This window comes from Anabaena sp. TISTR 8404, assembly GCF_056847745.1.
This window is the reverse complement of record NZ_CP180578.1, coordinates 6,481,517-6,539,187: the sequence shown is the minus strand read 5'-3', so window position 1 is coordinate 6,539,187 and position 57,671 is coordinate 6,481,517. Positions and strand designations below refer to the sequence as shown.

Here is a 57,671-nt window from a genome sequence, read left to right as displayed (position 1 = left end):
TTATTCCACAGAACAATATATTTCCCTAGATATTAATCGTTCACCATTTAATATTGGACTACCTATCCGTCTGGGCGAATTTACGCAGCAGCAAGTAGAAGATTTAGCAAGAAGATACGAGTTAGACTGGAGTCCTGGTAAAGAATCTGCTCAATTGATGTCTCTTGTGGGTGGCCATCCGGCTTTAATTCAACTAGCTTTATTTCATCTTTTTACTCGCACTACCACTGTACAAGATTTGATCCAAGAAGCGATCGCCAATGGTGGTATCTATCGTCATCACCTGTGGCGACACTGGCTAAAACTGCAAGGTAATCCTCATTTAGTAAAAATATATACTCAACTTGTAACGGCACAACAAAGTATGATTATTGATCCTGTGGATGCTTATAAACTCGAAAGCTTAGGATTAATTTGTTTTGAAGGCGATCGCATCTTACCTCGGTGCAAACTTTATCAAACTTATTTTAAAAAACAACTGCATACCATTGTTTAACTAAATTTTACAATTAAGGAGATTTGTTATTTTGAAATCACCTTAATTGTGGAATCATATACAGCAGGGAACAGGCAACAGGAAACGGGGAACAGCTTTGAAAGCCTCGTAGTATATAGTTTTGTTCTTCAAATTTGTACCTCATTTACTTGCAATCTGCTGTAAATTCTGAAGTGTTTCAATATACTGATGAGGAATTCGTTATTAATAATGAATCCCGACAAAATTTGTGGGTAGGAGTAGGTTTTCAACAAGGTAGTTCGCAAAAGTTAATTGCAATAGCAATTGAGGAAGTATTTCAAAAAAATCTCCTCAATGAAAAAGCGATCGCAGGTATTGCTACCATTGACACAAAAGCCTCGGACAGTGATTTAGTAGAACTTTGCACCCTCCGCAATTGGCTGTTAAAAGCATTTTCCGCAGAAAAGTTGTCTACCGTTGCAGTTCCCAACCCATCTGAAATCATCACCAAAGCAACGGGAACACCCAGTGTTGCAGAGGCTGCGGCTATTTTGGCAGCTGTTCAAAATGCGGGACTAGGTGCTAAGTTAATAGTCCCTAAATATATTTTCCGCTTACCGGGGCAACCAGGGGCGGTAACTGTAGCAGTGGCTAAAGAAATGCACTCGTAATTAATTACATTTCTGACTATTCAATGACTCTGAAAAAATAATTAATCACACTCGACACAATTGATAGCACAATTGATCCCAGCAAAGCGGGTAAAAAGCCTTTAATCTCAAAACCAGTACCAGGAGTGATAGCACTCGCTAACCACAGAGACAAGGCATTAATCACAAATGTAAATAAACCAAAAGTTAGTAAAGTAATAGGAAATGCCAAAAGCTGCAAAACTGGTCTGATAAACGCATTGACTAATCCGATAACAAATACCGCCACCAAAGCTGCAACAAAGTTACTGACAATAAAACCTGCAACAATTTTAGAGGTAATCAGTAAAGCCACCGCAGTAGCCAGCCAAGTTAATAAAAAGTGTTTCATATACAACAGAGACTACTTCAATAACATGAACTTTGTAGAGATGCGATACATCACATCTCTACTTACAACTGGTATCACTTCGTTTTAGCCTATCGTTGCCCAGGCGATCGCCGCAAGAGAATTTCCCAGGTAGCGCCACCAGCTACACCATCCTCTTCTAAACCATAGCGCCTTTGCAAAGCTTTAACTGCTGCTTCGGTAGTTCGGCCAAAATCACCATCTATGCCACCATTCAAGAAACCGAACCTTTGTAATTGTTTTTGTAAAGTGAGTACATCTTCACCACTCATCCCTAAACGCAAAATTGGATATCCTTCAGAGGTGTACTGAACACCAGGAACCTTACGAAAACTGATAGTTGATGATGGCTGTGTTGGTGTTTTTCGTTGAGTTGTGGGAGTTCTGCGGTTAACTGGTCTTGGTTCTGGTGTGAGAGTTGGTACTTGGGTTGTCCTAGGTTTGGGGTTAGCTGGTTTTGGTTCTGGCTTAGCAACAACTGTACTTGGCTGAGTTGTAGCCAAAGATGCAGCCGTGTTTGATGTCGGTGCTGGTTCTTTGGGAAACAGTTTTTGCCAAGTAGCAGCATCAACCACCCCATCAGGATTTAAGCCAACTGCTTTCTTAAAGCGAGAAACAGCATTTGCTGTATTCTCGTTATAAACGCCATCAACTGTTCCAGAGTAAAAACCTAAAAGCTTGAGTGCTGCTTGCAATTCCGAGACACGCTCCCCTTGAGAGCCTACTTTCAGCGTCGGACGCGTGATTGTAGCACTTGGTACTGCTTGAGCAATTTTCGGTGTTGCTGCAAATGAAACTACATCTGAGGAACCAATGAGTAAAGGTGTGGAGAATAACAGCAGTAACCAATACAACTTATTCGCGCTCAAGAAGCGAAACGCTGGCGATGAGTTTAAGTACTTCAAGATACACGCTGTTAGGCTGCCTGTCATGGAATTTACTCCCAGAATATTCTGTTGCTTATATTACAGCCGCTTGAGTCACGAAAAAAGGTTACAGTAGTATGTCAATAAATTTACTAATTGTCCCTATGTAGGATTTATTATAAAGATTCTGAGTGCGATCGCAAAAGCAAAAGCAAACCAATCAACCGCCCGATGTGCGGACATAAACTTCTTGTCCTTGGGAATCGTAGATAACTATGGGTAAGTTAGCATTCTCACTAATAACTGTGAGAGCTTCTTGTAGAATTTGCCAGTGATTAGTTGCAGTAATTGCAGGGTTTGGATTTTCAGGATTAGCCTCAGACAATCCACCTTGAATAGCTTGTTCATACTCAGGAGTGGTTCTGACAGTAATACCTGTACTGTTTAAAGTAAAAGTACAAATTTTAATTTCCCCAATACAAGTTTTAGTTAAGTCAAGGCGGGTTTGTTCCCAAGTATTCGTTAGCTGAACTTTTGCTTGAGCTTGCTTGAGTCTCTCTGAATAAGGTGCAATCAAACTTTGTGCTTGGGTGTAGTACAAGCTATCTTGAGAAATATTTTTAGCTGTTTGTAAAGCCTGCTCCCAGTATGCAGCAGCCGCTTGCCATTGGTTGAGTTTTTCGTAAGCTTTAGCTTGGTTAGCGATGTTAATTGCTTGTTGATAACTTTTGGCTGCTAATTGTTCTAGGGTAGCGCGATCGCGCGCTCTGGCTAATTGGGGTTTATATTCTATTAACAGCTTTTGTGCTTGGGGATAAGCTGGACTAGTCTGAGGAATCACACTCAAAGCATTAACCGCGATTTGCCAAGTAGACTGCACTTTTTGCCATTCTCTTAAAGATTTGGCAGAATTTTGCCATTTACTAGCTGCACTGGCTACTTCTTTTGCGGCTGTGAGTTTTTTCAGCCATTGTTCTTGAGCGAGTAACTGTTTATTGACAGTTTGTAAATTAATGCGATATTTCAATAATTTTGGCTGGATGAAATTATAAAGTTCGCTATTGGGATTGATTGTTTCTAATGGGACGATCGCCTGCCGCCACAGATGTTGTCTAGCTTGTAATTCCTCTAAACTAGTTGTGGTTGTTTGTGTTTTTTGCTCGGCTGTCGTACCTGCTTGTAAAGCTGTCACCACTTGATTAATTTTGTCTGACTGTGCCGCTAAGCTAGTTTTGAGTTCCTCAGCTTGTTGATGACGAGGCGACCACTGAGGAATAACACTCAACGCAGTGCTAGAGGCTTCTAGACGTTGTTTGACTGCTAATAATTCATTTTCTGACCTAGCACGATGCATCATCTGCCTAGATTCGGTTTTGAGTTGCGCCGCAGTTTCTAACTCTTTGCACTCAAACATCACACAAGGCCGAGTTACTAAATAACCACCAACGCCTAAAACAATTATCATTAGCAAACCTGCACCCAAAAACAAGGGTGAGATTACTAACGGACGTTTGCGGTGAATAGTGCTTAAATCTGGTGCATCAGCTAGGGGATCAAATGGTGTTTCTGCTGCTTCTAAATCTTCTGCAATAAATGCAGAACTTGTGTTTGTAGCCGCTGAGAACGAGTCATTGGGAGAAAATGAGGCGGAATCAGAAAAGTCTTCTGTATCTCCAATTCCCCAAGTCCCCATATTTTCTTCTCTGTGCTTGATAGTAATAGCACGTTTGGCGTAGGGGAGTTTTTCGCTAGTTACTCTGAGAAAACATTGTACCCGTTGCTCCTTGTAGCTTGGGAGCGACTGGAGTACATCTTCAAGCACTGCAAACACTTGTTCGATGTCAACTGTGATCCCGACTGGATGTTGAATCAGAATCATCAACTCGTCTTTGTTGACAGCACACCTAATCTGAAAGACTCTCCCAGATGGGACTTGAGCAAGAACTTGTTCTTGCAATGTTCTGGCTAACAGCTGTAAATCTTCCTGCTGGACTGCTACTTTCATAGAGCGTTCCCGCTGATTATCTATAATTGTTTTTTTATCTTTGAGGGAAATAAATGAATCACTGGCGTTTGTTGAATCTAGATGCACAATTTAACCAACCACAGCCGAAAATAAAATAGACCAACTTTCTAACATAGATTTTGACTGTTCCGCCAAAATCTAATATCAGTGATTATTCGTATTTTTAGAATTGGCTATGTTGATGTGCGCAAATTTACGAGTCAGGCGATTAAAATCAATTTACAAATATAAAAATGGGAATAATAAAAATTTTTACCTTTTAAAAATAGCTTTTTTGTAACAAGTTAATACCGTATGCCTCATGATTATCATAATTTCAAATCAATTGTTAACAGCCTCAAGCATAAAAAGTAAACAGAAGCGATCGCACTATTAGTAAGCTAAAACACATATTTATTGCATAATCACTTCATGAAAGTGTTGACCTTTGGCTGTTAACGGTCAACACCATTAAATTATGACTGTTGTATTAATTACAAAAATATTTGAAATCAGAGCAAAAATACTATGCCAAAGTTTTTGACACAACTGCTAATTTTGTTATATGCTGGCAATTCCACTGGGAATATTGATGACATTAGATAAATTTAGTTCTAGAGATTAATGCTAAAAATTCATTTGCGGCATTTGCTGAATTCGATAGAATTGATACATCAAAAACTAATTTATACAGATGAACTAGGCTTGATTAGGCAATTATGCTGCTGTAAAACAGAAACAACAGCACCACAAAAATATTTTTGGTAGTGGAAAAATAAGGTGCATAACAATGGATTTATTAGAGTATCAAGTTAAAGAATGGTTTGCTAACATCGGCATTCCTGTATTGCCTTCTCAAAGAATAGATCACCCGACAGATCTCAAACGGTTAAAAATTCGCTATCCAATCGTACTAAAATCCCAAGTGTATGCTGGCGAAAGGATTCACGCTGGTGGAGTCAGGATTGTCCAAACAACTATTGATGCGATCGCCGCAGCCCAAACTATTTTTAATTTGCCAATTTGGGGAGAGTTCCCAGAAGTTTTATTGGCAGAAACTAGATATGATAGCAAACAAGAATTTTATCTGGCAGTAGTTTTAGATACCGCTGTTTGCCGACCAGTTCTTTTAGGTTGTAAAGAAGCAGATATTGATTGGGAATCAGCAGGAGAGAAATTACAGTATGTAGTTGTAGAACAAGAATTTTCTCCTTTTTATGCGCGGCGACTAGCTTTAAAAATGGGTCTGCAAGGTGCGCTGATGCAGTCGGTCAGCGACGTGGTTGAGAAGATGTATGAGTTATTTATCCAAAAAGATTTAGACTTAGTAGAAATTAATCCTTTAGCAGTCAATGCAGCTGATGAAGTGATGGCGCTAAATGGGAAAGTTAGCATTAATGAACGGGCGATTGGTCGTCATCCAGAACTGGCCGAATTAGCAGCAAAAATCAGCAACCGTCGCAGCAGCAACAAAAATTACAGCAGGTTCAAAAACGGGAATGGTGGAGAAACCCAAGGTAAAATCGGCATTTTGGGTAATGGCGCTGGTTCAATTATGGCTACCTTTGATTTAGTCGCTAGTACAGGTGGTAAACCAAGTCATCCTTTGAATTTGCGACATGGTTTGTTGACCGACACTTCACCCACAAGTTTTGGCGATCGCTTAGCTAAAGGGCTGAATCTCCTTGCAGATGACAAAAGCATTCAAGTGATTTTGATTAATCTCCTCGGTAGTATTCCCCAAGCCGAAGCAGCCGCACAAGTCATTGCCAAATTTATTCAAGATCATCAAAGTGAAACTGAACACACTTACAACAACCGCAGTCGTCGAGAGTCACAAATTCCTTACTTAGTTGTGCGACTGGCGGGTTCTGAGTTGAATGTTGCCAAAGATGTATTAGCCCCATTAGAAAATCAAGGTGAACTGGTATTGGTAGAAGATTTAGATGAAGCAGTAGCGCAAGCTGTTCGTCTGGCTAAGCCAGCTACTTATCAGTCCGTCAAGGTTAAAGGCTAGGACTTAAGAAGTCTGAAGTATGAAGTCTGAAGGATAAAAAAGTTTGAAGCATGTAGACGCGTAGTGGCTTGCAGCAGGCTAGGATGAAAGCCCATAAGCCGGAAGTTAAAAACTAAAGGATGAAATTGATATTTCACACTTCATACTTCACACTTCATACTTCACACTTCACACTTCACACTTCATACTTCATACTTCATACTTCAGACTTTTTATGAACTTAACGCCAGATAGTAAAGTAATCATCCAAGGCTTTAGTGAATTTATCTCAGCCACTAATATTGAGCAAATGAAAGCTTATGGCACAAATTTGGTGGCTGGTGTCAATCCTGGTTCTGGTGGACAAACACAATATGATTTGCCAGTCTTCGATTTAGTTGAGGAAGTAGTTGCACATTTTGGCACAATTGACACAACAATTATCTGTGTTCATCCTTACCAAGTATTAGATGCAGCTTTAGAAGCGATCGCCTCCAACATCCGCCAGATTATTATTATTTCAGCTGGTGTGCCACCATTAGATATGGTGCAATTACTCCGCAAAGCCGAAGCTTGTGAAACTTTGATAGTCGGGCCGAACAGCCCAGGGATTATCGTCCCAGGAAAAATTCTTTTAGGCACTCAACCCAGCGAATTTTACACCCCCGGCCCTGTAGGAATTGTCAGCCGCAGCAGCACCCTGACTTACGAAGTCGCCAGAGAATTAACCAAAGCTGGTTTAGGACAATCAATTAGTGTCAGTATTGGCAGTGATGCAATTGTTGGTTCATCGTTTTTGCAATGGCTGCAAATTTTAGATGAAGATGAAAATACAGAAGCAATCGTTTTAGTTGGTCAACCTGGCGGCGGTAGTGAAGAAGCCGCAGCGCGATATATTACTGAAGCGATCGATAAACCAGTAATTGCCTACATTGCAGGTAGACAAGTACCACCAGCCAAAAACTGGAAACAAACTGGAACTTTAGCCGCAGTTATTGGCCGTGACCCGAATTTTGGTACAGCCCAAAGCAAATTAGCAGCGTTAAAAGAAGCGGAAGTTCCTGTAGCTGAACGTCCTTCCCTCATTCCTGAATTGGTTAGGAATGAATTGAAACTCCTGACTACAGGATGATTTGATATCAATTACTTACGTCAGGGACGATACACCAGTTAAGCCTCAAATATCCTCTTAACTACAGGGTTGCGTCCCTGTGAGGGAAATAGACTCTGATTTCTCAGTTTTCTCTGTGCTTTGTTTGATTGAATCTAGAAAACAGCAGATTGATTTCAGGAAAATTACGAAATTATTAAGTATTTACTTTTGTTGTTACAGATCAAATTTACTTTTAAATGTCCGTACTTATTATGTTGTTACAAATTGCTATCACACTTTGAATGCAAAGTGTTGATTAGACCCAGATATTGAAAAGAGGAAATCGTGCAAAAGGGAAATACTCTTTCCCTGAACCCTTGTTTCTTCCTCCCCCAACCTGCGAATTAAGCTAAAATTCAAGCATATCAAGCATTTCCACTTTAACAACATGCTATGTTAGAGACTTTACAAACCCGAATTTACGAACTCGAACAATTTGCCAATAGCCTTGTTGCTAACCAACTCACACACCTAAGCTTGTTGAGTGCTGGCATTATTTTTATGGCTGGCTTACTCACCAGCCTGACTCCTTGTATGTTGTCAATGCTACCCATTACTATTGGCTACATTGGTGGTTATGAAGCAAAAAGCCGCTTGCAAGCAGCAGCCCAATCAACTTGGTTTGCTTTAGGATTAGCAACTACCCTGGCCGGGATGGGTGTAATAGCTGGTTTAGTAGGCAAAGTCTACGGACAGATCGGAGTGGGGTTGCCAATTATCGTAAGTATTATCGCCATTATTATGGGGCTGAACTTACTAGAAGCATTACCCATACAATTTCCTTCTTTAGGCGAGACGAATTGGATTTCCCAAGATTTACCGCCAGGAGTGCGTTCTTATTCCATCGGCTTAACTTTTGGCTTAGTGGCTTCTCCTTGTAGCACACCTGTTTTAGCAAGTTTACTAACTTGGGTAGCCAGCACACAGGACTTAATTTTAGGCGCTGTTTTGTTACTTTCTTATACAGCAGGGTATGTAGCGCCATTAATTTTGGCAGGTACTTTTACCGCTGCAATCAAAAAACTGCTGGAGTTGCGTCGCTGGTCTGGTTGGATTAACCCAGTCAGCGGGGCGCTGTTAGTAGGATTTGGTGTCTTTTCTTTGATTTCTCGCATTCCCTTTGGCAGTTTTTAACCCATGACTTTAGATAATTCAGCGTCCACAGAATCGTCTACAGAATCAAGTTGGTTGTCAGCACCTTGGAAATTTATCCGCAAGGAAGTTTTGCCTGTACTGACAGACTTACGATTAGCGATCGCATTACTATTAATCATTGCCTTGTTCAGTGTTAGCGGTACTGTCATTGAACAAGACCAGCCAATCACTTTTTATCGCACTAACTACCCAGAACATCCGGCTTTATTTGGTTTCCTAACTTGGAAGGTCATCTTAATAGCTGGATTAAACCACGTTTATCATACTTGGTGGTTTACAGCATTACTCATCTTGTTTGGTAGTAGCCTGAGCGCTTGTACTTTCACTCGTCAATTACCAGCCTTAAAAGCTGCTCAACGCTGGAAATATTACGAAGAACCCCGACAATTTCAAAAATTAGCTTTAAGTGCAGAATTAGATACCGCTTCTTTAAATTCTCTCACTCAATTATTGCAAAACCGTCGTTATAAAATTTTTCAAGACAAAGATAATATCCTCTACGCCCGCAAAGGAATAGTTGGACGTATCGGCCCGATTATCGTGCATATTGGCATAGTCACGATTCTTTTAGGCGGAATTTGGGGGTCGATGACTGGATTTACCGCCCAAGAAAAGATTGCTAGTGGCAATACATTTCAAGTAGAAAATATCATTCATGCAGGCCCTTGGGCAAACACCAAACACTTAAAAGATTGGGCAGTACGTGTGAATCGTTTTTGGATTGACTATACGCCCTCTGGTAGCATTGACCAATTTTATTCCGATATGTCTGTTTTAGATAATGACGGTAAGGAGGTTGACCGCAAGACTATTTTCGTTAACCAACCTCTGCGTTATCGTGGCGTAACTTTCTATCAGGCAGATTGGGGAATCTCAGGTGTTCGTTTCCAATTTAATAACAGTCCTGTGTTCCAACTGCCAATGGCGGCGTTGAATACTTCCGCCCAACAAGGACGGCTTTGGGGAACTTGGCTTCCTACCAAACCTGATTTAAGTCAGGGTGTGTCTTTGATTGCCAAAGACCTCCAAGGCATGGTGTTGATTTATGATGACAAAGGTCAGTTAATTACTACGGTGCGTAGTGGTATGGCTGCCGAAGTCAACGGCACAAACTTAAAAATATTAGAAGTTATTGGTAGTACTGGCTTACAAATCAAATCTGACCCTGGTATACCCATTGTTTATGGTGGGTTTGCCATTTTGATGGCGGGTGTGGTGATGAGTTACTTTTCCCACTCCCAAATTTGGGCATTACAAAAAGGCGATCGCTTGTATGTCGGTGGTAAAACTAATCGCGCTCAAGTTGCTTTTGAAAAAGAAGTCTTGGAGATTTTGAATGCGTTGAATAATTCACAGTCAACTGCGGTAGTAGGGTAGAAGTTAACTTGTTACCCTCTTCATTCATAATCATCTCCACTTACTAGACACGTACATTAAGTTTCAAGGCTGAATAAATATAGTGATTTTCTCTGTATCTTCACTGTAATTATTCAGCCTTATATTTTCCCTCAAAATAATAAATATTTTAACGTGAGTCTCCAACGAAGGCGCACGTTATTTTAAACTATAAAAAATTGAGTTAGTGCGGTTGATTGTTTATATTGCATAGCACGAATTTATTGCTTTCAAGTTTCTGATCTACATTAGTTTACATATTCACTTCACTAATTGATTAAAGTTTTTATTTATAGAGGTTAATGTCAGCCATAAGTTGATGTCTACTTTATACAGCAGATTGCAAGTGAATGAGGTACAAATTTGCAGAAAAAAGCTATATACTAAGAGGCTTTCAAAGCTGTTACCCGTTCCCTGTTCCCTGCTGTAAATACAATCTTCAAGCTATTACAGATATATAGGACTCATATTTGATTATTGAAAAAAATTCAGTACACATCTAGCTTCCCTCTTATCCGTTCCCTGTTCCCCGTTTCCTATTCCTTCCCTATACAAGGATTTTCAGTAATCAAATCGGATTCCTATAGTAATTTCATTATTACTGAGATGAAGATTATTTTCTCAATACTTTTACCTAATATTATATGTATTTACACTTACTTTAGATGGCAACTATCCGCTACAAGATACAAATTAACCCAAGATAATTTTATTGATTTGCTCTTTTGTTCTTGAGTTATGAAGAGTTAGCAAAAATAACTTTTAGCTATAGACTTTCAAAATCTAATTGCGATAGAAATAATTTACCCGAAAAAAAGTAGCTCCGATACAATCAATGTTTTCCAATGGTTATCAAGTAAATGATTGAGACTTCATTACTTGATGAAAAGAAATCAAAACTTAGTTAATTGCGTATCAAAATTTATGACAGACATGAATAAAATCCGCTTTGGATTGATTGCTACTGCTACTTTAACTTACTCATTTTCCAGTATAGCTTCAGCAAGTGCGACAACTGCTAATACTACATCTACAAAAGTAACTCCTATTCAAGTAGCTATTAAAGAAGCGCCAATAGCTGCTAAAAAGGCTAAAGAAAGTGCAGATACACTCAAAAAAGCAGAAGATACACTCACAAAAACTACCCAAGCTGCAACAAAAGCCAAACAAGATACTAACAAGGCTTTAAATTCAGCGGAACAGACATTTCAAAAAGCAGATGCAGATTTTAATGCTGCGAAAGCAGTCTATGATGCTGCTAATAAAACTGTAACTGATGCGAAAACAGTCTATGATGCTGCTAATAAAGCTTTAACTGATGCGAAAACAGTCTATGATGCTGCTAATAAAGCTTTAACTGATGCGAAAGCAGCACAAGCTGCGGCTAAAACTAAAAGTGAAAAAGATTTAGCACAACAGGCGGTTAATAACGCTACTGCAAGCCTGAATACTGCCAATAGCAAGCTGAATGATGCCAAAAGCCAGTTTAGTACTGCAACTAGCAAACTGAATGACGCAACCAACAAATGTAACTCTGCAAATAGTAAGCTGAATGACGCAATAACTAAGCGCACTACAGCTGAACAAGCAAGAAATAAAGCCAGCGAACAAGCAAAAATTGCCACTGAGAATGCTGACAAATCACTTAAAGATGCAGAAGATTCTAGAAACCAAGCTAAATTAGCAGCGGACAACGCAGCCAAGTATTCTCTAGAAGCGCAAGAAGCGGCTAACAAAGCTAGTGACTGGAGTACGATGAAGCGACTTACTGTCAAGGATAGGTCAGAAGACAAAAATTTCCTATCTATACTTCCCCAATTTCAAGCTTTAGTGCAGAAAGAAAGGGTAGCAATTTCCGCAGATAAAATCCAAGCGCAGAAACTAGACTTAACTCAGCTATTTCTGACACAAAAACACAACGTGCGTGTTTGGTTCCTCAATGAAGGTGCTACTTATAAAAATCAGTTAGCTTTTGAAGCCATTAGAGGTGAGAAATACGATAAAGGTATGATTTTTGAAGATGTTTCTTGTAACAGCATCAGAAATAAATGCGAACTAGGAGAAAAAGATGGTGTGTTAGATATCGGTGATTTTGTAGATTTGGGTAGTTTCAAGGCTGGTACACAGCTGAATTTCTTACTCAAAGCTGATGGTTATAGCAAAACACCGAAAAACGGCGATATTTATGGCGCAGATTCATCTCTTAACCCTGATGGGTTACAACACTTAATGGCTTGGAAAGTCGGTAATTATTTGATGATGGGTTTTGAAGATTTACGTCACGGTGGCGATAAAGACTACAACGACACAATGTTTGTTATCGACTTTGGTAAAGACAATTTCAAAACATCTGCTGTACCAGAACCTTCTGCTACACTCCCACTTTTAGGCTTAGGTGCATTTGGGATGCTGAATTTGCGTCGCCGTCGTCGTTAATAGCTGACATAGCAGGTGATAGGTGACAGGTAACAGATGACAGAATTAAAAGCTTGTAGTGTCTAATTTTTATCATCTGTTAATGTCCTAAACTATGCTTCGATTGCTATGAATTTTCAGGATCTTAGCAAGATATCAATATATTCGTAGGGGCGCAGACCTTGCACCCCTACATTCTGTATTTGTAGCATTCTGTTTTAAAACTAGTATGAAAGTTCTATCTAAATACAGATGCGTTTATTCTTGTCCTTTAACAGGTTAATTCGCTGATGCTTTTTGGTGACGTACTTCAATGACTGTATGCACGTTACCACGAGGTGCGAAATCTGCTTTAACAGTAATTTCTAGAGGATCACAAGCTGCTACTATGTCATCTAGAATTTGATTGGCAGATTCTTCGTGAGAGATATAGCGATCGCGGTAACTGTTAATGTAAAGCTTGAGGGCTTTCAATTCGACTACCCGTTCATCTGGTATGTATGTAATATGAATTGTGGCAAAGTCAGGATAGCCGGAAAATGGACATTTACAAGTAAATTCCGGCAAAGTAATGTTGACATCATATCGCCTACCCACTCGCGGATTGGGAAAGGTAATTAAATTACCTTCCGCAATGTTGCGTTCGCCATACTTTACTTCTGATGCGTCATTGGTCATTAGTTATTTGTCCATAGTCAAGGGTCAAGAGTCCATAGTCAAGGGTTAAAGGTAAATAGTCAATAGCTTTTGCTAAATAACTTTTTTCCTGTTCTTTCTCTGATTTTTACTCTTGTTCCCAGTCGGGACAGTTTTGATCATCCCAGCCGTGGGGGTGCATGGCACAGACTAATAAGTTACCACCATAAACTTGACCGTGGTAGTTTGTACAACCTACGCAAGCTGCATTTTGTTCTGGAGTAGCTTCGACTGCATAGGGAAAACCCGGATCTGCATCTGAAACCACATCTTCTAATTCCCAATACATTTCTAAGAAGGGTGCAGATATTTCTTGTAAGTATTGTTCTACTTCAGCAGCAATGTTATTTTGTACTTGCTCAGTTAATTCTTCTGTGAGGTCAAAAAAGCTATCAACCATGTCATTAATTCCTTCAAAGAAGCGTTCTACTTCCTCTGCAACTGTTTCTACGATTCCCAATAAATCTTTTTGCCATTCTTCCATAAATTTGACGCTCTTGCTGGCTATAAAATTAGGATGCTGAGTGCCACCCAAATGAAGTACTTTAATACATTCTAGGCAATGTATGTTGTCAACTTTTTGGGTGTCACAGTGAATCCCAGTACTTTTTACTGCTGATGCTGAAGGTAAAAACTGCGGTTTCGTTTATTGGTCGCGTTGCAGTCTTTTCAACTCTTCTTGCAGTTTTAGCACTTGGTCACGCAAGTCATCCACATTTTCGGTTGAGGTCTCTTTTACAGTTGGCGCTTCATCTTCCTCTAAAATTTCGATGCGACGAGGTTCAGAAGGAGTTGTTTTTTCAGTAGTGTCAGCAGGCGGTTGTGGCTGTTGAGCTTGCTTCATCATATCCTCAACAAAGCGGCGGGCTTCTTCGGTGTTCATTTCGCCCCGCGCTACCATTTCATCTGCCAGTTTTTGGACTTGCGATCGCAGTTCAGCTAATTTTCCTCCAGCTTTCTCACCTGCGTAAGAAGCTAAACCAACACCGAGGTAAAAAGCTTTTTGTACAATATCTCCAAAACCAGGCATTGCTGCTGATCGCTCCTAAAAATAGGGCGACCCGGAGTCTACGCCTACTACAAGCATCCCGTATTGCTGCTACCTTCCGGTTCTGACAAGGTTTAGGCGTTGCAGCCGCATAGATCCAGGTCTAATAAAATAATAACACTAAAAGTCTGTAAGTGTGTCCTACTCGACAACAATTTTCCATTCGTAAAGCTGGTAGTCTACACAGCCGTTTTTTACTAAGGGGTCACCAGCGATAATTGCTTGCGCTTCGTCCATAGAAGCAGCTTCAAACAGTAACATCCCTCCTCCCATCTTTGCCCAATAGCCTGTTTTGGCTTTATGGCCTTTAGCTATTAACTCCTGCACATAGGCTTTATGGGCGGGTACATATTGATCAAAGATGGTTTTCTCAACTTTACCTGCTTCTATCTTGACAAACCACGGCATTTTGCTACCAACCTCTTACTACATAACACTTATAGCAGAAGTCAAAATTCAGAATAAGCACAAACTCTCCATATACCTTTGAGTCCTCAATGGTGTACTTCATCACTTAAAATCTGCTGTATGCCATAATCTTCCCCACCAACACTACGCCTGTTTTCTATTGGTGTTGTCTCTAAGATTTTTTGACTGAGGTAAGGTTATGAGCCATATTTACGTTTCGTAACCTAGTTATTTTGATTCCCACCAATTTACCTACAATTAAAGTTTAAAGTAATTTGTTGAACTTAAAATTTATAACATTGATTTATGAATATAAATGAAATTCTCAAATCCTATGCAGCTGGCAAAAGAAACTTTCAAAAACTTAATTTGCAAGAAGCAGAATTAACAAATGCTAACCTCACAGGTGCAGATTTTAGTTATGCTGATTTGCGTCAAACAAGACTGGGTAAAACTAATCTTAGCCAAGCCTGTTTAAGAGAAGCAGACTTGAGTGAATCGATTCTTTGGGGTATAGATTTGAGTGAAGCAGACTTATATCGTGCAGTTCTGCGAGAAGCTGATTTAACAGGTGCGAAACTAGTCAAGACACGTTTAGAGGAAACTAACTTAATTAAATCAAGTTTGTGTGGTGCTAATTTACATGGTGCAAACTTATCTCGTTCGCTGTTGTTTCAAGTAGACTTACGTCCTAGTTCTAATCAGCGTACAGATTTGGGATATGCAGTTTTGAGTGGAGCAGATTTGAGTTACGCTGATTTGAGAGCCATTTCTTTGCATCACGCTAAATTAGATCAAGCCAAGTTGTGCCGAGCCAATCTGAGTAAGACAATACAGTGGGGTAACTTAGCCGCAGATTTAAGTGAGGCTAGTTTGCAAGGTGCAGATTTGAGTTATGCCAATCTCGATAGTGCAATTCTGCGAAAAGCAAATTTACTAGGTGCAGACTTAACAGGGGTAGTTCTTACAAATGTCGATTTACAAGGAGCAATCATGCCGGATGGTACAGTTCATGATTGAATGTAGGCGATCGCATTTTATTGTACGCTGAGATGCGATCGCCTGCCAAAGCTAATGTACTGTTCCTCGCAAAGCTTCAGCATCAATAGGTTTGATCAAGTAAAGCAATACTAAATTCCAAATAATGGCCACAATCAAAGGTAATTTACGCATCAGCTTCACAAATTTTAGCCCAGAACTACGCCCAATCTCTGCAATTTGTAAGTTGTAACCTGCACAGCGTTGCAAGCGACGGAAAAACTGCGGATGTTCAGTATTCAACATCACAGGAAAAGCTCGTCCAGCTGTTTCATTGGTATTCTGCACAACTTGGCGATCAAATTCCGTCGCATCTAGTCCCAATGACTTGTAAAAATTAGCCCGTTCATGAACTGTCATCGTGTGGGTAGCAAATACCGACAATAAGAAAAAGCGACTCCACAGTCTAGCTTTCCAATTGTTCCAGAGTTGCGGTTGAGAACGTAAAAGCACCTTGAATATATCTCCATGACGATTTTCGTCCTGACACCAGCTTTCAAAGTAGCGGAAGATGGGGTAAAACTGGTTTTCTGGGTGCTGTTCTAGATGTCTGTAAATAATGATGTAACGCCAATAGCCGATTTTTTCTGATAAGTAAACAGTATACAGTACCCACTCAATTGGGAAAAACGTATAGGTGCGAGTTTTAGTAACAGTGGCTAAATCTAGAGACAGTTTAAAATCACCCATTGCTTTATTGAGAAATCCGGCGTGGCGGGCTTCATCACGCGCCATGAGTTGAAATATCTCTGCTAGTAGGGGACTGCGGTTTTTCAGCTTCCGAGATAATTCCTTGAAGAGCAAGAACCCAGAAAATTCAGAAATGCAAGAGCGTTCTAAATACTCAATAAACGCCTGTCTCGCTTCACCATCAATGTTTTCCCAAGACTGCTCAAACGCTTCATCCCGAACAAAGTGGTGGCGGTTGTAGTCGGCTCGCATTTCTGCCAACATCGCCTGCAATTCTGTGTCTTGAGCAGATAAATCCAGATTGGCGGCTTTTTCAAAATCTGTTGTATAAAACCGGGGGGTAAGTACAGTTTCTTTGCTGGGGGTTTTGATTCCTGGCTTGGGTAGAGTATTAACCATGTGTAATGCGGTAATCAAGTAAATAGTTTCATAGCTATCAAGTTATGATAAATGGGATTCTTTGGCTAGACCTCTTTACAATCCTTCAGTCAAATGGGATATAACCCAGATACTGGGGGCAAGAAGGTGCAAGGACAAAGGCTTTGGCAACAAGAGTTGAGATAATTTGTTAAGTTTTGAAACTTCTCTGAATTAAATTCGATTCATAACTATAAAGTTATTGAACGAAAGTAATTACACTTACTGAAATATTCAGAGGTTGAACATGGGTCGTTATTCTGAAAACTCTCTGCAAGCATCTCCACATCACACAACATTTTTGACATCACCTACCAACACAATACCCAAAGATTCACGGCAGCGAGTGCAGCAATTCATGCAGAACTTACAGGATGAGATTTGCACAGCATTAGAGCAACTTGACGGAGAAGCACGCTTTCATCAAGATTACTGGGAGAGAGAAGAAGGCGGAGAAGGACGTACCCGCGTAATTCGAGAAGGGCGAGTGTTTGAACAAGGTGGCGTGAACTTTTCCGCAGTTTGGGGGAAAGGCTTACCGCCAGCTATTTTGGCTCAACGTCCAGAAGCGGCTGGAAAAGACTTTTTTGCCACAGGAACTTCAATGGTGCTGCATCCTCGTAATCCCTACGTTCCAACAGTACACCTTAACTATCGCTACTTTGAGGCAGGTTCTATTTGGTGGTTTGGTGGTGGGGCTGATTTAACGCCTTACTATCCCTTTGCCGAGGATGCGGTTCATTTTCATCAGACGCTAAAAAATGCCTGTGATGTTCACCATCGGGAGTATTATCCAACCTTTAAACGCTGGTGTGATGAATACTTTTATTTACAGCATCGCCAAGAACAGCGAGGTATTGGCGGCATTTTCTTTGACTATCAGGATGGTAGTGGTCAACTTTATGTCGGCACTCAAACAGATAGTCCAGCGGCAATTTACAGCCAGAAAGTAGGAAATGTAGAACGTAATTGGGAAGATATCTTCGCTTTTGTGCAGTCTTGCGGAAAAGCTTTTTTACCAGCTTACCTACCCATTGTAGAACGACGACAAGAAACAGAGTATAGCGATCGCCAGCGTCATTTTCAACTTTACCGTCGGGGTCGTTACGTCGAATTTAATTTAGTCTACGACCGAGGAACGGTGTTTGGTCTGCAAACCAAGGGACGGACAGAATCTATCCTGATGTCTCTACCACCTTTAGCACAATGGGAATATTGCTACAAACCAGAACCAGGAACACCCGAAGCCGAACTCACTGAAGTTTTTCTCCAGCCCAGAGATTGGACGAATGGGAATACAGAACAAAATTCTAAACAAATCAAAGAATTGGATTACAGTATTTAGCTCAATAAAATAAGCACTTTGATTTTGGGCGTTGCTGATTGACAATATGAATTTTGTTTCGCGCAAAGACGCAAAGGAGCGTTGTTTAATCACGTCGGAAATTTCAATTCATACTCTGATTCAGCAACGCCAGATTTTGAGATTGATAACTGTCTTGTGGTTGTTGAGGAGTATTTGTGAGATTTAAACCAATAAAATCTTGGATAGAGAACTCCCAGTCTTTGCGGCTTGATTGGGTAGCAGTAGGATTTTTCACTACTATTCATGTACTAGCATTGCTATCTCCTTGGTTTTTTTCTTGGAGTGCATTGGGTGTAGCTTTGTTTTTGCACTGGCTATTTGGCAGTATTGGAGTTTGTTTAGGCTATCATCGGCTACTAAGTCACCGCAGCTTTAAAGTACCACGCTGGTTAGAGTATGCGATCGCAATTTTGGGTGCGCTATCTTTACAAGGAGGCCCAATCTTCTGGGTGGCTGGACATCGTTTGCATCATGCTTACACAGAAGATGAATACAAAGATCCCTACTCTGCCCGCAGAGGTTTTTGGTGGAGTCATATGCTGTGGATTTTTTATCCCTCTCCAGAATTCTTTGAATATGAGCGCTATCAGAAATTTGCTCCCGACTTAGCGCGAGATCCCTTTTACAGTTGGCTCAATCGCTACTTTTTATCACTGCAAATTCCCTTTGCATTGTTGCTTTATACACTAAGCGGTTGGTCATTTGTGATCTATGGTGTGTTTTTGAGATGTGTGATTCTTTGGCATACAACTTGGTTGATTAACTCAGTCACACATTTGTGGGGATACCGCAGTTTTGCCTGTAATGATAATTCTCGTAATCTCTGGTGGGCAGCTATTCTTACTTATGGCGAGGGTTGGCATAATAATCACCATGCCTACCCTCATGTAGCTAAGTGTGGATGGCGCTGGTGGGAAATTGACATGACTTGGTGGGCAATTGAATTATTGAAAATACTCGGTTTGGCAAAAGATGTGAACCTGCCACCTGCTCAAGTAATAGTGAACAGACACACGAAGAATCGCTAAAATCTAGGACTCAAACAGATTCTCTTTCGAGTGCATAAACTCGAAGGAGAATCAATTCAATATTGGTTTTCCTTATTGCTCATTACTATCTTGAGCCACCCATAAAGGCAGGGCAAACGCATCTAAATATTGATGCACAGAACGAAAGAAGAGGCTTGGAAGTACAACCGTAAGCCATCAGTAACAATAAGAACTGATCGGTTGAGAAGAGAGTAGGGATACAGAACATAAACTCGGTATGGTATTGTCAAAAAGTATCCTCAAGAAAAAAAGCACGCTACACTGACGTTTGGATGAAGCTCAAGCCCAAAATCACAATAGCTGACCATTTTGCACAGATGTCAGATCCAAGAGTAGACCGCACAAGATTACATAAGCTAATTGATATTTTGACAATTGCGATTTGTGCAGTAATCTGTGGAGCAGATAGTTGGGTGGCAATAGAATTGTATGGCTGCACAAAGTATGAGTGGTTAAAAACATTTTTGGAGTTACCAAACGGAATACCATCACACGATACATTTGCAAGAGTGTTTGCACAATTGAATCCACAGCAATTTCAGTCATGTTTCTTAAACTGGATAAAATCAACTCAGAAGATAACAAATGGTGAAGTTGTAGCAATTGACGGTAAAACTTTATGTGGTTCTTATGATAAAAGTAGTGGTCAGAGTGCGATTCAAATGGTAAGTGCATGGGCAACTACGAATAAATTAGTGTTGGGACAGGTAAAAGTAAACGAAGCATCTAATGAAATTACAGCTATCCCAGAACTACTGAATGTTTTAGAGTTGAATGGTTGTATCGTGACAATTGATGCAATCGGTTGCCAAAAAGAAATTGTGAAGTTAATTACGCAACAAAACGCAGATTATGTAATCACCTTAAAAAAGAATCAGGGTAATCTATATGAGTTAGTAGAAGAACTATTAAGAACAGGAATAAGCACAGGGTTTGAAGGGCTTCACCATAGCACATATAAAACAGAAGAAACGGGGCATGGTCGTGATGAAATCCGCAATTATGTGATGTTATCTGGAATTGAATCTCAGCTTGACCCAGATTCAGTTTGGTCAAACTTAAAAAGTGTTGGGATGGTAGAGTCTGTTCGACAAATAGATGGTAAAACAACAGTGGAGACTCGTTATTATATTAGCAGTCTTGAGAATGATGCGAAAAAATTTGCTAATTGTGTTCGCAGTCATTGGGGCATAGAAAATTCGTTACATTGGGTATTAGATGTAGCTTTAAAAGAAGATGACTGCCGGATTAGGAAAGATAATGCTCCACAAAATTTTGCAGTGATGCGGCAGATAGCAGTAAATCTTTTAGGTAAAGAGAAACGTGTGAAGCGGGGAATCAAAAATAAACAGTTTTTGGCAGCAATGGATAATAACTATTTAGAAAGAGTTTTAGCTTTAGCGTAAACTAGCTTGTCAATAATTTGGTTAAGATTGTTGCTTATTTTTAAGGGTAAGCTTACTTATTTATAGCTGAATAGTTAGCTAATTTATCTTTAAACAAGAGTTATTTCATTAGCGATAAGCTAATTTACTTGTTAGCAAAAAAATCGATTTGTTCTATTTATATTTTGGTCAAGTTTTGCACTTATGAAAATGATTTTGAAATCCTTATTAGTTTTTGTTAGGAAATAAGGTGCGTTTTCCCTGCCCATAAAGGAATAGCCAATCCCAAACCCCCCAATAATATCCAGACATCTCCTAAAAGATGACCTCGGTGGATTTGCGTGTGTAACGCATGAAATAACATAACACTTCCATGAGTCATACTAGACCAAACAACAAACCACAAAAAACTGGCATTCTTGAGAGGATCTTTAATTGACAGAACACTGAAAATCCCGATCGCTATGTAGATGCTAACAATCATCTGCTCATAAATTTCATTATGAGGTTTCCATTTCCAGCCATTAAAGGGGTCTAAGAAAACTAGAATTGGTATCCCCAATAATCCCATAAATGCCCAGCTAACAATAGCGGCTTGCAATACTTTTTGTTGTCCACTCATAATTCTCTACGTTTTATGCAGTTAAATTATAAAAAATGCTTAAATTTTTTGCCAAATAAAGCATAGTATACTTTGCATCCAATTGGATTCAAAAAAATAATTTTAATTAAGATTAATTTCGTAAATATAGATAAATCAAATATGCCAAACTTGCAAAAAAGAGATTAAGTAAAAAACGACTGAGTATAAACTGCAAAATACGCGGATAAAAAAGCTGCTGCCAACTCAAAGGGCTGAGAATTCTGGCTAAAAGAAACATTCCAAAAATAGAATTGCCACCTAAAATAAGTGCAAATAATACTAAGCCTCTTTGCCAATAACGATGCTGGGGTGTTTGACCAGAAATTAAATTAATTGGATGTTTTCTTTGCACTTTGCGCAGTAATTGTTCCAGTCGCCAAAACATCCACAAAAAAAAGGGAAATAAACTATAGCTAAGGAAGTTTACTGGGGCTGGATAACGCCAAGCAATAGATAAAAGATTCACCAAAGCATGACAGATAATAGAATTGATAAAAGCTATAAAAATCAATTTTCTGTCTCGAAGTAATCGTATAGTCGAGGCCAGATAAATTCCCAAAGCATAACCCCAAGGCGCAGAAAACAAAGCATGAACTGGCGTACCGATACTACGCTCAAGAAAGGATGCTGTACCGTGGTAAAAGTAAATCCAGTTTTCTTCAGCAGTAAATCCTAAAGCCACAGCGATAGTGAACAGCAAAATGCTACTTGCACGTAGTCGATACCTGCGTTGGAGGTAAATTGTTGGAAGAATAACTGCGATTAACTTGCAGCCTTCTTCGATTGGGCCAATTTCTACAAGTTGGCGTAAGGCTACACCAAAAAGCGATCGCCCAATTTGCTGCCAATTTACAATCGAGTTAAATGCAATTTCAAATGCCCATTCTAAAGCGAGGGCCAGACCACCAGAAATTGCTCCGGCAATAAAAAATAACAGTAAGCGCGGTAAAGCCGGAGCAAAAGTGACACGGTAATAGTAATAACCCAAAAATAACAGTGGAGGAATTGCTGCCCACAGCAGTAAAGCTAAATTATCCACGCACCTGTGCAATTACAGTCCGGTGACGGGGGCTATTGCTAGTGATAGTGGGAGTTTGGAAACCTGCTTCCACTAATGCTTGCTCAATATCCAAAGCAAAGTACTCGTCTAAATATGGTTCAGTACTCTTGAGCAGTGTCAAAATGTAGGGAGGCATTTTCTTGTAAATTTCCGATTTAGGATTCATGTCCATGATTGCCAAGTGACCACCTGGACGCAACAACCGCCGTGCTTCCGCAAAAATTTGGCGGGTTGGGACTTGGGGTAATTCGTGGCAGATGAGGAACATGGAAACCAAATCAAATGATGCATCTGGTAGCCCTGTCGATTCTGCTGCGGCATGAAGCCAATTGATATTAGCTTGACGCTGCTGGGTGCGGTAGTTAGCAACAGCCAAGAAATAGGGAGATAAATCTAAGCCTGTGATTTTGGCTTGGGGATAAACTTGCTGCAAGGCAAAGGTACTTAATCCCACACTACATCCGACATCAAGAATGTCTCGTGGTTCTTGAGATAGAAAGGGTTTGAGAATATCATGATAACTTTTGCGGAGTTGGCGATCGCCTTCGGCCTCAGCACCAGGCCAAATCTTAGCGTGAACAGCATGGGCAGCAGGTTCTACTTCAAACGCCGCCAACCAGCTAAGATTGCCATTGTCGTAGGCATGAAATGAGGTAGTGTAATAATCTGGGTAGGTAAGCTGAGGATTTTGTACTTGAGCTAAATCTGCTGACCAATCACGCTCTTGTAGTTTCTCTACTGTTTTTGTCCAAGGCACACCAATTTTTTCAGCGCGTTTAATCATCATTTGCCGGGCTTGGTGCTTGGCGAGGTTGGCTAACGGCTTGATTGCCAGAATTCCATTTACCAAGTGAACAGCCAAGTTAGGAGAGTTTTGTACAGCAGCGGTCATAAGTTGATTTGCATTTAACAGCCTTTTTTACTTATGACATAATTTTTGCAAGCGAGTCTAGCAATAGATTAAGTTGCGTGAAGATTTAGTCAGCCGTCTCAAAAGGGTACTTAGAATTCAGAATCATTTTTTGAAGTTCGCCAAGAGGTTGCAGAAGGCAGAATCAAATACGGTTCTGTGAAGGATTTTCTAGCGGAGTTGGATGCTTGAGAGAAATTGCCTGGAGTCCAAAATCCCTGCGTGCTTTTAAGCGCATGGTGCGTCAAAATCCTCAGTTACGCTTTCTGATTGAAGAAACTCTAGCTATGTTTAATTTTCTTAAATTGTAGTGCGATCGCCCGGAATTTATTTAGCGTAGCGGCTTTATTTCCAAAGAGAATCATTGAACTAGATGAGAAAGAAAGCGATCTTATATGAGATATGAGAGATTGAGTATGAAAAAACTCTTTCTCAATCCCTCATACTCAATCTCTATTTTTTACTCGGTTTCAAAGCCAACAACATTTCTAATTGACTAGTAGATTTGTCGGGGCTAGTTGCAGTTGCAGCAAAACCACGAATAGAACTTAAAAGAGCATTAGCATCTGGGGGAATCGGTCTACCTTGGGCTGCAAAACGATTAACTAAAGATACAGTTTTATCCATATCTAAATAGAAGTAGCCGCCGTTAGGCTGTTGTAATGAACCTGTGACAGCTTTAAAGGTGTCGCTTTGATCAAGAGATGGAGACTTAGATGCTGCTAACGCATCAGCCACAGGGCCACCAACTGCCAAAAAGACGGTATCTTGATCTAACCATCCGTGAGATAATAATGCGCCTTGTTGGGGTATTTGCCATTCAGTAACATCTTTACCGCCAATATTTCTTTTAGCAATGTTAATTCTTTGGGCTTTGGCTAGGTTATCAAGTTTAGTAAAGGTGGCTTCGGCGGTTTTGCGATCGCTTGTATCAAAAACAAATGCACCGCCAAAACCCACACTCGCCAACACGCCTTGATTAGATGGAATTGCACCAACGCCAAATTCCCCATCCATCCAGCCAAAAATTTCTTTATCTAAATCAATATCGACGAATTTTAACTGTCCGCGTACTTGTTGCAGTGTTTGCTGAACTTCGGGATAGTCTTTTGACTGTTCTACTAGTGTTTGCCAGCCGCGACTGATACCATTACCACTGATCAGCGCGAAGGTTTCGCTAGGAAATTGCGCCAATATTTTAGCTGGTGTATTTTGATACTGAAATTTGTTTAATTGCGGATCTAAGTTAGCGATCGCTTTGACTCGCACTCCCACATCATCCACACCAACACCAGCCACCATTGATTTTACCTGTTTCAACTGTGACAAGGTTTGTGGTGGTAATGTTTTGCCCTGGGGACTAGCTGCTGCTAATTGCTGTACCATACCTGCGTAGTCTGGTACGTAAATTTGCGCCAAGGTGTTTTGCAGATTTACACTCTTGCTGAGAAGATTATTAGCGTCTTCTTTACTCACAAAAGAAGCTTGACCTTTATAAGTATCAATTGCTTTTTCGACAGATTGTTTTTCTGGAGCTAATAGCAAATAACTATTATTTACAACTAAACTATATGTCGGTTTACCATTTTCGATAGTTTCTGTAATCTTTTCACCTTTATAGTCAATTTCTTGACTTTTTACACCTTTTTGATTTTTCAATTTATTTGCAAAATTTAAAGCGCTAAGTTTATCTTTGATCCCTACCACCATAAGAATACTTGTTTCTTGCTGTAATGTCGGTGAGGGATTTTCTTTATTAGCAGGAGATTGTAACTGAGCAGGTTTAACTTTGTTTGGTGGTAATACTGCAATCATTACACCACCAATCCAAGGCTTGATATCTTTTTCATAAGAGATCTCACTGCCTTTAAACATATCTTTGTTAAGGTCTTCTAGACTTTTTGTGAGTAACTTTTGAGCTTCTGGTGTGCCGAACTGCTGCAATTTTGCCCAAGCTTGTGCATCAGTAGAGACATAAGTAGCCATCAATGCTGATGCAGGCACTAATTTAGCACTACCTACAGCCCCAGAAATATCTCCAGCAGGCCCCTTTAAAAAATAAGTATATACCGCTACACCTCCTGCCACAGCTACAGCTGCACCAATAGCAGGAACTAAAAACTTTGACTTACGTTCAGGCATTGTTACTGTCCTCATTTTCCTCAGATTTTTACCGAGGTTAGTAAAAACGTCATTGTTGAGTTCTCGGATTTATCCATTAACTTCACTATTTCTTCGGTTGTCGCTGTTAAACTGAGTAAATCTACACACAAGCAGCAAAAAGAACTCCAAAGAAATACTTCAATGTGATGAAAGCAAAATCCGTAAATGCTAGGTTATTCATCTTGAGAGATAGCTTGTAGGAAAGAGGCAAGCTATCCTAAGCTAATAAGAAAATTTGCAGAGTATTTGTACTCAATGACAATTCCTCAAAAATATCTACACACCCTACGGAAGGTTCATGAGAATCTACCAAAAAATTGCAAAAATTGCATATTACCTATCCGCTTTTTGGATTTCCAAACACAACCAATAGTGTTAATCTCGTAAACTTACTCAGATTTTTTAGGATTAAAAGGTCAGTCAGCATCAATGACACATTCCTATTTTGATACAGATAATAACGGACACAAATCTTTTGAGTTACCAGGAGCTAGACCACACTATAATCCAGATCGCCCTGGACAAGTAGAGCATATTTTTCTCGACTTGCATTTAGATATCCCCAAGCAAAGTTATCACGGTAATTGCAGTATTCGCCTGTTACCAATTCGCAGCGGGATTGACCGTTTGACCCTGGATGCAGTCAATTTAAATATCCAGTCTGTGCAAGTAGATGAGGTGGCGCAAACGTTTGACTATGATGGCGAACAGCTTTCTATCAAGCTTTCTCAACCCACAGAAATTGGTAAAAGGATATTGATTGCGATCGCCTACGCAGCAGAAAAACCCCAACGCGGTATATACTTTATCCAACCAGACAAACACTATCCCCACAAACCAACCCAAGTCTGGACTCAAGGAGAAGACGAAGACTCCCGCTTTTGGTTTCCCTGCTTTGACTATCCTGGACAACTCTCGACATCAGAAATTCGCGTCCGAGTTCCCAAACCATTAGTAGCCATTTCCAACGGCGAATTAATTGACACTACTGAAGAAGGTTCTGACAAAATCTATCATTGGTCACAGCAGCAAGTTCATCCCACTTACTTGATGACTCTGGCTGTCGGTGACTTTGCCGAAATACGAGATGAATGGAAAAGTAAACCCGTTACCTACTACGTAGAAAAAGGCCGGGAAGCAGATGCTAAACGCAGCATGGGCAAAACTCCCCGCATGATTGAATTTTTGAGCGAAAAGTATGGTTATCCATATCCTTTTCCCAAATATGCCCAAGTTTGCGTTGATGACTTTATCTTTGGTGGGATGGAAAATACTTCCACCACCTTATTAACAGACCGTTGTCTTTTAGATGACCGCGCCGCTTACGATAACCGCAACACCGAAAGTTTAGTTGTTCACGAACTGGCGCATCAGTGGTTTGGCGATTTGCTAGTGATTAAGCACTGGTCTCATGCTTGGATTAAAGAAGGTATGGCTTCTTATTCAGAAGTCATGTGGACAGAACATGAATATAGTGCCGAAGAAGCTGCATATTATCGTTTATTAGAAGCGCGGAGTTATTTAAGCGAGGATAGTAGCCGCTATCGCAGACCAATGGTAACTCATGTTTACCGCGAAGCCATTGAACTTTATGACCGTCACATCTACGAAAAAGGGTCTTGTGTTTATCACATGATTCGGGCGGAATTAGGAGAAGAATTATTTTGGCAAGCCATTCAAACATTTGTGCAAGATAATGCTCATAAAACTGTCGAAACAGTAGACTTACTCCGCGCCATTGATAAAGCAACCGGACGCAATTTGGCGTTTTTATTCGACCAATACGTTTATCGTGGCGGTCATCCTGATTTTAAAGTGGCTTACTCTTGGGATGGTGATGCAAATTTAGCCAAGGTCACAGTTACCCAAACCCAAGCTGATAAAAATAGCAGTAAAAATCTATTTGACCTAAAAATCCCCATCGGTTTCGGCTTTGTACAGAAGGGAGAACCTGCAAAGCTGACAACTTTTACAGTCCGAGTACATGAACACGAACAAAGCTTCTACTTCCCACTGTCAGCCAAGCCTGATTTTATTAGCTTTGATGTTGGAAATCATTTCTTGAAAACGGTCACTTTGGAATATCCCGTTCCAGAATTAAAAGCACAGTTAGAATTTGACCCTGACCCACTTTCCCGCATTTATGCAGCGGGTGCTTTAGCGAAAAAAGGTGGTTTAGAAGCGACCAAAGCCCTATCAGCTTCACTGGAAAAAGAACCATTTTGGGGTGTGCGGGTAGAAGTAGCGAAACAACTAGCAGAAGTCAAATTAGATCAAGCTTTTGATGGGTTAGTTGCAGGGTTAAAAGATAAAAATCCTTATGTGCGCCGTGCTGTAGTGACTGCATTGGCGACAATCAAAACCTATGACAGCTATAAGGCTGTGAAAGAGGTCGTTCAAGAAGGCGATCGCAGTTATTATGTAGAAGCCGCCGCCGCCCGTGCAATTGGAGCGATCACAACTGCTAATCTAGATGACAAGCCCAAGGAAGAAAAAGTCATCAAGCTGCTAAAGTCGGTTTTAGAAGAAAAAGCAGGCTGGAATGAAGTCGTCCGTAGTGGTGCTGTTGCTGGTTTAGCTGAACTCAAAACCTCAGAAGCAGCTTTAAATTTACTCCTGGAATACACCAAACCTGGAGTTCCCCAAGCATTACGTTTAGCAGCAATCCGGGCTTTAGGTAAAATTTCCGTTGGTCAAACACCAGTGAATCTAGAACGGATTTTAGACAGATTAGCAGAACTCACCAAAGAAACCTTCTTCTTAACCCAAATGGCGGTAGTTGCAGCCTTGGGACAAATGGAAACACCAAAAGCGATTGGAATTTTGCGATCGCTTTCCGACCAAACCCCAGATGGCCGGGTACGCCGCTATGCTGACGAAGAAATTGCCAATGTCCAAAAGCATATCGGCCCAGAAACCGCCCTGCGTCAGTTACGCGAAGAACTTGACCAACTCAAAAAACAAAACCAAGAACTCAAAAGTCGCTTAGAAGATTTGGAGGCGAAATCTAAAAAATCGGATTCATAGTGTTAATGCACTAATTTAATCCTTTTATTCCAGTAGCGTGCGTGAATAAAATTTCACGCACCTTTTTAATATTAAGAGCTTGGTTCCTCGTCAGATAGAATGATTGATGAGTACAAATACTGACGAGAACCACTAGTAGGGTAGTGCGATCGCTTGAGTTTTTAGACAAGTCGCTTAAATGAGAAGCACCGCATTATGCATAAAGTATCGCTTGAAAAAAGTCTTCTTAACAAATTTTTAACTATTACCAGGTTGTTTTTTGCCTTATTTACGGGGATTTTTTGTACTTTTATAAAGTATAATTAAGAAAAAGATAAAAAATTTAGGTAGGACTGTAGGCTTTTATAGCCGTGTGTATACCCGAAAAAAGTTAAAGTTTAATAGTTTTTTATAAAAACTACGGTTGTCCCAAAAGGGATACCACAAAACAACAGTAGATTTCCCAGTTGAAGAGGCAAACAAAAGCGTGGGTCAGTATCAACCTGCTCAGCTAAAGCGCTACAATCCAGAAGCGATCGCTCGTCACTATCGTTACCGCCCCTGGTCAGCATGGGGACGCTTGCTGAGAATTATCTGGTCTTTTGCTGGATTCATTTTGAGTTTAAAGTGGGATGAATGGCAAAATCAAGTTGAGCAGAATCGGGGAAAGCGAGCTACCCAGTTGCGACAACTACTCACCAATCTAGGCCCCACTTTTATTAAAGTTGGTCAAGCCCTCTCTACCCGGCCTGACTTAATCCGCAAAGATTTCTTAGAAGAGTTGGTCAAATTGCAAGATCAACTACCGCCTTTCGATAATGCGATCGCCTATGCAATTATCGAAAAAGAACTTGATTGCCCAATATCAGCCGTTTACAGCGAATTATCTCCCAAACCAGTGGCAGCGGCTAGTTTAGGTCAAGTTTATCGTGGACGATTGATCAGCGGTGAAGAAGTCGCAGTCAAGGTACAACGCCCCAACCTCCGACCAATTCTCACCCTAGACCTTTACTTGATGCGGTGGGCTGCGGGTTGGTTAGCACCTTGGCTACCTTTGAATCTCGGCCACGATTTGACCTTAATTGTGGATGAGTTCGGCACGAAGTTATTTGAAGAAATTGACTACATCAACGAAGGCCGTAACGCCGAAAAATTTGCGAATAACTTCCGTAACGACCCGCAAGTAAAAGTTCCAGCGATTTACTGGCGTTGTACTAGCAATCGGGTGTTAACCCTGGAATGGATTAACGGCTTCAAACTTACAGATACGACAAATATTCGCGCCGCCGGGTTAGACCCAGAAGCAATTATCCAAATAGGTGTAACTTCAGGTTTACGCCAACTGCTAGAATTTGGTTTCTTCCACGCTGACCCCCACCCTGGTAATTTATTTGCCATGCCCGATGGTCGAATGGCTTACATCGACTTTGGCATGATGGATCAGTTAGAAGAAACAACCAAAGAAACTTTAGTAGATGCTTTGGTGCATCTAGTCAACAAAGACTATCTCGACTTAGCCACAGATTTCGTTAATTTAGGTTTTCTCACAGCAGACACGAATATTTGCCCAATTGTACCGGCATTAGAAACCGTATTGGGTGACGCTATTGGTAAGAACGTCAGTGATTTTAACTTCAAAACAATTACCGATGAATTTTCGGAATTGATGTATGAATATCCTTTCCGAGTTCCTGCCAAATTTGCGTTAATTATTCGTTCGTTGGTCACACAAGAAGGAATTGCCCTCAGCCTCAACCCAAATTTTAAAATTGTTGAGGTTGGCTATCCTTATATTGCGCGACGCTTACTCACTGGTGAGTCTCCTGAATTAAGACGACGATTGCTGAATGTGCTATTTAAAGATGGTAAATTCCAGTGGCAGCGTTTGGAAAATTTAATTGCGATCGCCCGTACCGATGGTAACTTTGATGTGTTACCCACAGCCCAAATGGGTTTGCAATTTCTGCTATCAGAAGAAGGTAAGTTTTTGCGGCGACAGTTAGTATTAGCGCTGACCGAAGATGACCGCCTGCATACAGAAGAAGTGCAACGCCTGTGGGATTTAGTCAAAGATGATCTCAAGCCTAATCGCTTATTAGATGCGGCGATTGGCTTGTTGACTGAGTTTTCTAGAGAAGGTGTCGCTGCTATCTTACCAAAAGCTACAGCCTTTGTTAATTCAGGAAATCCTGCTTCAGGAGTAATGCGCTGAAACGTAAATTGCGGTCATGGGTCAGGAGGTAACTTTACCTCCTGCCTTTTGAGTGGCACATTATTACAAGAAAAATTTTTTTACCTTTTAAGATAATTTGGAGTTTGCATGTACTACTTTCCGCAACAACCACCTTATTTTCTGTTAGCTATTGGGTTATTTATAGCTGTAACTTCTGGCTTTGGGTTATCAGGTACTCTCAAAGTTATTGTGCAGAAATGGCGCAAAGATAGTGCAGAAAAAGCAGCATCTAGTTTTTACTCTGGGCAATTATTAGTACCATTTTTAGGGATAACTCTCGGCGTTAGTCTCTTTCTCTATTCAGGTTTAGCAATCTTTGGTTTTCCTACTATTCTCGCCTTAGGAATTGGTTTACCACTGAGTCTTTTGACTTGCTTACTGGTATGGTTGCAATTGAGTAGTATGCTGTCTTTTGCTAAAAATAAAGGAATGCAAGCTCTTGACTTAGACTCTTTGTCCTAAACAAAATAAAACTTAGAAATAGAATCATTCAAATAACTGCTGACTGGAACTTTATTTATCTGCTCAAAATCAGATAGATAATAAGTGTTGTTAGCAGTTTTTTTATATAAAATTTAGAATTTTATCTGATGTAATTATGATATATTTCAATAGAAATACTGATACTTTTTAAATAAACATCATCCTAAAATAGGCAAATTAATTGAAAACTTAATAGTGGTTAACAAAGTTGGTTTATCCCGCAGGAAAGCTTACCAAATACACCCAAGTACCTTGCTTTAACTAACTTTACTCCCTACATCATTATATGCGTACTTCCCTAAAACAAGATTTCTGCTTTTGTATCCTTGCTTTTAAAGCTAAATATCGTCTCTTAGCAAGAGAACTCGCAGAAAATCTAGAAAAATATTCTCCAGGAACTACATTAGTAATCGGCACAGATGAACCTCAAGAATTTCAAAACTGTCCCAATGTATTTGCCTTTAAGCTGCAACAAACAGGCATTCTTCATTGCTACCATGACAAGCGGTTTGTAATTCAAGCAGCTTTAAAAAAGTTTTCCACAGTCATACAAATTGATGCAGATACAAGAATTGTTGGTAATATACCTCAACAAATTCCTCATTTAGAGGGACTGGCAGCAGGACATATAGAAAATATTGTAGAACATGCTCAGAAATATAATCCTGAACGGTTGATATATCTGCGTAAATTAGCCGACAAGCTAGATTTATCCTTAGAAGATGTTAGCTACATTGGAGAATCGTTATTTGCTGTTACCGCAGATAGCAAAAAGTCTCTAGAGTTTATTAAATATTGGGATACCATAGCTCGTTATTTGGAAATACATGGTATTCATACTGGTGAAGGAAATGCTATTGGACTCGCCGCAGCGAAAGCAGGATTAAAAGTATATAATCCCTCCTGGCTAGAGAGTATTAATTCAGTTAGAAAACATCTTGATGCTTCTGATCGCAAATTTCAACGGACTCAATGGAATATTTTGCAACGCAAATTTGCTTACCATTACCGCTTAAATAAAGCGAGAATTCTTTCTCTCAGAGACTTTAAATTTTTCTATAGCTAAACCTGATTTTATTAGCTGTAAAAATGATAATTTTTGATTAAGTTACACGTAATTTCACTGAAAATATCATCCCCCAATCAGCGAAGTCATTTTTTGGGTGGGTGATTTTTGTTCTCACAATATAAGACTGATTACATTACATTTAATATTTTAGCTTCCATTCACCATTACCTAGTAATAAGACTGAAACAAGGACAATTCTTCATATTGAATTGCTAATTAAAGATTTACCTTATAAATGGTGGCTCAGTTTTACTTATGGGAATACTGAAATTGAAGAGGCATAGCATTGCCTAGAAAATGTTGAGATACAGTTGAAAGATATGACTACAAGCTTAGATTTGGTACTCGTAATAGAAGGATATCAAGTTGTTAAACAACTCTACTTTAGTCCTAAAACGATTGTCTATCAAGCCATTCGAGCAATAGATAGACAACCTGTAATTATTAAATACTTACAACGTGATTATCCATCTTTTAATGAACTATTGCAGTTCCGAAATCAGTATACAATTACGAAAAATCTAAACTTACCGGGTATTATTCAACCCTATAGTCTTGAAACATATCTCAATAGCTATGCGCTAGTAATGGAAGATTGTGGAGGCATTGCACTTAGCGAATATACTCAAGGAAAACCCATCAAAGTAGATGAATTTCTGGCGATCGCACTTCAGTTAGCTGATATACTCAACGGACTTTATCAGCACCGAGTAATTCACAAAGATATTAAGCCAGCAAATATCATCATTCATCCAGAGACAAAACAAGTTAAATTAATTGACTTTAGTATTGCTTCTTTATTACCCAGAGAAACTCAAGAAATAAAAAATCCTCAAGTTTTAGAAGGTACTCTAGCGTACCTTTCCCCGGAACAAACTGGACGCATGAACCGAGGTATTGATTACCGCAGTGATTTCTATTCATTGGGAGTGACTTTTTTTGAATTACTTACAGGTCAACTTCCCTTCCAGTCTCATGACCCAATGGAATTGATTCACTGTCATATTGCCAAACAGCCACCATTATTAGGGAACAGAGAAGAAATTCCGCCGGTGATTTCAAATATAGTGATGAAGTTGATGGCAAAAAATGCGGAAGACCGCTATCAAAGTGCATTAGGACTGAAACATGATTTAGAACTTTGCTTAGTTGAATGCCAAAAAACCAAAGAGATAGAGTTTTTTGAATTGGGACAGCGTGATGTGTGCGATCGCTTCCTCATCCCCGAAAAACTTTATGGTCGTGAAACTGAAGTTGCAAGTCTTCGTCAAGCCTTTGACCGCATCAGTCATGGTAGTACAGAAATCATGCTAGTAGCAGGTTTCTCCGGCATTGGCAAAACAGCAGTTGTTAACGAAGTTCACAAGCCAATTGTGCGGCAACGCGGTTACTTTATCAAAGGTAAATTTGACCAATATCAGCGCAACATTCCATTTTCTGCATTTATTTTGGCATTACGAGACTTGATGGGACAATTGCTGGCAGAAACAGATAATCAACTCAAACAATGGCAAACTAAAATTCTTTCGGCTTTAGGTGAAAACGGACAGGTAATTATTGAGGTAATTCCTGAACTTGAACAGATTATTGGCAAACAACCTCCTGCTGTAGAAATTCCTGGAAGTGCAGCGCAAAATCGCTTCAATTTGCTGTTCCAGAAATTCATTCAGGTACTCACAACCCCAGAACATCCCTTAGTGATTTTTCTGGATGATTTGCAATGGGCAGACTCTGCATCGCTACAGATGATGCAAACACTGATGAGTGAAACAGAAACTGGCTATCTGTTGCTGATTGGCGCTTACCGTGATCATGAAGTCTCCCCTGCCCATCCACTGATGCTGGCACTGCACGATATTGGTAATAAGGGAGCAATAATTAACACCATTATTTTAAATCCCATCTCCTTACCCGACCTCAACCATTTAATTGCCGACACCTTCAGTTGTCCACCAGCACTAGCAGCACCTTTGACTGAGTTGGTGTATCGCAAAACTAAAGGCAATCCCTTTTTCGTCACACAATTTCTCAAGGCATTGTACGAAGAGGGATACATTACCTTTGATATTCAACGGGGTTATTGGCAAAGTGATATTGTGCAAATTCAAGCACTGACACTCACCGATGATGTTGTTGAGTTTATGGCGCGTCAGCTGCAAAAGTTACCCAGCGCTGTTCAATCAGTTTTAAAACTAGCAGCCTGCATTGGTAACTCTTTTGACTTGGCAACTCTGGCCATTGTTTATGAAAAATCTGTAGCTGAGACTGCTGTAGATTTGTGGACAGCGCTGCAAGAAGGGTTAATTTTACCAACCAGTGAAGTTTATAAGTTTTTTCAGGAGGAGTCAGGAAATAGGAAGCAAAATTTAGAGGAATTTTTTAATTTAAATTCTCACTCCTGTGCTTACAAATTTCTGCACGATCGCGTTCAACAAGCCGCCTATACTCTCATCCCAGAAGAGCAAAAACAAGCAACTCACCTCAAAATTGGGCAATTACTCCTGAATCATACAACCGTCACCCAGCAAGATGAGAAAATTTTTGAGATTGTCAATCAATTAAATATTGGCAAAAATTTGATTGCTGAGCAAACACAGCAGATTGAACTTGCCCAACTCAATCTCAAAGCCGGACGCAAAGCCAGAAACGCAACTGCATACACAGCAGCATTTGATTATTTTCTTACAGGTATTGACTTATTGCCACAACAATGCTGGCAAACAAATTATGCCCTGACTTTGGCGCTTTACGAAGCGGCTACCGAAGCTGCTTATTTAAGCGGCAATCTGGAGGAAATGACAAAATTTGCCGCCTTCACTTTAGAACAGGCTAACTCTTTGTTGGATAAGGTGAAGGTTTATGAAATCAAAATTCAAGCGGCTCAAGCTCAACATCAATTTCTACAAGCAGTGCAAATTGCCCTAGAAATTTTGGCATATTTGGGAATTAGTTTTCCTCTCCAACCCAGTCCATCGGACATTGCCCAGGCTTGTGCGGCGACAAACTCGATTTTGGCAGGCAGGCAACCATTAGATTTAATTACCTTACCCCAGATGCAGGAGCCAGAAAAGTTAGCCGCCATTAGAATTCTTAAAGGTGTATCTTCGTCTGCTTATGTTGTAGCTCCTACTCTTTTACCATTTATTACTTTGGAGCAAGTAAATTTATCAGTTCAGTATGGTAATACTTCATATTCAGCCAATGGTTACGCCTACTATGGATTAATGTTATGTGGGGTGATGGGTGAGATTGAGCGTGGGTATGAATTTGGGCAATTAGTACACAAGTTACTCATACAATTAAATGCCAAAGAAATGATCGCTAGAGCCTATGTAGGAGTTCACTGTGGTATTTGGCATTGGAAAGAACCATTGAGAAACACCTTACCTTTTCTAAGAAACGGCTATCAAAGTGGGTTAGAAACAGGAGATTTAGAATCAACTACTATTTGTGCTTTTATTTACGTCATGCACTCTTGGTTCGCTGGTAAGGAATTGAGTGATTTAAGTTGTGAGAGTGCTGCCTTTCGGGTGCAACTAACTCAACTGAAACAAGATGGACTTCTCAGCCATTTAACTATTTTTCAGCAAGCGATTTTGAATTTGATTGGCGATTCTCCTGAAGCATGGCAACTACGTGGAGATGCTTTCAATCAAGAAAAAATGCTGCCTAAAATTGAGCAAACAGGAGATCAGACAGCGCTATGCTATTTCTATATCAGTAAACTTTTACTTTGCTATTTGTTTGGTCAGTTTGAGTTAGCAAAAGCAGCGGCGATCGCTATTGAAAAATATTTAGGTGGTGCAACAGGATTATTTTTAGTGACAGTTTTCCATACCTATGATTCTCTTGCACATTTAGCTATTTATTCTCAAGCTTCTGAAGCAGAACAACAAAATATTCAGCAACGAGTTATCGCCAACCAAGAAAAGATGAAAAACTGGGCAGATCATGCCCCAGCCAACCACTTACATAAGTATTATTTAGTGGAAGCAGAACGGCAAAGAACCCTTGGTAATAAAGCTGAGGCGATTGAGTATTATGACTTAGCTATTACTTTAGCTCAAGAAAATCAATACCTGAATGAAGAAGCTATTGCTAACGAACTTGCATCTCGATTTTACTTAGCATGGGGCAAAGAAAAACTAGCTCAAGATTATTTGCTGCAAGCTTATTATGCCTATGCGCGTTGGGGAGCAAAAGCCAAAATTGAACAACTGGAACAAAATTATCCGCAACTGTTAACTCCTGTCCTGCAACAAGATAAAATCCAGTTGATGCCTAATCTGACAATTAGTGCAGTTGATCAAGCCACTTTACCTCAATTAATTCCTAGTCATTCCAAGACTTCTGCTACTACAGGTGCATCAGCCATACTTGATTTGGCAACACTTTTTAAAGCTTCCCAGACACTTTCGAGTGAAATTCATCTTGATAAATTGCTGGCGACATTACTGAATGTCTTGATTGAAAATGCAGGCGCAGATAAATGTGCATTGCTACTAATCAAAGAAGAAGAGTTATTAATTGAGGCAATTACAACAGTTGGCAAGTCATCTACAATTATGCGATCGCTACCTCTGGAAGATTCACCAGATTTGCCTATCTCATTGATTAACAGCGTTAAACGCAGCCTAAAACCTTCAATTGTGATCAACGCAACTATCTCTCCTGCATTGATGGCTGATGCTTATATTGTTCACCAACAACCCAAGAGTTTGTTTTGTACGCCGATTAATTATCAAGGTAAACTGTTGGGAATTTTGTATTTAGAGAATAGCTTGACGGCTGGAGTGTTTACTAGCGATCGCGTCGAAATCATCAATTTGCTTTGTACTCAAGCAGCGATCGCTTTAGAAAATGCCCGACTTTATCAACAAGCGCAGACTTATGCTCAACAATTAGAGCGATCGCTTGCTCAACAAAAAACCTTGTTTAATGCTGTGACTCAAATCCGAGAGTCTTTAGATTTAGAGGCTATTTTCGCTGCTGTTCCCCAAAATATTCGTCGCATTTTAAATACTGATAGAGTCGGCATATATCAGTTTCATCTCAACACAAAATACGAATATGGCGAATTTATTGCCGAAGATGTATTACCTGCTTTTCCTTCTGCCTTAGCGGTGAAAATTCAAGATCATTGCTTTGGTAAAAATTACGCCACCCTTTATAAGCAAGGACGTTTCTGTGCAATCGCCGACGTTGAATCATCAGATGTGCCGGAATGCCATCGGGCAATTTTAGCCCAATTTCAGATTAGAGCATCACTAGTTGTGCCAATTATGCAAGATGATGAACTCTGGGGTTTACTTTGTATTCATCAATGCGCTCAACCCCGCCATTGGCAAACTTCTGAGATTCAATTTGCTAAACAAATAGCAGTACAAATGGAGGTAGCACTCCAGCAGACACAGTTGCTAATTCAAACTCAAAAGCAAGCCACTCAACTAGAACAAACCCTTCAGTATCTGCAAGAAACCCAACTTCAGTTAGTCCAAAATGAAAAGATGTCAGCACTAGGAAATCTGGTTGCAGGGGTTGCTCATGAAATTAACAATCCCGTGAGCTTTATTGCTGGCAACCTAAACCCTGCTGAAAATTATGTGCAAGATTTACTTGACTTAATTGACTTATATCAAGAAAAGTTACCCAATCCAGATAGAGATGTTGAAGCTAAAATCAAAGCAATTGATTTGGAGTATTTACGAGAGGATTTACCTAAATTAATTGCCTCGATGAAATTAGGAGTCAATCGCATACATGAAATTAGTACTAGTCTCCGTACTTTTTCCAGAGCCGATCACGATTACAAAGTTCCTTTCAACTTACACGAAGGAATTGACAGTACCATCTTAATTCTCAAACATCGTTTAAAACCAAATCAAAATCGCCCAGCAATTGAGATAGTAAAAGACTACGGTGATTTACCTTTAGTAGAATGCTTTGCAGGGCAGCTAAATCAGGTATTTATGAATTTACTGGCAAATGCGATCGATGCCTTAGAAGAATCAAACACCGGACGCAGTTTTGCCAAAATCGAAGCAAACCCCAATCAAATTACAATTCAAACTCGTCTAGGCGAAGATGGGCAGTATGTTTTGATTCGGATTACAGACAATGGTGTAGGTATGACTGAGGAAGTCAAACACAAAATTTTTGATTATCTATTCACTACTAAACCAGTAGGCAAAGGAACCGGATTAGGATTGGCGATCGCTCGCCAAATTGTTGTTGAGCGACATAGAGGAACGCTCAAAGTTGATTCTGATCTCGGAAAAGGAACAGAATTTACCATAGCACTTCCTGTTGCAGTTAAGTCGTAAGGGAGGAGCAACGACAAAATAAGGTTTTCACTCCCCACTCCTACAAGGCTACCGTGTACACACAAATCGAAAATTCTCACGTTGAAACCATATCCCGCCTAGAACTAAAGTTCTAGGCTAATAGCGAAAGTCCACTTAAGTGGACTGAATTTTTCTTTGAGTCCTCTTGAGAGGACTTGCACTATGAGACTCGGAATTTATTCCGAGGCGGGACAGATGCGCTATACCAAAATTTGTGTGTACACCGTAGCTCCTACAAAGGGTTTGGGGGAGAGGTCAAAACTGCATTTTTTGTCGAACTCACATTACTTTAAAGAATTAGGAACTGTGCGTAGTGCTGTACTGTCCTATGCTGGAGATGGGTAATTTCTGTTGTGGGTGAGACTGTGTTTTTCAGCGTTGTGATACCAACTTACAATCGCCTGCCGATTTTAGAAAAGTGCCTCCGAGCCTTAGAAATGCAGGAATTGAGTGCGTCAACTACAGTAAATGGTTACGAAATTGTCTTAGTAGATGATGGTTCTACTGACGGAACCTTAGAGTGGTTGGCAACACATAAACCAGAGTTTCCCCATGTGCGATGCTTTCAGCAAGACCATGCTGGCCCGGCTGCGGCGCGGAATTTGGGGGTAGAACAGGCACTTGGTGATACCATCATCTTTATCGATAGCGATTTAGTAGTGCTGAAGAACTTTCTGCAAGCTCATGCTGACGCATTATTGCAGGGCAAAGAAAAATTAGGTAGCGATCGCTTTTTTACATACGGTGCAGTAATTAATACCTGTAACTTCGAGAATCCGACTGCTGAACCTTATAAAATTACAGATTTCTCTGCTGCTTTTTTTGCCACAGGTAATGTCGCCATTCCAAAACATTGGTTAGAAAAAGCAGGATTATTTGATACTGGGTTTCAACTTTATGGTTGGGAAGATTTGGAATTAGGCGTGAGGTTGAAAAATCTTGGATTGAAACTGATCAAATGTCCAGAAGCCGTTGGTTATCACTGGCATCCACCGTTTAATTTAGAGCAAATTCCTAACTTAATTGAAAAAGAAATTCAACGCGGACGTATGGGAGTTTTGTTTTATCAAAAGCATCCTACTTGGGAAGTGCGAATGATGATTCAAATGACATGGCTGCATCGCTTATTGTGGGGTATTCTCTCACTAAATGGGCTGCTGAATGAACGCACAATGGCTCCATTTTTAAGCTGGCTGATTAAATTAGGTAAACCCCAATTAGCTTTGGAAGTAGCCAGGATTTTTCTCAATTGGTACAACGTCAAAGGCGTGTATGAAGCTTATGCACAAGGAATTGGGGAATAGGGAGTTGGGAGTTGGGAGTGGGGAGTTGGGATAAAAACTATTATTGGACGAGGTAGGGTGTAAAGGTGTATGGGTATAGGGGTGAATGTATCCAAAACCCCTACACCCCACACCCGACACCCTTACACCCAGTCGCAACAAACAATATTTGTGCGTAATTCTATGGATGTAAAAGTCCCCGCCCATTTTCAGCAAATTCATCAATAGTTTGCGCTGAAAGTTCATGATTAGTCATTGCCTGCAACATAGCCAAGGGTAATGTAAGATGATGAGCGCCAGCTTGCAAGGATGCGACTGCTTCTTCAGGAGATTTAATACTAGCTGCCATAATTTCTGTGTTGCTTCCCTTCACAACACTTGCCATCTCGCGTACTAATGCTACTCCATCACCTAACAGTCTAGTAGCTCGATTGACATAAGCGATCACATATTTTGCCCCTGCTTCTTGAGAAACTGCGGCTTGTGCTGCACTATATATAGCTGTGACTGCACAAGGAATTTCTGGTGCTAGTTCAGCCACAACTTGAAAGCCAACCAAGCAGGCGGGAATTTTCAAGACTGTTTGCTTTCCAATTAAGTTAAAGGCGGCTCTTGCTTCTGCAACCATTTCCTCAAATTCAGATGCCATCAACTGATAAAATACTGGCCCTGTAGTTAATTGTGTCAGTTGTTTTAGTGTAGTCTCTACTGGTAATGGGCTTTTAGCTAATAATGTTGGGTTAGTAGTGATGCCTTTTACCCAACCTAATTTTTTAGCAGCTTCCGCTTCCGCTGCGATCGCTGAGTCCAAAAATAAGCTCACTGAATTTACTTTCCTTAATGTGCTATCGCTGGCATCATACCAATTTTAGCTTCTTTTATGCTGTCACCTGTCACCTGTTCCCTGTTACCTCCTATAACTTATAACCAAACCGCCGCAGTATCTCCTGACGTGCTTTTACATCCTCATCTGTTTCTACACCTTTGGGTGAAAAACCATCAATTACACCCATAATTCCTCTACCTTGCTCGGTTTCTGCCACAATTACCTGCACTGGGTTAGCTGTGGCGCAATAAATCGTGCAGACTTCAGGACAGAGCTTAATTGCATTGAGAAAGTTGATGGGATATGCCTCTTTTAACAAAATCACAAAACTGTGGCCTGCACCAACAGCTTGAGCATTTTGAGTGGCGATTTCTTGTAAAGAGCGATCGTTGCCCACGATTCTAATTAAGCATGGCCCTGATGCTTCGCAAAAGGCAATGCCAAATTTTACTTGTGGGGATGTACCCACCATAATTTCATACAAGTCTTCGACAGTTTTAATAAAGTGGGTTTGCCCCAAAATTAAGTTGCAACCCTCTGGAATTTGTAATTCTACTACTTTGAGTTCCATACTAAACCTCTTGTAACTGTGAACTCAACAATAATTCTGATGTGAATTCAATGGAACCTAACCCCAAGCCCTTCCCTAGTAGGGAAGGGGCAAAAAATCTCAAACTTAGTACGAAATAATAGGCTTTTTAAGCCTCTCCCCGCTTCGGGGAGAGGTTTGGAGAGGGGTGACTACGAATTTATCAAACTCACGTTAATTCTGATGTCACTATTTTTGTATTTTTTGCCGCATAAAACTTTAGAAGTACACATTTCCTAACTTACAAATGGTGAGTACGGAGTAGGAAGTAGGGTGTGTTATTGCGTAGCTGAATGAATTATCTCAGTTGATATTTAACAACAAGCTGCTACATCAGAGCCTCTAACTAGCGCAGCAACGCACTAGCAAAATATACAAGCAAAGGATTAACAGTCAACCATACTGTAACAGCAAATACTTTCTTTGATCGCACGTACCAGATATAGTTCAAAAAAACATATATCGCCAGCTGTATAAAACATCTACCTTAAGATACAATTAATTTCATTTGCTAAATAAAAATTCTTTAAAACCCCCAGCTACCAATCACAAGACTTCTTATCTTTCTGAGATAAAACAATCCTTTGTCTGACAACAGTGAATTTACACAACCAGTCAGCCTTAAGTATTGAAGAAGTCTGAAAAATACTGACTCTCTGCGTATTAATCCCATAGTTTTTCCTCGACACAACCACCACTTCAGAATCACAAGCTAAAGGATGAGACACTGGATCGCAAAATTAGCAATCTGTACAATATTGCTATATAATTTTTTCCTAAATAATGATTGGGCAAGTGCAAATCAACTTTCACCAACCCATGTTCAAGAATTAAACCCAATCCCAGTAGTTGAAAATTTAGCTATTGCTAATAATTTTAGTGAGACTAAAAAAGAAGAATATCGGCGAATTCGTGAAATAGTCAAAGGGATAAGTAAACAAGAAGGACTATTTACGCTTTATAGTAATGAAGAATCAGGCAAAGTTTTTTTAGAAATTAAACCCGAACAGCTAAATAAAAGTTATCTAGCGACAGTAACTTTAGAATCTGGTGTTGGGGAAAGTGGGATTTATAGTGGATTACCTTTAGCTGATTTTCTCTTTTATTTTCGGCGCGTAAATGACAATTTGCATTTTGTAATTCAGAATGTCAAATTTCGGATAAAATCAGGAGAACCAGAACAGCGATCGCTGGCTCGTTCATTTAGCGATTCGGTGTTGTATTCTGTAGCGATCGACAGTATTGATCCACGCAGTAAAAATATTCTTATTGACCTGGAAGACTTACTGATGAAAGATTTTCCAGGCTTAACTTCCTTATTAAAATACTCTCTACAGGCAGATTACCGCTTAGAAAGAAGTAAATCATATTTTGGCGATGTTAACAGCTTTCCTGAGAACGTAGAGATTGATTCAATTTATGGTTTCTCCTCACCAGAAGGCGCAAATCTAGTTACATTACCTGATAGTCGCGCTCTTAGCCTGAAGGTACATTATAGTTTCTCACAACTACCAGAAAATAACGGTTATATTCCGAGAATTGCTGATGATCGAGTCGGATATTTTATTACTGCTTTTCAGGATTTTTCTAAAGATAATATTCAAGAACCATTTGTTCGTTATATTAATCGTTGGCATTTAGAACCATCCGACCCTAACGCACCTTTATCTCCCCCAAAAAAGCCGATTGTATTTTGGATTGAAAATGCTGTTCCGCCTGTATACAGAGATGCAATTCAAGAAGGCGTTTTGATGTGGAATAAAGCATTTGCAAAAGCCGGATTTCAAAATGCCATTGAAGTGCGACAAATGCCAGATGATGCTGAATGGCATCCCGCAGATGTGCGCTACAACACTATTCGCTGGTTCAATTCTTTAGATGCAGGTTTTGCTAGAGGGCCAATGCGTGTTAATCCACTCACTGGCGAAATATTAGATGCAGATATTATTGTTGATGCTAATATGGTGCGCTCAATTGGGCAAGAATATCATGCACTGATAGGGGCTTCGTCATTGTGTCAGGCAGGAGGTGGGGGGCAGAGGGGCAGAGGGGCAGAGGGGCAGAGGAGTAGTCGTGATAAAATTAGCCTTCTACCCCACACCCCTACACCCTTATACCCTTACACCCACTTTCAGGACACTGAAAATTGCTATGGTGCAGAATCTACAGAACAAGTTGCTATGGGGGCATTAGCATTATCACTGCTCCAAAATACTAAACCTAATAGTGAAACAATGAAGGAGTATGTTCATCAATACTTGCGTTCTGTAATTGCCCACGAGGTTGGACACACTCTGGGTTTGCGGCACAATTTTCATGGCAGCACGATGTTAGCGCCGCAAGAATTAAATAACACTGAAATCACCCATACCAAAGGTTTAGCAGGTTCGGTGATGGATTATTTACCTGTGAATATTGCCCCTCAGGGAGTGCAGCAAGGTGAGTATTTTCCTAGTGTGGTTGGGCCTTACGATGAATGGGCAATTCAATATGGTTACAAAAAACTTCCTGATGCAGCAGATGAAATAGTTACGCCGGAAGCAGAGAAAAGTTTTTTAGAAGCAATTGCTTTAGCATCGCCGCAACCAGAATTGTCTTACGCCACTGATGAAGATATCCGCGACATCAACCCACTAGCAAATCTGTGGGATATGAGTAGCGATGTACTGGTTTATTCCCAATGGCAAATGGATAACGCCCGCATGATGTGGCAACGTCTTGACGAAGGTGATTTACCAAGGGGAGAAAGCTATAGTAGCTTACGCGTTTTATTCAATAGAGTGCTGAGATATTATTTTCGCAATGCCAGCTTACTTTCTCAATATATTGGTGGGCAATCATTTCGGCGGCTTCATGCTGGTGATGATAATTCTTGGGCTTTTGTACCTGTTTCGCTAACACAACAACGTCAGGCATTAGCAAAACTGCAAGAGTATGTCTTTGCTGAAGATGCTTTTAGTTTTTCACCGCAATTGCTAAATCAACTTGCACCTTCGCGCTGGCAACATTGGGGTAGTCCGATACTTCACAGTCGGCTTGATTATCCTATTCATGATCGCATTCTCCGTTTTCAGAGTGCCATATTACGATCGCTTTTAGATAGCGATCGCCTCAATCGTCTCCGAGATGTAGAATTAAAAACTCAACCTGGCCAAGCACTTTCTCTGCCAGAGTTATTTGACACCCTGCAAACAGGCATTTGGACAGAAGTTTTAACTTCAGAACAACCAAAATCAATTTCTAGCATTCGCCGTTCATTACAACGAGAACATCTCAATATCTTGCTAGAAATGATTTTGAATACTAATGATCAACTAGAAGATGGCCGAACATTGGCTTGGTACCAATTACGCCAACTGCAAAAGGCAATTAATACCAAGCTGCAACAATTCGGCACAGCATTAGATATTTACACAGTAGCCCATTTAGAATTTGCAGGCGATCGCATCACCAAAGCGTTAAACGCACAGTTGGTTTCTCGGTAGAGGCAGAACTAAAAGTAGAAGTAGTGGGTCAAGTGGCATGGTCATAGCCAATCATGCTTAAAGAGAGAGACAATAAAAGAGGACGAACTCAAGTCGGTATGTCCGAGTTAAAAAATGACCCGTCCTCAGAAAGAACCACTACGAGACTTAACGCCTCAAGAAAAAGAAAGATTAACACAATTGAGCCGTTCGGCTAGTCAACCAGCCAGCCAAGTCATGAGAGCAAAAATCCTTCTAGCGGTAGCATCAGGAAAAAGTTATACCGGTGCTGCCCATACAGTGGGAAGACGTTCGGGAGACGCGGTAGCAAAGCTGGTAGCTCGTTTCAATGGAGAAGGCTTAGCAGCCGTAGCTCCACGTCATGGAGGTGGGCCAGCGGAAATTTATGGGTCAGTCGAACGAGCGAAGATCTTAGAAACAAGACAAAGAGTGCCACAAGTAAGCAGTGAAGGAACTAACCATTGGAGTTTGAGTTCATTGCAGCGATATCTGCGCTCTCAAGGGGGAATGCCTCACATTAGTACTTATACACTGCGACAAGTATTGTACGCTGAGGGCTGGAGTTGGCAAAAAGACCGTAGTTGGTATTGCACTGGGCAGGCAGAAAGGAAGCGGAAATCGGGACGTGTGATTGTCACTGACCCGGATGCCGCAGCAAAAAAGTCCTGATTGAGAAAGCTTACCGTCTGGGGGAAACAATGGGACTAGCTGTTTGGTGTTGTGATGAAGCTGGCCCATTAGCTACTGGGCCTTATCCAACATCAAGTTGGCAACCAGTAGGGCATCCTGCTCATCGTTCACCCAATTATATCCCCAATGGCACGGCTAAGTTATTGACCCTGTTTCATCCGCGCGATGGGATTGTTAGGGTTAAAGGAGTAGAACACTGCCCCAATAATGTCTTACACAGTTGGTTAATCGAGCAACTTGAAGAAATTGTCGCTGCTCTGCCAGAAGCTCAAGCTTCAGTTACGGCGGAGCAAAACCGACAACAATGGGAACTTTGGCGTAAAAGATTAAAATATCGCTTTACTCTGCCTGATGAATTACCGCCTTTACGACTATTATTAGTCTGTGATAACTTAGCTGGGCATAAAACTCCCTCGTTTGTCTTGTGGTTGTGCGCTCATGGCATTCTACCGCTGTATACCCCTTGAGGCAGTAGCTGGTGAGCCAGCGCGTTGCGGGGGTTCCCCCCGTTGTAGCGACTGGCGAACCCGAAGGGCTTAATATGGCTGAGTCGATTCAAAGAATCCTCAAGCATCGGGCCTTGGATGGAACTCACCCTACTTGGGTGCCAGAAATTATCGACTGCTTGGAAGCGGCTGCTCGTGCCTGGAATGCCAATCCCACTCCCTTTGAATGGGGAGGTAGACGTGCAGCTCGCCGAATTCGAGAAAAACAACATCGATTGGCTGGTTCGGGGGCTTATACCCGTCGTCCGATTAAATGCATTTAGACTCTTCTTGAGCATTGGCTATGACCATGCCACTTGACCCACTACAGATACCTAGATTTTTCATAAATCAAATCGGATTCCTATAGATCTGCTATTTTAACTATTATTAGCACTTGAAATTGAAACAATTATTATTAAATAAGTAGCGCATCTTTTAAGATGCGCTACTTCTAAATTTAGAGTATCTAGATAAAGTTGCAGCTTGAAACCAAATTAAAACGGAATATCATCAGCATCGGGTTCTTCTGTGACTGGTGTATAAGTACGCTCGAAATTGCTGGGTTGATATACTGGTTCAGGTTTTGTGACTGGCGGCGCAATGCCAACATTGCTAGTCGCGGGTGCAGCTGTTGGACGTGGTGGCTCATAACTAGAAATCTCAGATTGCGAATATGTTTCTGCTGAGGATGTTGGCTGCGAGTAAGTTTCTGGAACTGATGAAGTAATAGCGAAACCTTTGCCCACAGGATGAATGCGTTGTATTGTCAGTTCGGCACGTTTTTCTTTAAAACCTTCGGGACGGCGCTCGAATGTGATCATGCCTAAACGCCCTTCAATGATCACGCGATCGCCTTGATGATAGTTTTGCTGCACATCTGTAGCTAAATTTCCCCAACTAACAACTTTCAAGGTTGCTGGTGGATCTTCTGGCCGTTGGGAATTAGAAAACTGTACTAGCATTTCTGTGACTGCTAGATTATCTGCTGTGTAGCGTAATTGTGGCTCTTGAATAATATCTGCCATTAAAACGCAACTGTTCATTGAATCCTCCTAACCTAATAATTCGTAATTCGTAATTTGTAATTATGAATTAATTTAGAAATTGTCTATTGTGCGTTATTTCTAGCATAAAAGCCAAGCGATGGCGTTGCACACTAGTTCTAACACTACTGGCCACCTTCGCCTGACTGGAACGAGCATTGATTTCTGCATGAGTAGTATAATTGTACCACTTAACAACAGAAAAAATACGATATCAATAGTTATTGGTTACTAGACAATTGACCATTGACTTTGGACTATTGACTATTGACATGAACGGGAAACACACCTAAAGCAATTAATCTGGCTGGTAAATCGCGCAAAATTGGCAAGCGTAACCATGATGGGGGTTGAAAGGTGCGATTAGAAGCCAGCACTGGGGCAAATACTCGCTTTTGAACAAAGGTTTGAAATGCTTGGATGATGCGTGTGGGTAAATCTCGTTGACGCTGAACTTTTGCCAAGTCACGGAGTTCTACGTGTTTATTTTGCAGAGGTTTACTGAGGACGTTAGCGGCTACAACTGCATCTTGAATTGCGTAGTTAATACCCACTCCCCCGACTGGAGACATAACATGAGCAGCATCACCAATAAGTAATAGTCCTGGACGATACCAGCGCTTCACACGGCTCGATTCTACCGAAAGAAAGGCAACTTGTGACCAATCTTGTAAATTGTTTAGGCGATCGCTTAATTCTGGCACAACTTCCACGACAGATTTTTTTAACTCTTCCAAACCAGCCGCACGTAGTTTTTGATAGCCACCCTTGGGAATCACATAGGCAATTTGCCACTCATCACCTCGGTCAAGCATCGCCACGATATGACCAGGTGCAAAACGTCCCATTCCTCCCTCAAAATCATCTGCATAGCGGGGTAAGCGAAACCAGAGAATATCCATCGGTGGCGAAGTTTCAACAGATTTAAAGCCTCCTAACTGCCTTAACCTTGAGTGACGACCATCTGCACCAACTGTCAAAATAGCTCTAACTTCATGCCAACCACCACCGCCACGATAACGTACACCTTTAACTGTGCCATTTTCCGCAATTAATTCCTGGACATTTGCACCCATCACTAACTGAAAATTCGGATATTGTTGCGCTTCTTGGGTGATGAACTCCAAAAATTTTACTTGCGGCAACATTGTGATGTAGGGATAGCGCGTTTTCAGGTGGCTGAAATCGGCTAAAGTGACTGTATCTTGAGGAGTTTTGACTCTAATTTGGCGCATTTTAGCATGGGGTAATTGCAATAAGCGATCGCTTAAATTCAATTCCTCCATAATCTGCATAACTGATGGGTGAATTGTGTCTCCCCGAAAGTCGCGGTCAAAGTCTTTATGCGCTTCTAGCAATATCACAGATATACCTTGACGCGCCAATAACAAAGCTAAAACAGCCCCGGCAGGGCCACCACCAACAATGCAACAATCGGTGGTTTGTACATCCACAATTTCATGGGCTGGGTTAAAACTTGCGTCTGGGATAGAATTCGTCGGTAGATGAGTAGTCATCACAACACCTCTAGATAGCCCTAAAATCAAGGGTAGTTTGCTTTTTCTGATGCCAGCGAATTTTTTAACTTTTTGTATTCACGGGGAAGATGTATTATGGGCGCTAAAATGTCCTTTGTCATTTGTCATTTGTTTTCAGTTAATGACCAATGACTAATGACTCATGACCAATGACAATAATTAATACCCGTGGCGCAAGTAATTTTAGAAAACGTTTATAAAAGTTTCCCCCCGCGTAAAGGCGAAAGTAATGCAGCACAAGAACGTGCAGATAACATTAATGTTTTGCGACGGATTAACCTCACCATCGCTGATGGTGAATTTATGGTGTTGGTGGGGCCTTCTGGCTGTGGTAAAAGCACCCTGCTGCGGTTAATTGCTGGCTTAGAAACCCTGACTGGTGGCAATATTTTAGTAGGCGATCGCTTGGTGAATGAACTACCACCCAAAGAACGAGATATTGCAATGGTGTTTCAAAATTACGCCCTTTATCCCCACCTGACGGTGTATGACAACATTGCTTTTGGGCTGCGCCGTCGAGAATTGGGAAGTGGCGCAAATCAGCACTCCCGACTTCCTAATTGGGCGGAGAATCTTTTGGTGGGGGCGACACGAAAATTACCCAAAGGTCTGCGTTATATTTCGCCAAAAGAAAAATTAATTGAGACGCAGGTGCGGTCTGTGGCGCAATTGTTACAAATTGAAACGCTGCTGAATCGCTTACCCAAACAACTATCAGGTGGACAAAGACAAAGGGTAGCATTAGGACGTGCGATCGCTCGCAATCCGCAAGTATTTTTAATGGATGAGCCATTATCTAACTTAGATGCGAAATTGCGGGCGGAAACCCGCGCTCAAATTGTCAAACTGCAACGACAATTAGGCACGACGACGATTTACGTTACCCACGACCAAACAGAAGCCATGACAATGGGCGATCGCATCGCCATCATGAATCAAGGTCAAATTCAACAGCTTGCTTCCCCATTAGAACTATACAACCGACCCGCCAACCGCTTTGTCGCCGAATTCATTGGTTCACCACCGATGAATTTTATTCCTGTAGAATTTCATGCACCATTATTAATTACCCATCCCCTGTTTCGTTTCACACTTCCAGAAACTTGGGGAAAAGCACTGCAAAAATATGATAAACAAACATTAATTTTAGGCGTTCGTCCAGAACACCTAAGTCTGAGTTTACCTGCTACTAAAAATCTGCCAGTCAAAGTAGACTTGGTAGAAAATTTAGGTAACGATGCTTTTCTCAGTGTTAGATTAACTGAACCTAACTCTCCCGTAGCCTCTAGTGCACCTTATTTGCAAGTTAGAGTCCCAACAGACCGACAACTAAGTGTAGGTGAACAATTATGGTTATCACTAAATCCCGAAAAAATGCACTTTTTCGACCCTGAAACCGAATTAGCCATCAATGGAGATTTTAGATCCTATGATTAGAGAAAGAGTGATTTTCTGAACAAATGCTACTAATAAAAAACTCAAGATAAACTCTGACACAGTAGTAATGATATGAATGCGTCTCCAGTAAATTTGAGAATATCAACACAAATTATTATCAATGGTATCAACTTTATTTGAATGGGGATTTAACTCTACAAGGATTAGAAAAAAAGCTCCTCTGATAGCGCGTGCGATAAAAAAACAGCAGGCTATTTCTCAACAAGAATAAACTTTGCAGTCAACAGATAATAAACGGTATTTCTCATTGAGAAATACCGTTTATTGATGAGAACTTTTAGAAAACAAAGGTAGTTCTTAAAGTACCGATGATTGCATCATCAGAAGTTTGACCAGGATTGGTTAACCAAATTACACCGGGCGTAATGGAAATGTTGTCGCTGACTCGATATTTATAGAAACCTTCAATGTGGTATGGTCTGTTACCACTACTACTACCAGCATAAGGTTGAGCGCCTCCAAAAATGCCTAAAACGTTACCTTTTTTACCTAAATCAGGCAAGGCTACTCCTAGACCATAACTCCAAATATCATCGTCATCGTTCGCACCAAAGCCTGTAACTTGGCTATACAGAACAAAACCACTGATTGAAAGTTTATCGCTAGGTTTGAAAGCAGCTTCAAAACCATAGGAATTACTTGCATAGGCACTGTCAATATCAACACCAGGTAAGTTTTGGCGGTTAGCTTGTCGAGTACCTACTACACCAGTGGTTACTGAGCCAAAATCGAATAAAGCGCTACCTGCTCCATGATACCCGTTAACATAGGTGGCAGCTAAGGTGAGGCGATCGCCAACATTCAAGTTCAATTGTGCTAAGGCTGCATAGTTACCACCAAATAAACCTGCACCAGAACTGGGACTGTTCGCTTCCGAAGCTAAGTAACCCAAGGTTAATGAAGGTTTAAAAGTACCGCCACCACCAAAGGCTATGTTTAGCGCCGCACCTGCGCCACCACCGATACGATAAATTGGGCTTTCGCCAGCAAAGGTCGATAAAGCACCATTACCACCGTCAAAATCTTCAAAGTAAGGGTTAACTGTAGGAACGTAATCGCTATGAATACCGCCAGTAGCTGCAACGTAAACTTGCGAGTTACCAACAGGGAAGTAATATGCTAACCAATCGATAAACGCACTATTGTTACTACCAAGGAACACGTTAAATGTTTGCGTTCCCTCATAAGTGTCGTTGGCTAAAGGTAAGACACTGGCATTACCAGTTGCAATCCGAGTATGCAGGATATCTTTACCTGTGAAGCTGGTTTGCAAGTCTAAACGCACCCTGTCTTGAAAGACGGTGTTATTGTTGTCGTTGTCGCCAAAGCTATCGGTAACAGCAAAAATTGCCTCACCCACGAGTTTGGTGGTAGTTGAGAATTGTTGTGCTTCCAATTTGGCGGTGCGTGCTTCTAGTGCGTCTACTCTGCCACGTAGAGTTGCTAATTCTGCCGAAAATTCTTCTTGCAAACGCTGAAGGGTTGCTAAGTCTTCTTTTGTTACTAAGTCAGCAGTTGCAGTCGCAATCAGTTCATTAACTCTATCTAAACAAGCATTTAAGCCTGCGGCAAATTCATAACGCGTCAAGGCGCGATTACCACGATAAGTGCCGTTAGGATAACCTGCAATACATCCGTAGCGCTCAACTAAAGATTGCAATGCTTGGAATGCCCAATCAGTTGGCTGTACGTCGGAAAACTGCGAAACTGATGTGACTTGAGATATTGAATTTTGGCCTTTACCTTCAAGACTGTATTGGTTTACTTGTTCTAAAACTGGATTTTCTTCCGTTTTAGCTTGAGAAAGTAACTGCTGTTGAGGTGTTGATGACTCGGTTTCAATCTCAGCCGCTACCACCTTCGCGGAACATAAAACAGCTACTCCTAAGCATACGGGAGATAACACTAGTGTTTTCCACAATAAATGAGACATGTTCTTTTTTCCTCACACTGTTTTGTTAGAATGACGCGATCGCGGCATCTAAAATGTAGTCTATATTACTTTATTTATTCTTTTGCTCATTTGGCAGCTATTGTGTCAAAATCGTCGTATTATTCGGTTTTACTACGTGTAATCTCTTGCTTTAACAGTTTTATACTGGTTTTCTTAGCATCAAAAATGTCTTAAATTTATCAGTAAAAATCAAGTTATTAAATTGTTATTCTCAGTGCGTTGATACAATTTCTACTCGTAGCAAGTGATGATGGAAGTTCACCAAAGAATATCTCTACTCTCTATTTTCAAGACAGGCAGGCAATAGAAAGACATAATAAGCTTAACTGCCAAGGAGAGGCGATCGCATTATGACTCAACTCCAATCTCAACTCACACTTCAAGAATTCCTAGCCCTACCAGAAGGCGATATTACCTACGAATTGGTTGATGGAGAAATTAGACCCAAAATGGCACCAAAAAGATTTCATTCACGTTTAACCTTGGCTTTGAGTCAACTTTTAACGCCGTGGGCGAAAAATCGTGGTGAGGTTGGTATTGAATGGGCAGTTACTTTAAAACGCAAAGGTCGAGACTGGGTTCCTGTACCAGACTTACTTTATATTTCTTATTCTCGCCTGGACAGCGATGTTATTGAAGATGAACCTTGTCCCATACCTCCAGATTTAGCAATTGAAATTATTTCGCCTGAACAAACTTTTGGTGAAATGAGTGCCAAAGCTACAGATTATTTAGAAGCAGGTGTGTTGAGAGTTTGGGTTGTGGATGCAAAAGCGAAAACGGTTACTGTGTTTTATCCTGATGCACGACCTCAAACAAAAACTGGTGAAGATAGCTTAGAAGATTCTTTATTGGAAGGACTGCAAATTACACCCGCACAAATTTTTCAGCAAGCAGGAATACAGTAAAATTGTGAGGTGCGATCGCTTTTGCAATAACATCAAAATATATGCGGTTCTTCGGGAATTAAATTACCTGTTAAATTTGAGTATTTCTTTCGCTCAATTCCTTTTCAGCCTGAAGCCAATGTTCTATAGCCTTGCCATTGGGATAGCCCTTGCGTTGCCAGATTTCATAAGCTCTCATCCGGATTTTATTTTCATCTGGGCGGTTATGAATAAAATATTCACAGGAATTATTAATAAAACTATAAGGCGCTTCTACAAAAAAATCCTGACGACCTAGAATTTCGGCTGTAAAACGGTAACAATTGTTTTGTATCGGGCAGTTTTGTCCTGGACACAGAGTAATATCGTAGGGCATCTATTTTTTACCGAAAATAACTTATTTAGCATTTAATTACAAAGTTATTGACGAGATTAAACTACATTCTCTGTTAAACATTCCTAAAATCAATCATTGTTTGTCGATAAGCATCTGGTAAGCCTGTATCAAAACATTTTCCTTGCACAATATAGCCAGTCATACCCTCGGCTTGACGTAGACTCTCAAGAGATGATGTTAACTGAAATTCGCCGCGATCGCGTAAATTTTTCTCGATATGTTCTGCTAAACAATCAAAAATTTTTGGTGTAAGTACATACAAACCAAATACACATAAAAATTCATCCTCAGCCATACCTGCTACACGCAAGTGTTGACGTGCATAATCAACAGTTGGTTTTTCACAAAGTTGTGTCAACTGCAAAATAGAATTACTTTCTTGCCATTCTCCAGTGACACATCCAGCTTTATGAATTATCGCTGCTGGCATAGTCGTCAAACTGACAACACTTTGCTGGACTTGTGCATATATATCTAAAACTTGCCTAGCACAAGACTTATCTGTATCGGATGTATAAACATGGTCGCCTAGCATTAATAAAAATGGCTCATCTTGCACCCAATCTTTAGCACAGAAGACTGCATGACCATAGCCTTCTTGCTTTTCTTGGGTAAGAATTGTAATTTTGTTACCGATATCTTGCAGATATTGGCTATATTTTTGATTTTCAGGAGAAAGCTTTTGTAAAAGTTCTGGTTTTGGCGAATGTTTAAATAAATCTGTAAAAATTTCTACATCATCTGGTTGTACTATAATGCCAATTTCTGTAATTCCGGCACTAATAGCTTCTTCTACAATTGCCAGAATTACAGGTTTAGCCCTGCCATCTCGGTCAATAATTGGGAACAGTTCCTTTTTCACAACTTTGGTGGCTGGAAACAAGCGTGTGCCGAACCCCGCAGCCGGAATCACAGCTTTTTTGATTTTATCTTTTGGCATAGTTCAGCACTTATGAAGATTAGCTTGATAGGTTTTGTTAAGATGGCGATCGCTCTTTATAACTAACTTTTTCTAATATATTTACCAATTTACTATAGCTATACTCTATCTGATTCAACTCTCTTAATAGAGACATTTCGTAATAGTGTCAGTTGCTTAACTGTCACTCACGACACATTTAATTTTGTCATATTAGAGGTATCCTTAGCTATTGCAAGGAGTGATACCATTTCACGAAATGTTAATTACAATTGATTTGCACAATACTTCTTTAGATAGATGTATTTTGTTGGCCAAATGTTACGAACATCTAGTGAATTGGTTTAGAGTTATGCGAAAAAGCACTTAAGTTAACAAAATTCTTAAGTGCTTTTTTGTGTATTTTATTAGGTTGTTGACCGTTAACTGTTAACAGTCAATAGTCAACAACTTATCTGAACTTATTGCCTTTAGCCGACAACAAAATTCACTAACTTGCCAGGGACTACAATTACTTTCTTAATCTCCTTACCTTCAAGGTGACGTTGCACAACTTCTGATTCACGGGCGTATTTCTCTAACTCGGCTTTATCTGCTTGCGCCGGCACTTGAATATCAGCACGCTTTTTGCCGTTAACTTGAATTACTAAAGTAATTTCATCAGCTATTAAAGCAGCTGCATCAAATGCTGGCCAAGTTTGGGTGTGAACTGAATTGTTATTACCTAATAAATGCCACAATTCATCAGCAATGTGTGGTGCAAAGGGAGCCAGTAACAGTATTAAACTTTGGATACCTTCAGCATAAATTGGTGAATTTTTACAGTCGCTATCAGTCAAAGAATTACTCAACTTCATCAACTCCGAAACAGCGGTGTTGAATTGATATTCATCTTCTAAATCTTCTGTCACTGATTTAATCGCAGTATGAATTGCCCGACGTAAATCTTTTTCAGCTTTACTCAAATCATCTAGTTGAGCTTTTTTACGTGATACTCCAGCCGCAACGTAGTCTGTTACCAAACGCCAAACTCGATTTAAGAAACGGAATTGTCCTTCCACATCGGCTTCATCCCACTCCAAATCTTTTTCTGGTGGCGCTTTGAATAAAATGAACATCCGCGCTGTGTCTATACCATACTTACTAATGACCTCTTCTGGCGCGACACCGTTACCCTTAGATTTGGACATGGTAGCGTAAAGGCGTTGCAGCGGTTCTCCGGTTTGGGGGTCGCGGGGGTCAGCCGGGTTAACCAGATGCGAGGGTATCCATTTATCTTTACCGCCCTTGTTGGGATTCATATAAGTTAAACCTTGTACCATCCCTTGAGTTAACAAGCGCTTAAAGGGTTCATCAAAATTCAACAAACCTCTGTCTCTCAAGACTTTGGTAAAGAACCGTGAATATAACAAGTGCAGAATTGCGTGTTCAATACCGCCTACATACTGGTCTACCGGCATCCAGCCGTTAGTTTTGGCGGGGTCAAACACCTGCTGTTCGTTGTTGGCATCAGTAAACCGCAAGAAATACCACGAGGAATCAATAAATGTATCCATCGTGTCGGTTTCTCGTTTCGCTGGTGTACCACAAGTTGGGCAAGGTACGTTTACCCAGCTTTCTAACTGTGCCAACGGTGAACCACCGCGTCCAGTAAATTCCACCTCTTCTGGTAAGGTGACTGGCAAATCTTTGTCTGGGACTGGCACAATTCCACAGTTAGGACAGTGAATTACTGGGATGGGTGCGCCCCAATAGCGTTGTCTAGAAATTAACCAATCTCGCAGGCGGTATTGTACTCTTTCTTTACCAAAACCTTGTGCTTCGGCATACTTCACGATCGCAACTCTAGCATCTACCGAATTCATGCCTGTAAACTGTCCAGAATTAATTAAAATTCCTGGTTCAGTATATGCTTGGTTGTATTCAATTTGCACGAGTTGCGTAACTTCCTCGGTATCAGATGCGGGTGTTAAGTCAAACCCAGCAACATCTTCTGGTGCAGCAATCACAAACTCAATAGGTAAATCATAAGTTTTGGCAAATTTAAAGTCGCGCACATCATGGGCTGGTACACCCATCACTGCCCCAGTACCGTATTCATACAGTACATAGTCAGCAATTAAAATGGGAACTTCTTCCCCGGTGAAGGGGTTAATTGCCTTACCTCCTGTCGGGATACCCCGTTTTGGTTTGTCTTCGGCGGTGCGTTCTAACTCACTTTGATTGGAAACTTCGGTAATAAATGCGTCTACTGCTGCTTGCTGTTCTTTGGTAGTAACGCGCTTAGTTAAGGGATGTTCTGGTGCTAAGACTACGTAGCTGACACCAAAAACGGTATCAGGGCGAGTTGTATACACGCCGATTTTTTCCTCCATCCCCACAATGGGAAATTCTAAGTATGCACCAGCAGATTTACCAATCCAGTTGGCTTGCATTAATTTGACGCGTTCTGGCCAACCTGTCAATTTATCCAAGTCGTTGAGTAATTCTTCGGCGTAGTCGGTAATCTTTAAAAACCATTGCCGCAATAATTTACGCTCGACTTTTGCACCACTGCGCCAAGAACGGCCTTCACTATCAACTTGTTCGTTAGCTAATACAGTTTGGTCAATGGGATCCCAGTTAACTGCTGCTTCTTTTTGGTAGGCTAACCCAGCTTGCAAAAACTGCAAGAAAATCCATTGTGTCCACTTGTAATAGTCAGGTGAACAGGTGGCAACTTCGCTGTCCCAGTTGATGGATAAACCAAGCATCTTTAATTGCTGCCGCATTTGAGCGATATTTTGGTAAGTCCACTTGGAAGGTGGAACTCCGCGGTCAATGGCAGCATTTTCGGCGGGTAAGCCAAAGGCATCCCAACCCATTGGGTGCAAGACTCGATAGCCTTGCATTCGCTTGAGGCGTGCAATCACATCGGTAATTGTGTAATTACGAACGTGACCCATGTGCAAGCTACCCGATGGATAGGGAAACATGGCCAGAGTGTAGAATTTTGGCTTGTTATTTTCTGTAGGGGTATTATCTAAACCAAGTTCTGCCCAGGTTTTTTGCCATTTTTCCTCAATGGCTGCGGGCGAATATTTATTTAACGCAATATCATTACCTATAGCCTGTAAATTCTCTGTCATGCTCGATCTAATACTCAAAAGTGTAATTTTCAGTGTTTGAGAAGGAGTTTTGGGCGGAATTTTAGATTTAGAGTCTATGCCCAAAAATTTCCCATTCTTTATTATCCCTTTCTCTTCCTGTTATGTAGCTCTTAATTGTGGAAGAATCCGTGTGGCGATCGCAGCATAATTTATTTTTGCAGATGTCTACTACACATCAACAAGCGATCGCCATTCAGTAATTAAAAAAAATTTATCAGGCAGTGACTACAATGACGCTAAACTCTTATGACCAATAAGCCCCTAAAGTCAACTTAATAGTCCCTGATGAAGTTAGCCGATATCCTCAAAGCGCGGGAGCAATCTAAAAAACTGCTGGAAATTGCTAAAACAGGAGTATAACGGGCGATTGAGACTGATGAAGCAACAGCAACAACTTGGATAAACCAGCAACTTGAAGCATTAGGCATCACCCTAACTGCTACCACTTAAACTATC

At 40.6% G+C, this 57,671-nt stretch carries 44 protein-coding genes and 1 other RNA gene (1 of these 45 cut by a window edge); 24 read left to right on the top strand and 21 right to left on the bottom strand.

Annotated features, from left to right (window positions below; translation table 11 throughout):
* On the top strand, window positions 1-496 hold the 3' portion of the coding sequence (locus ACMX3D_RS28195; protein ID WP_482752446.1) for an AAA-like domain-containing protein. Its footprint begins 902 nt before the window's first position; the window shows 496 of its 1,398 coding nt (coding positions 903-1,398); its start codon lies beyond the left edge, outside the window; the stop codon is at window positions 494-496.
* Between the two features lie 173 nt (window positions 497-669).
* Window positions 670-1,128: a cobalamin biosynthesis protein gene (locus ACMX3D_RS28190; protein WP_482749069.1), complete on the top strand. Its 459-nt coding sequence runs from the start codon at window positions 670-672 to the stop codon at window positions 1,126-1,128.
* A gap of 16 nt (window positions 1,129-1,144) precedes the next feature.
* On the opposite strand, the gene ACMX3D_RS28185 is transcribed toward ACMX3D_RS28190, so the two are convergent.
* The 3 genes from ACMX3D_RS28185 to ACMX3D_RS28175 form a co-directional block, all read right to left on the bottom strand.
* Window positions 1,145-1,498 (bottom strand): phage holin family protein, encoded by a 354-nt coding sequence (locus tag ACMX3D_RS28185; protein ID WP_482749068.1) that lies wholly within the window; start codon window positions 1,496-1,498, stop codon window positions 1,145-1,147.
* An 89-nt stretch (window positions 1,499-1,587) separates the two neighbouring features.
* On the bottom strand, window positions 1,588-2,448 hold the full coding sequence (locus tag ACMX3D_RS28180; RefSeq protein ID WP_482749067.1) for a peptidoglycan-binding domain-containing protein: 861 nt from the start codon (window positions 2,446-2,448) through the stop codon (window positions 1,588-1,590).
* 154 nt (window positions 2,449-2,602) lie between these two features.
* Window positions 2,603-4,387, bottom strand: coding sequence for a hypothetical protein (locus ACMX3D_RS28175; protein ID WP_482749066.1), 1,785 nt, complete (start codon window positions 4,385-4,387; stop codon window positions 2,603-2,605).
* A gap of 790 nt (window positions 4,388-5,177) precedes the next feature.
* Here ACMX3D_RS28175 and ACMX3D_RS28170 point away from each other — a divergent pair.
* The 5 genes from ACMX3D_RS28170 (at window position 5,178) to ACMX3D_RS28150 (ending at window position 12,522) form a co-directional block, all read left to right on the top strand.
* Window positions 5,178-6,404: an ATP-grasp domain-containing protein gene (locus tag ACMX3D_RS28170; RefSeq protein WP_482749065.1), complete on the top strand. Its 1,227-nt coding sequence runs from the start codon at window positions 5,178-5,180 to the stop codon at window positions 6,402-6,404.
* Between the two features lie 214 nt (window positions 6,405-6,618).
* Window positions 6,619-7,515, top strand: coding sequence for a succinate--CoA ligase subunit alpha (locus ACMX3D_RS28165; RefSeq protein WP_482749064.1), 897 nt, complete (start codon window positions 6,619-6,621; stop codon window positions 7,513-7,515).
* Window positions 7,516-7,929: 414 nt separating this feature from the next.
* Complete coding sequence (locus tag ACMX3D_RS28160; RefSeq protein ID WP_482749063.1) at window positions 7,930-8,670, top strand: cytochrome c biogenesis protein CcdA; 741 nt, start codon at window positions 7,930-7,932, stop codon at window positions 8,668-8,670.
* Between the two features lie 3 nt (window positions 8,671-8,673).
* Window positions 8,674-10,068, top strand: a complete 1,395-nt coding sequence (locus tag ACMX3D_RS28155) for a cytochrome c biogenesis protein (protein WP_482749062.1) — start codon at window positions 8,674-8,676, stop codon at window positions 10,066-10,068.
* Window positions 10,069-11,010: 942 nt separating this feature from the next.
* On the top strand, window positions 11,011-12,522 hold the full coding sequence (locus ACMX3D_RS28150) for a DUF4114 domain-containing protein (RefSeq protein ID WP_482749061.1): 1,512 nt from the start codon (window positions 11,011-11,013) through the stop codon (window positions 12,520-12,522).
* A gap of 258 nt (window positions 12,523-12,780) precedes the next feature.
* Here ACMX3D_RS28150 and queF read toward each other — a convergent pair whose 3' ends face one another.
* The 5 genes from queF to ACMX3D_RS28125 form a co-directional block, all read right to left on the bottom strand.
* The gene (queF, locus tag ACMX3D_RS28145) at window positions 12,781-13,179 is read right to left on the bottom strand and encodes a preQ(1) synthase (RefSeq protein WP_482749060.1); all 399 of its coding nucleotides are present in this window, start codon (window positions 13,177-13,179) and stop codon (window positions 12,781-12,783) included.
* Between the two features lie 106 nt (window positions 13,180-13,285).
* Window positions 13,286-13,681, bottom strand: a complete 396-nt coding sequence (locus ACMX3D_RS28140) for a hypothetical protein (protein ID WP_482749059.1) — start codon at window positions 13,679-13,681, stop codon at window positions 13,286-13,288.
* A gap of 162 nt (window positions 13,682-13,843) precedes the next feature.
* Window positions 13,844-14,227, bottom strand: a complete 384-nt coding sequence (locus ACMX3D_RS28135) for a phasin family protein (RefSeq protein WP_482749058.1) — start codon at window positions 14,225-14,227, stop codon at window positions 13,844-13,846.
* 25 nt (window positions 14,228-14,252) lie between these two features.
* Window positions 14,253-14,349, bottom strand: an RNA gene (gene ffs / locus ACMX3D_RS28130) — signal recognition particle sRNA small type.
* A 37-nt stretch (window positions 14,350-14,386) separates the two neighbouring features.
* Complete coding sequence (locus ACMX3D_RS28125; RefSeq protein WP_482749057.1) at window positions 14,387-14,653, bottom strand: YciI family protein; 267 nt, start codon at window positions 14,651-14,653, stop codon at window positions 14,387-14,389.
* 306 nt (window positions 14,654-14,959) lie between these two features.
* On the opposite strand from ACMX3D_RS28125, the gene hetL reads away from it, so the two are divergent.
* Window positions 14,960-15,673, top strand: coding sequence for a heterocyst differentiation pentapeptide repeat protein HetL (gene hetL / locus ACMX3D_RS28120; protein ID WP_482749056.1), 714 nt, complete (start codon window positions 14,960-14,962; stop codon window positions 15,671-15,673).
* A gap of 51 nt (window positions 15,674-15,724) precedes the next feature.
* On the opposite strand, the gene acsF is transcribed toward hetL, so the two are convergent.
* A complete protein-coding gene (acsF, locus tag ACMX3D_RS28115; protein ID WP_482749055.1) occupies window positions 15,725-16,780 on the bottom strand; it encodes a magnesium-protoporphyrin IX monomethyl ester (oxidative) cyclase in 1,056 nt (351 codons plus the stop codon).
* 265 nt (window positions 16,781-17,045) lie between these two features.
* On the opposite strand from acsF, the gene hemF reads away from it, so the two are divergent.
* The 3 genes from hemF to ACMX3D_RS28100 all read left to right on the top strand — a co-directional run bounded on the left by hemF (window position 17,046) and on the right by ACMX3D_RS28100 (window position 20,619).
* Window positions 17,046-18,143: an oxygen-dependent coproporphyrinogen oxidase gene (gene hemF / locus ACMX3D_RS28110; RefSeq protein ID WP_482749054.1), complete on the top strand. Its 1,098-nt coding sequence runs from the start codon at window positions 17,046-17,048 to the stop codon at window positions 18,141-18,143.
* A 176-nt stretch (window positions 18,144-18,319) separates the two neighbouring features.
* Window positions 18,320-19,192, top strand: coding sequence for an acyl-CoA desaturase (locus ACMX3D_RS28105; RefSeq protein ID WP_482749053.1), 873 nt, complete (start codon window positions 18,320-18,322; stop codon window positions 19,190-19,192).
* A 293-nt stretch (window positions 19,193-19,485) separates the two neighbouring features.
* Window positions 19,486-20,619 (top strand): ISAs1 family transposase, encoded by a 1,134-nt coding sequence (locus ACMX3D_RS28100; protein ID WP_482747696.1) that lies wholly within the window; start codon window positions 19,486-19,488, stop codon window positions 20,617-20,619.
* A gap of 217 nt (window positions 20,620-20,836) precedes the next feature.
* Here ACMX3D_RS28100 and ACMX3D_RS28095 read toward each other — a convergent pair whose 3' ends face one another.
* The 4 genes from ACMX3D_RS28095 to ACMX3D_RS28080 all read right to left on the bottom strand — a co-directional run bounded on the left by ACMX3D_RS28095 (window position 20,837) and on the right by ACMX3D_RS28080 (window position 25,353).
* Window positions 20,837-21,220, bottom strand: coding sequence for a DUF6632 domain-containing protein (locus ACMX3D_RS28095; protein ID WP_482749052.1), 384 nt, complete (start codon window positions 21,218-21,220; stop codon window positions 20,837-20,839).
* A 112-nt stretch (window positions 21,221-21,332) separates the two neighbouring features.
* Window positions 21,333-22,280 carry a PrsW family intramembrane metalloprotease gene (locus tag ACMX3D_RS28090; RefSeq protein ID WP_482749051.1) on the bottom strand — a complete coding sequence of 316 codons (948 nt, stop codon included), beginning with the start codon at window positions 22,278-22,280 and terminating at the stop codon, window positions 21,333-21,335.
* The gene (locus ACMX3D_RS28085) at window positions 22,273-23,193 is read right to left on the bottom strand and encodes a class I SAM-dependent methyltransferase (protein ID WP_482749050.1); all 921 of its coding nucleotides are present in this window, start codon (window positions 23,191-23,193) and stop codon (window positions 22,273-22,275) included. The genes ACMX3D_RS28090 and ACMX3D_RS28085 overlap by 8 nt, the downstream gene beginning before the upstream one ends.
* Window positions 23,194-23,664: 471 nt before the next feature.
* Entirely contained in the window at window positions 23,665-25,353 is a 1,689-nt protein-coding gene (locus ACMX3D_RS28080) for a DUF3352 domain-containing protein (RefSeq protein ID WP_482749049.1), read from the bottom strand.
* A gap of 450 nt (window positions 25,354-25,803) precedes the next feature.
* On the opposite strand from ACMX3D_RS28080, the gene ACMX3D_RS28075 reads away from it, so the two are divergent.
* The 7 genes from ACMX3D_RS28075 to ACMX3D_RS28045 all read left to right on the top strand — a co-directional run bounded on the left by ACMX3D_RS28075 (window position 25,804) and on the right by ACMX3D_RS28045 (window position 39,813).
* Window positions 25,804-28,401: a M1 family aminopeptidase gene (locus ACMX3D_RS28075; protein WP_482749048.1), complete on the top strand. Its 2,598-nt coding sequence runs from the start codon at window positions 25,804-25,806 to the stop codon at window positions 28,399-28,401.
* A 466-nt stretch (window positions 28,402-28,867) separates the two neighbouring features.
* A complete protein-coding gene (locus ACMX3D_RS28070; RefSeq protein WP_482749047.1) occupies window positions 28,868-30,592 on the top strand; it encodes an ABC1 kinase family protein in 1,725 nt (574 codons plus the stop codon).
* Between the two features lie 108 nt (window positions 30,593-30,700).
* The gene (locus tag ACMX3D_RS28065) at window positions 30,701-31,075 is read left to right on the top strand and encodes a hypothetical protein (protein WP_482749046.1); all 375 of its coding nucleotides are present in this window, start codon (window positions 30,701-30,703) and stop codon (window positions 31,073-31,075) included.
* A gap of 307 nt (window positions 31,076-31,382) precedes the next feature.
* Window positions 31,383-32,162: a hypothetical protein gene (locus ACMX3D_RS28060; RefSeq protein WP_482749045.1), complete on the top strand. Its 780-nt coding sequence runs from the start codon at window positions 31,383-31,385 to the stop codon at window positions 32,160-32,162.
* Window positions 32,163-32,485: 323 nt separating this feature from the next.
* Window positions 32,486-38,488, top strand: coding sequence for a trifunctional serine/threonine-protein kinase/ATP-binding protein/sensor histidine kinase (locus ACMX3D_RS28055; protein WP_482749044.1), 6,003 nt, complete (start codon window positions 32,486-32,488; stop codon window positions 38,486-38,488).
* 183 nt (window positions 38,489-38,671) lie between these two features.
* Complete coding sequence (locus ACMX3D_RS28050) at window positions 38,672-38,854, top strand: hypothetical protein (RefSeq protein WP_482749043.1); 183 nt, start codon at window positions 38,672-38,674, stop codon at window positions 38,852-38,854.
* Window positions 38,855-38,889: 35 nt separating this feature from the next.
* The gene (locus ACMX3D_RS28045; RefSeq protein ID WP_482749042.1) at window positions 38,890-39,813 is read left to right on the top strand and encodes a glycosyltransferase family 2 protein; all 924 of its coding nucleotides are present in this window, start codon (window positions 38,890-38,892) and stop codon (window positions 39,811-39,813) included.
* A 160-nt stretch (window positions 39,814-39,973) separates the two neighbouring features.
* Here the strand turns inward: ACMX3D_RS28045 and ACMX3D_RS28040 are convergent, their stop codons facing one another.
* Both ACMX3D_RS28040 and ACMX3D_RS28035 read right to left on the bottom strand, forming a co-directional pair.
* Window positions 39,974-40,615 carry a transaldolase family protein gene (locus tag ACMX3D_RS28040; protein ID WP_482749041.1) on the bottom strand — a complete coding sequence of 214 codons (642 nt, stop codon included), beginning with the start codon at window positions 40,613-40,615 and terminating at the stop codon, window positions 39,974-39,976.
* 91 nt (window positions 40,616-40,706) lie between these two features.
* The gene (locus tag ACMX3D_RS28035) at window positions 40,707-41,189 is read right to left on the bottom strand and encodes an adenosine-specific kinase (RefSeq protein WP_482749040.1); all 483 of its coding nucleotides are present in this window, start codon (window positions 41,187-41,189) and stop codon (window positions 40,707-40,709) included.
* Between the two features lie 737 nt (window positions 41,190-41,926).
* Between ACMX3D_RS28035 and ACMX3D_RS28030 the strand changes: the two genes are divergently transcribed.
* From ACMX3D_RS28030 to ACMX3D_RS28015, 4 genes are all read left to right on the top strand, one after another.
* A complete protein-coding gene (locus ACMX3D_RS28030; RefSeq protein ID WP_482749039.1) occupies window positions 41,927-44,692 on the top strand; it encodes a zinc-dependent metalloprotease in 2,766 nt (921 codons plus the stop codon).
* Between the two features lie 114 nt (window positions 44,693-44,806).
* Window positions 44,807-45,361: a helix-turn-helix domain-containing protein gene (locus tag ACMX3D_RS28025; protein WP_482749038.1), complete on the top strand. Its 555-nt coding sequence runs from the start codon at window positions 44,807-44,809 to the stop codon at window positions 45,359-45,361.
* Between the two features lie 29 nt (window positions 45,362-45,390).
* Window positions 45,391-45,849 carry a transposase gene (locus ACMX3D_RS28020; protein WP_482749037.1) on the top strand — a complete coding sequence of 153 codons (459 nt, stop codon included), beginning with the start codon at window positions 45,391-45,393 and terminating at the stop codon, window positions 45,847-45,849.
* An 11-nt stretch (window positions 45,850-45,860) separates the two neighbouring features.
* Window positions 45,861-46,151, top strand: a complete 291-nt coding sequence (locus ACMX3D_RS28015) for a hypothetical protein (RefSeq protein ID WP_482749036.1) — start codon at window positions 45,861-45,863, stop codon at window positions 46,149-46,151.
* Window positions 46,152-46,364: 213 nt separating this feature from the next.
* On the opposite strand, the gene ACMX3D_RS28010 is transcribed toward ACMX3D_RS28015, so the two are convergent.
* Complete coding sequence (locus ACMX3D_RS28010; RefSeq protein WP_482749035.1) at window positions 46,365-46,913, bottom strand: single-stranded DNA-binding protein; 549 nt, start codon at window positions 46,911-46,913, stop codon at window positions 46,365-46,367.
* 257 nt (window positions 46,914-47,170) lie between these two features.
* The gene (locus tag ACMX3D_RS28005) at window positions 47,171-48,430 is read right to left on the bottom strand and encodes an FAD-dependent oxidoreductase (protein WP_482749034.1); all 1,260 of its coding nucleotides are present in this window, start codon (window positions 48,428-48,430) and stop codon (window positions 47,171-47,173) included.
* Window positions 48,431-48,619: 189 nt separating this feature from the next.
* On the opposite strand from ACMX3D_RS28005, the gene ACMX3D_RS28000 reads away from it, so the two are divergent.
* On the top strand, window positions 48,620-49,888 hold the full coding sequence (locus tag ACMX3D_RS28000) for an ABC transporter ATP-binding protein (RefSeq protein ID WP_482749033.1): 1,269 nt from the start codon (window positions 48,620-48,622) through the stop codon (window positions 49,886-49,888).
* Window positions 49,889-50,186: 298 nt separating this feature from the next.
* On the opposite strand, the gene ACMX3D_RS27995 is transcribed toward ACMX3D_RS28000, so the two are convergent.
* Window positions 50,187-51,842, bottom strand: a complete 1,656-nt coding sequence (locus ACMX3D_RS27995) for an iron uptake porin (RefSeq protein ID WP_482749032.1) — start codon at window positions 51,840-51,842, stop codon at window positions 50,187-50,189.
* A gap of 371 nt (window positions 51,843-52,213) precedes the next feature.
* Between ACMX3D_RS27995 and ACMX3D_RS27990 the strand changes: the two genes are divergently transcribed.
* Window positions 52,214-52,771 (top strand): Uma2 family endonuclease, encoded by a 558-nt coding sequence (locus ACMX3D_RS27990; protein ID WP_482749031.1) that lies wholly within the window; start codon window positions 52,214-52,216, stop codon window positions 52,769-52,771.
* Between the two features lie 70 nt (window positions 52,772-52,841).
* Here ACMX3D_RS27990 and ACMX3D_RS27985 read toward each other — a convergent pair whose 3' ends face one another.
* The 3 genes from ACMX3D_RS27985 to leuS form a co-directional block, all read right to left on the bottom strand.
* Window positions 52,842-53,126: a DUF2934 domain-containing protein gene (locus tag ACMX3D_RS27985; protein ID WP_482749030.1), complete on the bottom strand. Its 285-nt coding sequence runs from the start codon at window positions 53,124-53,126 to the stop codon at window positions 52,842-52,844.
* A gap of 73 nt (window positions 53,127-53,199) precedes the next feature.
* Window positions 53,200-54,087 (bottom strand): sugar phosphate nucleotidyltransferase, encoded by an 888-nt coding sequence (locus tag ACMX3D_RS27980; protein ID WP_482749029.1) that lies wholly within the window; start codon window positions 54,085-54,087, stop codon window positions 53,200-53,202.
* A gap of 449 nt (window positions 54,088-54,536) precedes the next feature.
* Window positions 54,537-57,194 carry a leucine--tRNA ligase gene (gene leuS, locus ACMX3D_RS27975; RefSeq protein ID WP_482749028.1) on the bottom strand — a complete coding sequence of 886 codons (2,658 nt, stop codon included), beginning with the start codon at window positions 57,192-57,194 and terminating at the stop codon, window positions 54,537-54,539.
* Window positions 57,195-57,671 lie beyond the last annotated feature (477 nt).

Coding starts and splice junctions, on each gene's coding strand:
- ACMX3D_RS28060 (WP_482749045.1), top strand. CDS start 31,383: ATGCGTACTTCCCTAAAACAAGATTTCTGCTTTTGTATCCTTGCTTTT.
- ACMX3D_RS28025 (WP_482749038.1), top strand. CDS start 44,807: ATGACCCGTCCTCAGAAAGAACCACTACGAGACTTAACGCCTCAAGAA.
- ACMX3D_RS28075 (WP_482749048.1), top strand. CDS start 25,804: ATGACACATTCCTATTTTGATACAGATAATAACGGACACAAATCTTTT.
- ACMX3D_RS28065 (WP_482749046.1), top strand. CDS start 30,701: ATGTACTACTTTCCGCAACAACCACCTTATTTTCTGTTAGCTATTGGG.
- ACMX3D_RS28140 (WP_482749059.1), bottom strand. CDS start 13,681: ATGGAAGAATGGCAAAAAGATTTATTGGGAATCGTAGAAACAGTTGCA.
- ACMX3D_RS28170 (WP_482749065.1), top strand. CDS start 5,178: ATGGATTTATTAGAGTATCAAGTTAAAGAATGGTTTGCTAACATCGGC.
- ACMX3D_RS28080 (WP_482749049.1), bottom strand. CDS start 25,353: ATGCCTGAACGTAAGTCAAAGTTTTTAGTTCCTGCTATTGGTGCAGCT.
- ACMX3D_RS28020 (WP_482749037.1), top strand. CDS start 45,391: ATGGGACTAGCTGTTTGGTGTTGTGATGAAGCTGGCCCATTAGCTACT.
- ACMX3D_RS28180 (WP_482749067.1), bottom strand. CDS start 2,448: ATGACAGGCAGCCTAACAGCGTGTATCTTGAAGTACTTAAACTCATCG.
- ACMX3D_RS28165 (WP_482749064.1), top strand. CDS start 6,619: ATGAACTTAACGCCAGATAGTAAAGTAATCATCCAAGGCTTTAGTGAA.
- ACMX3D_RS28185 (WP_482749068.1), bottom strand. CDS start 1,498: ATGAAACACTTTTTATTAACTTGGCTGGCTACTGCGGTGGCTTTACTG.
- ACMX3D_RS28050 (WP_482749043.1), top strand. CDS start 38,672: ATGAGACTCGGAATTTATTCCGAGGCGGGACAGATGCGCTATACCAAA.
- hetL (WP_482749056.1), top strand. CDS start 14,960: ATGAATATAAATGAAATTCTCAAATCCTATGCAGCTGGCAAAAGAAAC.
- ACMX3D_RS28035 (WP_482749040.1), bottom strand. CDS start 41,189: ATGGAACTCAAAGTAGTAGAATTACAAATTCCAGAGGGTTGCAACTTA.
- ACMX3D_RS28005 (WP_482749034.1), bottom strand. CDS start 48,430: ATGACTACTCATCTACCGACGAATTCTATCCCAGACGCAAGTTTTAAC.
- ACMX3D_RS28055 (WP_482749044.1), top strand. CDS start 32,486: ATGACTACAAGCTTAGATTTGGTACTCGTAATAGAAGGATATCAAGTT.
- ACMX3D_RS27990 (WP_482749031.1), top strand. CDS start 52,214: ATGACTCAACTCCAATCTCAACTCACACTTCAAGAATTCCTAGCCCTA.
- ACMX3D_RS28095 (WP_482749052.1), bottom strand. CDS start 21,220: ATGAGTGGACAACAAAAAGTATTGCAAGCCGCTATTGTTAGCTGGGCA.
- ACMX3D_RS28160 (WP_482749063.1), top strand. CDS start 7,930: ATGTTAGAGACTTTACAAACCCGAATTTACGAACTCGAACAATTTGCC.
- ACMX3D_RS28135 (WP_482749058.1), bottom strand. CDS start 14,227: ATGCCTGGTTTTGGAGATATTGTACAAAAAGCTTTTTACCTCGGTGTT.
- ACMX3D_RS28155 (WP_482749062.1), top strand. CDS start 8,674: ATGACTTTAGATAATTCAGCGTCCACAGAATCGTCTACAGAATCAAGT.
- ACMX3D_RS28100 (WP_482747696.1), top strand. CDS start 19,486: ATGAAGCTCAAGCCCAAAATCACAATAGCTGACCATTTTGCACAGATG.
- ACMX3D_RS27995 (WP_482749032.1), bottom strand. CDS start 51,842: ATGTCTCATTTATTGTGGAAAACACTAGTGTTATCTCCCGTATGCTTA.
- acsF (WP_482749055.1), bottom strand. CDS start 16,780: ATGGTTAATACTCTACCCAAGCCAGGAATCAAAACCCCCAGCAAAGAA.
- leuS (WP_482749028.1), bottom strand. CDS start 57,194: ATGACAGAGAATTTACAGGCTATAGGTAATGATATTGCGTTAAATAAA.
- ACMX3D_RS27980 (WP_482749029.1), bottom strand. CDS start 54,087: ATGCCAAAAGATAAAATCAAAAAAGCTGTGATTCCGGCTGCGGGGTTC.
- hemF (WP_482749054.1), top strand. CDS start 17,046: ATGGGTCGTTATTCTGAAAACTCTCTGCAAGCATCTCCACATCACACA.
- ACMX3D_RS28175 (WP_482749066.1), bottom strand. CDS start 4,387: ATGAAAGTAGCAGTCCAGCAGGAAGATTTACAGCTGTTAGCCAGAACA.
- ACMX3D_RS28010 (WP_482749035.1), bottom strand. CDS start 46,913: ATGAACAGTTGCGTTTTAATGGCAGATATTATTCAAGAGCCACAATTA.
- ACMX3D_RS28085 (WP_482749050.1), bottom strand. CDS start 23,193: ATGACCGCTGCTGTACAAAACTCTCCTAACTTGGCTGTTCACTTGGTA.
- ACMX3D_RS28030 (WP_482749039.1), top strand. CDS start 41,927: ATGAGACACTGGATCGCAAAATTAGCAATCTGTACAATATTGCTATAT.
- queF (WP_482749060.1), bottom strand. CDS start 13,179: ATGACCAATGACGCATCAGAAGTAAAGTATGGCGAACGCAACATTGCG.
- ACMX3D_RS28150 (WP_482749061.1), top strand. CDS start 11,011: ATGACAGACATGAATAAAATCCGCTTTGGATTGATTGCTACTGCTACT.
- ACMX3D_RS27985 (WP_482749030.1), bottom strand. CDS start 53,126: ATGCCCTACGATATTACTCTGTGTCCAGGACAAAACTGCCCGATACAA.
- ACMX3D_RS28125 (WP_482749057.1), bottom strand. CDS start 14,653: ATGCCGTGGTTTGTCAAGATAGAAGCAGGTAAAGTTGAGAAAACCATC.